Source organism: Bacillus sp. S2(2024) (assembly GCF_050474045.1).
In the GTDB taxonomy this organism is placed as follows: domain Bacteria; phylum Bacillota; class Bacilli; order Bacillales; family Bacillaceae_G; genus Bacillus_A; species Bacillus_A yunxiaonensis.
The window spans coordinates 4,465,001-4,522,671 of record NZ_JBFLUS010000003.1 but is presented as its reverse complement, the minus strand read 5'-3'; the positions used below and the strand labels follow the sequence as shown (position 1 = coordinate 4,522,671).

Sequence of the window (57,671 nt, the reverse complement as noted above, 5' to 3'; positions counted from 1 at the left end):
AGAGAAGCGCTAAAGAATCTGGTCCTCCTGATACACCGACAACAACTGTAGAATGCGCTTCTAATAGATCATGCCTTTCTACAAAAGCATCTACCTTTTTAACAAATTCATCTTTCAATGCTGCAATCACCTTTCATTGAGCTAAAACGATAGCATACCTTAATTATAATGGTACAACTTTTACAAACTTTCTGCAAAACAAAGATGTATAAATTTCACAATTTATCTTACATATAAAGTGGAACTTTAATCAGTGGGGGTTTTCTTCATCCCCCACTGATTATTAGTCCTCACCAATCGGGCGTATGCCAGCAGTTTATCTCTCACCTAACTTCTTTAAAAAAGCGGAAGTGGCTCGTTCAGAATGTGAGGGGGGTAGAGCTTCTTCCTAAGAGGTATTTTTTACCTCTTAGGAAGAAGCGAGGCCATCGAACATTCTAGCCACTAGAGCTGGACAATGCTTCATCGAACTTTGTGGTGGGAGTATTACTGCTCGCAAATAACGGGATAATTTTTTTCTTCGGATTCAAAAATAAGTAAAGTTAAACATACGAATATACAACAAACAGGGCTCAGGTATATTCCTGAGCCCTGTTTCCAATAGACAATAAGACATCTCCACTTCAAGATTATGGGAAATCGAAGGAGATAGCTGCTGACATGTACCCAATTGGTTCAACTAACCAGTAGGAATCCCCCTATTGATGGAAGTTTCACTTTATTGTGCTTGTTTACTAATAATAGGAATCGTTGCCCATTTCGGCATATTCTTTTTTATCTTGGCTACCACAATTGTCATATCATCATTAATATATCCATTGTCGGTGCGAATTACGTCCTCCATAATAATATCAGCAATCTCTTGCGGGTCTTCCGTTTCCAATTCTTTAATCTTCCGCTTCATCCATACTTCATGATTCTCTACATGTTTTGCACCTTCAAAAATTCCATCACTCATCATTACTAAAATATCACCGGATTTCAATTGTTCACCGACAACGTCCACTTCAAAATCTTCAATAATTCCCATCGGTAAATTACTTGCTTCTATTTTAAATACCTGATTGCCGCGTTTTATAAAACTTGGAGTAGAACCAATCTTTAAAAACTTAGCATTTGCATCACGTAAATCGATCATCGCTAAATCTAATGTTGTAAACATTTCTTCCGTCGTTCGCAATGAAAGAATGGAATTAATCGATTTAATCGCGATTTCCTCATCAATACCTGATTGTAATATTTTTTGCAGTAACTTAACCGTTTCTTTACTTTCCATATGCGCCCTCTTTCCATTTCCCATCCCATCGCTAATAGCAAGCGCATACTTCCCTACACTTAATTCCATCATGGCATAGGAATCACCAGATACAAATCCCCCACCTTTAGCCGCCGTAGCAAGCCCTGTATCTACAGAGAATGTTTTTGCTGAACCAAACGATATTGTACTGTAACCATTCGGATATGCCGATTGTTCTTCATGTTTCACAACAACTGTTTCTCGTAAAATATCAGACAACATCGGAGCAACCAGCTTTTCGCATTCTCCATGCTGATTACATGCAGCAGGAATCAGCATTTCAATGTCAATGTTCCCTCGATCTAAGCAATAAATATCAACATGTTCAACCTCTACTCCGAAGTCCCGAAATGCTTGTAAAATTTGTTCCTCTTGTACTTGATGATTCTCCCTTTCCTTTTGAATCTCTTTAGAAAAATCCGCCATTACTTTCGAAACACCCATAAGTTGTTCCGCAACAATTCTACGATTATCTCGCATTTGTTTCCTTAGCTTTTGTCCTTCATAAAAATGCCCTAATTCACCTTCTATTAAACCTGTTACTTTTGTTCCTCTCACACAATATTTTTCAAAATCACGAAGCAGTTTACGATTATGCTGCAATGTACCTTCCTCTGTTTCATCCATAAGCTGCCTCATATAATCATATGTTTTATCAAAATTCACAACCCAGCATTGATCTTTCTTAAAGCATGTTTGACATGTCTTGGCAGTAATTGTACTTAAAAATAAATCCGTCTCCGTATCCTTATCCTCGTCTTCTACATATCCGTATACAGAAAAGCTATTAGATAACGCTTCAAACACATTTGCAAATTGATTAATTTTATTTGCCGTCACATCACGCATTCTTCGCAAATATTGCTGTTGGTCATTAGAATGTTCCTGTGTTCCCGGCATATACTTAGAAAGACGTTCAATAATGAATCTAGGCATTAATAAAAATAAAGCAATCGCTACACCCGACTCTAATAAAGTTGTCACAATACTTGTTTGTTTATCTACGTACAACGTAATTAAACTCGTACCGATTAACAAACCTAAACTTACACCTATCCGCCTTCCTTCTTTCAATAACCCACCTAACAACCCAGAAAATGCCAATAAACTCAATTGATATAAGCTCGCTACATTTGCTAAACTTAAAATTAGCCCTGTTACAACACCCACCGTAGAACCGGTCGCTGCTCCTGCCACAAAGGCAAACACCAATACTAAAAACCTCGTAAAAATATGCTGAACTGATAAATCATAAATAAACCAATCTGTTGTACCCGTTAGTACAGATGCCAGTAATATAATTAAACAAACAATTTCTTCTGTTTCTAATGATTGTTGTTTTCCTTTTCGTTCTATTAAAAGTGGAACGCTTTGCAAGAAAATCATCGTTAGTACGAAGCTTAATCCCGCTTCAATTGTACTAACTAGCAAATCGTACATACCAATTGCACCTTGTGCGAAATAGACAACGATAAGATGGGCCGTTAATGCAGAAATAAATACTTGAAATGGTACAAGTCCAATCGTCTTACTTGTGAAACGACTAAAGAAGATATTATAGATGAAGAATGTAAATATAGATGCAAAGGCAAAGAATAAATTTTCTAATGAAACCGAAAACGCACCAGCCATTACGGCAAGAAATGCAAGAGCCATTTTATCGCGTTTCATCACATATACAGCAGCGAAAAACGGCAAAGCAAAAGGTAAAATGTTCGTTAAAATATATGCTCTTCCTAAAAGAAAACCAACCAACGCAACCACAAATCCCCATCGAAAGAAAATTTGTTCCAGTTTCAATCTTAATTTACTTGTCCACTTCACAGTTGTCATTTGCCCACGACCTATAGCAAGCGTACTAGAATTCGGATTGACAGTATTCCTTCCTGCTCTTGGCATATTTTGAACACCACCTGCATATTTTATTACTTGTAATTATAAAAGGCATTTTACGGAATTTTTGTCAAAATAACAGTTTGTAGTAAAATAATTGTTCGACCTTTTATACAAAATAGCACCATATATATACAGGCTTACACCTAAAGCGTTTATATAATGATAGAATTTTCAGAAAATAATAGTTGTTTTTGTAGAAGAAGCTCATACATTTACAATTCCTTAACACAAAAAAAGATCATGCATATTTGCATGATCTTTTCGTCTATGACCCGTACGGGATTCGAACCCGTGTTACCGCCGTGAAAGGGCGGTGTCTTAACCACTTGACCAACGGGCCGTCAAAAATATAGCGGCGGAGGGGATCGAACCCCCGACCTCACGGGTATGAACCGTACGCTCTAGCCAGCTGAGCTACACCGCCATGTCGTATTTAACGGACAATTAATATAATATCTTAAATATCATTTTAAGTCAACACGTTTTAAATATTTTTTATTCTTTTTTCTACACACTGTTTTTCACCATAAAAAAGCACCCTAAGTAAACACTCCGGGTGCTTCTCTTTATTTTAAAATAAACAGCAAGTTTTATCCGCGACGAGCGCCACGGCCGCCACGTTTTGACTCCGTATTACGCTTTAAAGAAGTTAAACGGTCTTCACTGTCTTTTAAAAAGCGAGCCATCTTTTGCTCAAATGTTTCTTTTTGGTTGCGGTTATCATTGCCACCACGGTTATCTCTGTTAAAAGAGCGATTACGTCCACCAGGGCGTCCAGCGCGTTGATTATCGCGTTGATTATCACGTTGCTCACCTTCTACTCTTTCACGTTCTTTCGCTTTTTTAATAGATAAACCAATTTTACCGTCTTTCTCAACGTTAATAACTTTTACTTCTACTTGATCACCTACTTTTAAGTGATCATTAATATCTTTTACATAATTATCAGCAACTTCACTAATATGAACAAGACCTGTTAATCCTTCTGGCAGCTCTACAAAAGCCCCAAAATTCGTAATACCTGTTACTTTACCCTGTAACTTGCTGCCTACCTCGATTGACATAAAAAAAACGCTCCTCCTTAGTGGTTAAAAAGTCAAATTTTACTTCATTATATATAATCTTAAAATATAGTGTCAATACGACACCCACTACTTAGAAATAGGAAAAATTATCTCTTCAGGCTTTGAGAAGTAATAATCTCTTCTAGCAATCTCTAAAACGTAGTCCTCGTCATGTAACTTTTGGATCTCATCTTTCAGCTTCTTTTCTTTCGTCGTTAACGTATCTGTTTCTTTTTTTAACTCTTTCACTTTTGCTTCTTTAGCATTAATCGAACTATTTTGTTTATAGAACGTCACACTGACACTTACAATAATTACAAAAGCAAACACGAAAAATAAAGCTAATCGACGATATACACGCTTCCTACTTTCGTTCGATTGTATTATATGTTCTTTAGCAGAAATTGGATTCTGTTCCGATACATATCTTTGCCTTAGTTCCCTCATTTTCGAGGTCCCCCTAACTTCTTTTTTATACGTTCCCAAATTAGAAATATATGCTTCTTCATTTTCTTGACATATTTCAAAAATCCTGCTTGTCTCTTTATAAAAATTTTAACACGGTTAGGGAGAAGTTTCCATATAACAAGGAAAACAAATCGAACAGGGATGAAAATAAATTTCCATATTAAACGTAATATTGCTATAATAAACCGCCACAAGCCCATTCCAAATCCAACCAAAAAACGGAATAAAAATAACGCAAGAGCTATAATTAAGTGGATTAAAATTGTAACCGGCTTAACAAGAAATAATTGAAAAACACGAACACAAAAATAAAATGTTTGAACAAAAATGTGAATTAGCAAATTTAACACTTTCATGTACAATGACTTTAACAAACTTTGATATGCAGCAAACCCACAAAGCAATGCTAAAAATACGTACATACGTAGCTCCGCTTCATTTACAAGCAATAGCACATAAAATACAAAAAGAGCTTGGACAATCCAAAATAAAATATCATAAATAAATACAAGCCAACGCTTTCGCTCTCTGCGCTTCAAAAAACGATGATACGTGTCTAAAGCCGCTCCAAGCGAAGCGCCCATCCCAATCATCGAAAGCATTGTATATAATTGAACAGTTAAGCTCATTTAAACAACTTGCTAAAGAATCCTTTAGCTTTCTCCCCTTGATGCTCATCAATGTAAGCCATCTCATATATTTTCCCTTTAATGGATACAAGCCCTTTTTCAACATCAAGGTTTTTCATTTGCAGATTTTGACCGCGTATTGTTAAAAATCCCATAACTGTTTCTAATAAAAATTCTTCGCTATCAAAACTTTCTACTTGCTTGACTCCTGTAATATCGAGAATGCGCCTTCCTCTCATTACGACATCATGTTCTACAGTAACATTTTGCTGATTAGAAGACGACATTGAATAACCTTTGTTCACGTCCATCCCCCCATAACTTTATACTAGTACCAATGTATGAGGAGACAATTTTTTTTAGAACAAGCTATCTTCTGCTTTTACTTCAACTTTCTCTTCACGAACAATCGTGTATAAATTTGCAGCATCTTCTTTTTTTGTCGTTTCTTTTAATTCATTAATTTTCACAGTAACAATTTTTTGGCCGAAACGAATTGTTAATTCGTCTTCTACCTTTACAGTTGAACTGGCTTTTGCAGCCTGCCCATTAATCATAATGCGGCCTTGATCCGCAACTTCTTTTGCTAACGTTCTTCTTTTGATAAGACGAGATACTTTTAGAAATTTATCTAAACGCATGACGACTCCCCCTTATTCGTTCTCTATTCGTTTTGCCTCTTCCCATAGTGCATCGAGCTCTTTTAAAGAAAGATCTTTCATTTCTTTCTCCATACTAGCAACCTTTGCTTCCATGTATAAAAAACGACTCATAAATTTTTCATTTGTTTTATGAAGCGCTTCTTCTGGATTGATTTTATAGTAGCGGGCAATATTTACAAATGCAAATACTAAGTCACCAAATTCCGCTAACATCTTCTCTTCATCCATAGCTGTCACTTCACGTTGAAATTCTTCCCACTCTTCTCCCACTTTTTCCATCATCGGCTCTACATCATCCCAATCAAAACCAACTTTCGCTGCTTCTTTTTGGATTTCATAAGCGCGCATTAGTTGAGGTAAACTTTTAGGAATGCCTGATAAAATAGACTCTTTTATATTTCCTTTTTCCTGTTTCTTAATTTCCTCCCAATTCACAACAACATCATCAGCAGTCTCTACATTAATATCTCCGAATACATGAGGATGACGACGTACCATTTTTTCAGACAACGTACGAATTACATCATCAATCGAAAACCAACCTTCATCTTCACCAATTTGTGCATGAAGCATCACCTGTAAAAGAACATCACCTAGCTCTTCAACAAGATGATCATCATCTTCCTCATCAATAGCCTCTAACACTTCATATGCTTCCTCAATTAAATATTTCTTTAACGATTGATGCGTTTGTTTTTTATCCCACGGACATCCATTTGGTCCGCGTAACTCTGCAATAATATTACGCAATACATCAAATTGCTGGTATAACGATTGTCGATTTAGTACAGGCGGCACGTACACACTCGTTAAATTGTTAAGCTCTGCCTCATGATCTAATAAATAAAGCGGTACTTTTTTCACTTGTTCAAACGACGTTCCAGCTGCAGTTACAATATACACTTCATAATCATCTGGAAGCATTTCCATTAATGTTAGTTTGACTTCAGATGCAATAAATGCATCGTACACTTGGCAAAAGATCAAGTGCTGACGAAGCTCTAATTGTCCTCGTTCGAATGACGTTGCATCAATCAACTGAAATCCTTCAATTGGATCAATTTTCAAACTTGCAAACATTGGATCTAAAAAGCTTTGTCCACCTTCGATACGTACATCAATATTCTCTTTTTCTCCTTTTTGTAACAAAAGCTGTACAGTACGTTCTGCCACAAGTGGATGCCCTGGAACTGCATATAAAACATCAGCATCCTTAGCTTTTTCAATCAATGTGTTAGAAATTGTTTCATATACTTCATCAAACGTATCATACGCTTCATATATACCGTCAAAAGATGTGTATAATACACCTTCTTTCTCAAGTTCTGTTATAACTGGATGCTCTTTTGTTCGAACATACATATGCACTGCTTCTTTCACTTTGCGATATACGCCCATTGTAAGCTGATCTAATTCACCAGCCCCTAATCCCAAAATTGTAATTGTTCTTCTCATAACGCCCACCTCTATCCACTCTTCTTCAACGAACTTTGTACTTTTTCATGTTTCATAACTGCACCAAGTTCCTTTGCTGTAAATACACGCAGCTTTAAAATTAAAAATACATATAGTAAACCACCAACACTCACACCTAGTAAAGCTTGAATCATCGCGATTTCTCTATGTTCCTCGTTAACTTGCACGCCAAACCATTCAAACATATACGTAAATCCAGCAAGCACTAATACCATGCCTAACGCTCCGATTGTCACACCTATGATAGTTTTTCTCTGCATAAGCGGCTCATTGACAACTCGAATCAACAATACGCTATTCAATAAAGCAATGCACAGCAATGCAATTACGGTGGCAATCGCTGCGCCGATTACACCAAAATGTGGAATAAACATATAGTTGAATAATAATTTTACACATGCACCAATCACAACGAATATAGCTGGTTTTACTGTTTGTCCTACTCCTTGCAAAATAGATGCAGTGGTAATCGCTAATGAACTAAATAAGATAGAAATAGATAAAATCCCCAGCACACCAGAACCATCGTCATTTGCAAATAACATAATATTTGTTGGACGAATGATGCTCGCGAGTCCTAACGATGCAGCAAGCCCAATTACAAATGTAATTTTCATTGCTAGCTGTACTTTTTCGCGAATAAATGCATAATCTCCTCTCTCTTTTGCAGCTGTAATCATCGGAATTAAAGAAAGTGAAAATGAGGTTGTCACGACCGTCCCAAGCTGCATAAGAGGAATGCTGCGATCGTATATACCCTTTAACATTTTTGCTATTTCTACTGGTTCCCCATTCTGAACAAGTAAGCTATACAGTGAAACAGAATCTGCCATTTGTATAAAAATTAACACTAAGTTACTAACGCAAATCGCAATTCCTTGCCAAAACAACGTACCAATAATTCTCTTTTTATTATAAATTCCTTTAAAACCTTGCAAAAAAATGGAACGAAAGTCTTTTCGTAAATATAAAAACAATACAATCACACCAATAAAACTGCCTGCTATAGAACCAAACATAGCGCCTGCTCCCACCGTATACAAATCAAACCCCTTTTTTATAAGGAATAATGATAAAAATACAATAATGGATACACGAATAGTCTGTTCTATTACTTGTGATATAGCTGTTGGTATCATATTCCCAAATCCTTGAAAATAACCACGCGCTACAGAGAGAAAAGGCATTAATAAAAAAGAGAATGCAATAACACGAATTAACTTATCCAAATGAGCATCTCCCATTAAAGACGCTATTGTATGCGCGCCAAAAAACAACACAATACAACCGATGCTCCCAATAGCTAATAAAAACCAAAAAGAAACACATATAACGGACTCTGCTTCTTTATGTTCTCCTCGTTCTAAGCGTTCTGCAATCATTTTTGAAATAATGATTGGGAAACCATATGTCGCTAAAATTAAACAAAACCCGTAAAACGGGTAAATTTGCTGATAAATATAAAAGCCAATATCACCAGCTATATTTTGATATGGAATACGGTAAAAAGCGCTTAATACTTTTGTAACAAAGCTTGCAATTGTTAATATAATTGCGCCGCGCCAAAAAGCGTGATACTTCTTCGTCTCCATGACCATGCAATCTCCCTTTTTTCTATACTCATCCTACGTATTATATCACAAAGAAAAAAGCAGCTTGCGACATTAAAAGCTATCACGTAAAAAAGGTAGCAAAATGCTACCTTTACACAAATATATAATTTCATTTCAACAGGCGGTATGTTTAGATGGATCACAAAGCACGGCCGCCTGTATGAGCCCAATTTGCGGATTAACTATCAGTAAGAAGAACGTCACTTTATTGCTCCATCTGTTTCGCTAGGAAGCTTGCTGCTGTTTCAACAGCTTTGTGTTCTACATCACTAATGATTGCTTCTTTTGAAAAAATAATAACTGCCCCAATGGGGTCACCATTTGCGATAATTGGACCAATTGTATAAGATTGTACCTTTTCTGTTACTCCATCAATAATGGAAATTTCACTTTCATCTGTCATTACGACTGATTTGCGATCTTCCATTGCCTTCTCAATTAGATCTCCAACACTTTTATTTAAGTATTCTTTTTTTGACACGCCAGCGACAGCAATAATTGAATCACGGTCACAAACAAGCACGTTATGTCCTAAGCTATCGTATAAAGCATCTGCATACTCTTTAGCAAAATCACTTAATTCGCTAATCGGAGAATATTTCTTTAAAATAACTTCTCCATCGCGATCAACAAAAATTTCTAACGGATCACCTTCCCGAATACGGAGAGTTCTACGAATTTCTTTCGGGATAACAACCCTTCCTAAATCATCAATTCGACGTACAATTCCAGTTGCTTTCATTCTAATGCTGCCTCACTTTCTACTGATGATAAAAGTCGTGATTTTACCTGTTCATGTAAAAATCACCAACTATTAAGCATAGTATTTTACACATTAGTTCTTCTATACACGTAGAATTGTATTTTTTATCCTCATTTAGGCATTTATCTCTTCTTTTTTCACATCTTTTAAGCCTTTTAGTAAATTTTCGGCAATTGTGAGCCACTTTGATGTTTCTATTTCACGAACGTTCATCACAATTTTCAAACGAGAACCTTCCATACCAAGACCAATCATACGTCCAAAACTGCTACCAAGCATAAATAATTTTCCACCATCAATATTTTGACTAGCTTTTTCAGAGAATAGCATCGTCACTTCTTGTTTCGTTTGTTTCATTAATTCAATTTTCTCTTGCATCGCTAACACTTTAATATTTGCAATTTGCAGTAAGTATCCGACTTCTTGTGGATAATCACCGAAGCGATCAATCATCTCTTCTTGTAATTCCTCAATATCCTCAATAGTAGAAACGCCCCTAAATTGCTTATACATCATAATTTTTTGTTTACTATCAGAAATATACGCATCTGGTAAGTATGCATCTACCTCTAGGTCAATTTCAACATCAGGCACTTGCTCTTCCATGTTCGTACCTCTACGCTGCTCAATCGCATCTTTTAACATTTGTGAATATAAATCAAAACCAACAGAATCAATAAAGCCATGCTGCTCTGCACCTAATAGATTACCAGCCCCACGGATAGATAAATCACGCATTGCAATTTTAAACCCAGACCCGAGCTCTGTAAATTCCTTAATGGCTTGCAAACGTTTTTCTGCAACTTCAGATAGCACTTTATCGCGTTTATAAGTGAAATATGCATAGGCAACGCGATTTGAGCGCCCTACCCGGCCACGCAATTGATACAACTGCGATAACCCCATACGATCTGCATCAAATACGATTAATGTATTTACATTGGGAATATCAACACCGGTTTCAATAATCGTTGTACTTACAAGTACATCATGTTGCCCCTCTAAGAAGGAAAGCATAACAGATTCTAATTCACTTTCATTCATCTTTCCATGCGCAAAGGTTACCCGCGCATCAGGAACAAGCATCGAAATTTCATCTGCTTTCCGCTCAATATCTTCAACGCGATTATATAAAAAGTATATTTGACCACCTCGTGCAAGCTCACGTTCAATCGCTTCACGCATTAACGCCGGATTATACTCCACAACATACGTTTGCACTGGGAAACGATTTTCTGGCGGTGTTTCAATAACAGATAAATCACGAACACCTAACATAGACATATGAAGTGTCCGTGGAATTGGCGTTGCCGTTAACGTAAGTACATCGATATTGGCTTTTAATTGCTTAATTTTTTCTTTATGTGTCACGCCAAATCGCTGCTCTTCATCAATAATAAGTAATCCCAAGTCTTTATATATGACATCTTTTGAAAGAAGGCGATGTGTACCGATAACAATATCAACAGTACCATCTTTTAATCCTTTAATTGTTTCATTTTGTTGCTTTCTCGTACGGAAGCGGCTTAATAATCCAATATTAATTGGATAATCTTGAAAACGCTCTCGAATTGTTTCATAATGCTGCTGCGCTAAAATTGTCGTTGGTACTAAAATTGCAACTTGTTTTTCATCCATAATTGCTTTAAAAGCAGCACGAATTGCCACTTCTGTTTTTCCATATCCAACGTCGCCACAAAGTAGGCGATCCATCGGACGACTGCGCTCCATATCCTTTTTAATCTCTGTAATTGAACGCAGCTGATCTTCTGTTTCTTGATAAGGGAACGATGATTCAAATTCCTGTTGCTCAGAAGTATCCGGAGTAAATGCGTATCCTTTTGAAGCCTCACGCTCTGCATACAATTTAATTAAATCATCTGCAATATCTTGAACAGATTTTTCTACCTTTGTCTTAACTTTCTTCCAGTCGTTTCCACCAAGTTTATAAATTTTCGGATCTTTCCCTTCAGATCCTACATACTTCTGCACTTGATCAATTTGCTCAATTGGGACGTATAATTTATCATTTCCTTGATATTTGATATGCAAATAATCTTTATGGACCCCGTTAATTTCCAGAGTTTCAATCCCCAAAAATTTACCAATACCGTGATTTACGTGAACAACATAATCGCCAACTTTTAATTCAGAGTAGCTTTTAATTCTCTCTGCATTCGAAAGTTTTTGCTTACGCTGTGATTTTTTTACCTTTTTATTGAATAATTCTTTTTCGGTAATAATCGCAAGCTTTTGCATCGGCATTTCAAAACCTGCATGTAGATCACCTACCGCAACCTGGACACGCCCCGGAAGCAATACATCTGTCCCTTCAATAATATCTGCTTCAATATCATAATCATTTAAAATATGCTGCAATTTCTTCGTTCGCTCTTCATTTGCGCCTAGTACAACCGTTGTAAAACGACTTTTCGTCCATCTATCAATTTCTGTTTTTAATAAATTCATTTGACCATGAAAATCTTGCATTGTTTTACATGTCAAATTCACAATATTTTGCGGATGTGTATGTGGAATATGACGTAAAAACAAATTTAAGTATAAGAAACTTCTTTTTTTATGGTGTAAAAATTGTGCAAAATTATGAGAAAAAGATAAATCTTGAACAATTGCACCTTCTCCAAGAAGCGATATATACCATTCCGCCTCTTCTGTTTCTAAATGATCTGCAGTTTCTTGAATTCGAGAAACTTCATCTAGAATAACAACACCATTTTCCGGTAAATATTCTATTAGACTAGCAGGCTCATTATAAAATAAAGATAAATATTTAAACATCTGCTCGATAGTCTGTCCATTTTTCAATAATTCCAGCTCATACGTTACAGTGTCTAATATGGTTGTTTTTAATTTCTCATCAGATACTTTTTTTAGTGTATTAGCTAAGCTTGCTTCTAGCTTCTGCACACCAAGTTCGATTTCTTCTTTAGAAAATACAAATTCTGTAGCCGGGCCAAATGATATGCTCTCTATCTTCTCTTGCGAACGCTGCTCTTCTACAGTAAAGGAACGGATAGAATCTACTTCTGTATCAAAAAACTCAATACGAATTGGCAGTTCTTCCGTTAATGGATAAATGTCTAATATCCCACCACGAACACTGAATTCTCCAGGTGCTTCTACCATAGATTTACGTTCATATCCCATAGTCGTTAACACATGAAGCAATTCATCAAGATCAATTTCTTGTCCCATTTTTAATTCAATTTGCTGTTTCTTCCACATCTCTTTTGTTGGTAGAAAACGACGCAAACCAGCAACAGGAGCCACAATAATCCCCTTTTCTCCGGCCGCTAAACGATTCAATACTTCAATACGCTGCGCCTTCAGTTCTGGACTTGCAACACCAATTTCTGATGCAATAGATTCATTTACGGGATATAACCAAACATTCTGCTCTCCAATTAATGAAACTAAATCTTCATATACTTTTTGCGCTTGGTATAAATTATGCGTTACGACAAGTTGTGACTGCTGTGTTTTTTTATATAAACTAGCCATTAATAATGAACGAGAAGAGGCCGCCATACCCGAGATAAGCTGTTCTTTTAATCCTCCTTCTAACCCATCTATAATCGATTGTATTTCTTTATTTTCGTAAAACTGCTCTAGTAAACCTATCATTTTTCAAAACTCCTCTCAACATAAAGAGCAAGCTACTATATTTTATGCAAATATTTTGGAAAAAGAAAACAGAAAAATGCTTTGGACAAGCCAAAGCGAAAACATTGCATCCCATCCTCTATAAGCAACAGGCCTTCCATCTCCATATTTTTAAAAAGGAGGATAGAAGTTTACTCATAATCGTTCAACTAACCATCATTGGGAGGAAGAACCACTCACTGATGGAAGTTTCACTCTATTGTAAGAACAATTCATATTCATAGTACTCAGGATAGGATGCGAGCGTTTTTTGACACGATTCACAAATTATTTTTATATATATATTTCCGTTTTCATCAAAATGAATCATTTCTAATCGCTCTTGCTCTGTTAGTTGACCCAATACAAAGCCATATACTTTTTCTGCCGTAATACTACCTATCTTACATCCACAATGTCTGCAGTGATAATGTCCGTCCATATATTCCTCCTAGCCGTACAATTATTACTATTATGGATATAAGTACAGGAAAATATTCCATTTCCAAAACGTTAATTATTAAAAGTATTCATAACTTGTAAAAATGGAGTTTTCAGCCATTCTTCACATGCATCTGCACTTTTTTCAATTGCTCGCTCTACTTCTGGCATCTCATCTACTGTAAAACGACCTAACACATAATCAACTACCTTTATCCCATTTTTAGGACGGTCGATCCCCATACGAATACGTTGAAATTCCTGCGTTCCTAAATGTGCAATCGTTGATTTTACACCGTTATGCCCACCGGCACTACCTTTCATACGAAGTCGTAATTTGCCAACTGGAATATCTAAATCATCGTACATCACTACAAAATCTTCAACATCAATTTTATAGTAATCCATAAGTGGACGAATACTTTCTCCAGATAAATTCATATATGTAAGGGGCTTTAATAAAATAACTTTCTCTCCATTCACAAAACCCGCACCAAATAACCCTTTAAATTTCTGTTCATTGAGCGGGATATTCCAACGTTTAGACAATTCATCGATAGCCATGAATCCAATGTTATGCCTTGTTAATTCATATTCTCTCCCTGGGTTACCAAGTCCTACTATTAATTTCATTGTAACACCACTTTCTTTTTTCGATACGAAAAGACGTAACCAAAATTGGTTACGTCTCATTCTATCCAATTAATTAAATAGTACACTTACAGATTCTTCTTCGTAAACACGAATAATTGCTTCTCCAATTAATGGAGCAACAGAAAGTTCTTGTACTTTATCAATTTTCTTCTCTTCTGGTAATAAGATAGAGTTTGTTACAACTAACTCTTTAATGTTTGAATTTTGAATACGTTCAATTGCTGGACCAGATAAAACTGGGTGTGTACAGCAAGCATATACTTCAGAAGCACCGTTCTCTACAAGAGCGTTTGCTGCTAATGTAATTGTACCAGCTGTATCAATGATGTCATCAATTAAAATTGCTGTTTTACCTTCGATATTACCTACGATATTCATTACTTCTGCTACGTTTGGACGCGGACGGCGTTTATCGATAATAGCGATTGGTGCTTTTAAACGATCTGCCATTTTTCTCGCGCGTGTTACACCGCCATGGTCAGGAGATACAATTACGATATCCTTAAGACCTTTCTTCTCAAAGTAATCAGAAAGAATAGGTACACCCATTAAATGGTCGATTGGAATATCAAAGAATCCTTGAATTTGTGGAGCATGTAAATCTAGAGTAATTACACGAGTAGCACCCGCTGTTTCAAGTAAGTTCGCAACAAGCTTCGCTGTAATCGGCTCACGAGAACGCGCTTTACGATCTTGACGTGCATAACCATAGTAAGGAATAACAATGTTAATTGTTTTCGCAGATGCACGTTTTAATGCATCAATCATAATAAGCAATTCCATAATATGCTCGTTTACTGGGAAACTTGTAGATTGGATAACAAATACATCGCAACCACGGATACTTTCTTCAATGTTAATTTGAATTTCTCCATCACTAAAACGCGCAACAGAACATTTTCCTAATTCTACTCCAATGTGCTTTGCAATTTGCTCAGCGAGCCCCGTATTAGAGTTTAAAGAAAACACTTTCAAATTAGAATTTAGATATTGATTAGACATCTAGATTAACCCTCCACATTATGAATTTTTCTTGTTCAGCAATTGATCAACATAGTCTTCTTTGTTTGTTTGACGTGTACGTGCAATTGATAATGCTTTTGCTGGTACATCTTCTGTAATTGTAGAACCCGCCGCAACATAAGCACCATCTCCAACTGTTACAGGAGCAACAAGGTTTGAATTACAACCAATAAATACGCCGTCTCCGATCACAGTTTTAAACTTATTCTGGCCATCGTAGTTTACCGTAATAGAACCACAACCAAGGTTTACACCTTCTCCAATTTGTGCATCGCCAATATAGCTTAAGTGAGAAGCTTTACTTCCGTTTCCAAAAACAGTCTTTTTAATTTCTACGAAGTTTCCAACGCGTACTTCATTACCAATAACAGATTGCGGGCGGATATGAGCAAATGGCCCAATTGCAACATCAGTACCAATCTTACTATCATGAACTGTAGACTGGCGAATTGTTGTATTATCTCCCACTTCACTATCACGGATTACTGTATGCGGCCCAACTTCACAATTTGACCCAATAATAGTATAACCTTCAATAATTGTCCCCGGATAAATAACCGTATCATTACCGATTTTTGCATCGACAGAAATATACGTGTTGTTCGGATCAATAATTGTAACACCATTCACCATGTGTTTACGGTTAATACGTTTTTTCATAATGTCTTCCGCTTGCGATAGAGCGACTCTGTCGTTAACTCCTAACGTTTCATCAAAATGCTCTGTTTGATAGGCAGATACAATATGACCTTCATTTTTCAAAATCTCAATTACATCTGGAAGGTAATATTCTCCTTGCACATTTTCATTAGAAACTTTAGAAAGGGAAGCAAATAGCGCTTTATTATCAAAACAATACGTACCTGTATTAATTTCTTTAATAGCTCTCTCTACTTCATTTGCATCTTTATGTTCGACAATTTTTTCAACATGACCATTCTCATTACGAACAATTCGTCCATAACCAGTTGGTTCCTCTATGCAGGCTGTTAGTACTGTTGCCATTGCACCTGCTTCTTCATGCTGTTTTAACAGAGCTCCCATTGTTTCTGCTGTAATAAGGGGCGTATCACCACAAATTACTAATGTTGTTCCTTCTTCGTTCCCCAGTGCATCGGCTGCTTGCATAACGGCATGCGCTGTTCCTAGCTGCTCTGTTTGCAATGCAAATTCACTTGCACTTCCTAATTGATCTTGTACCTTTTCAGCGCCGTGTCCAACAACCGTAACAAGTTTCTGTACTTCTAGCTGAGAGACTTGATCAACTACATGCTGTACCATCGGTTTCCCACATACAGGATGAAGTACTTTGTATAGACTTGACTTCATACGCGTACCTTTTCCTGCAGCAAGAATCACTGCAAATCTTTTTGACATATAGACCCTCCATCGCAACCTATTTATCCATTAAAGATATTATCTTAAATAATTATATATTTCAAGAAACACTGCATAACTATTAAATTTTACCATAACTTTTATGTAATGTTTTAGTATTTAGTATCTTTTTTATGAAATAAGCTATACTATTTCTTTTTAAAGGAAGATTGAGGAAGAAAGTATATAATGTAAAATTTCCATTAATGGGAGATTTTCTCCACCCGCTAATGGTTAAATCAACCGGAGTCTTATCGCCTGCGAACAGCGGTATAAACAAAAACAAACTCCCGTAAATACTTACAGGAGTTTGCCAAAATTATAGAGCTCTTCTTATAGAGCCCTTCTTATTCGAATTTTACGAAGCTCCAGCTTCTTCAAACTCAACTTCTTCTAACTCGCCTAAACGGTGATACTCAGTTAAAACTGCATCTTGAATTTTAGAACGAGTACTAGAATTAATTGGATGAGCAATATCACGGAATTCTCCATCTGGAGTACGTTTACTTGGCATTGCTACAAATAATCCATTATTGCCATCAATTACACGAATATCATGAACAACAAACTCATGGTCTAGTGTAATAGAAGCAATCGCTCGCATGCGTCCCTCTGTGTTTACGCGGCGTAATCTTACGTCAGTCACTTCCATCTTGTGTTCACCACCCTTTTTCTAAATAAGCGATATATTTCTATAAATTCCACAAATTTTCTATTTCTCCTTCAATTTTTTAAAAATTTTTAAGATAAAAATTTTTAATTCAACTGAATATGGAAATAAACAGACGTTACCGCTTACAAATTCTTATTTCACAAGGGCAATGACTTCAATTTCAACTGATACATCTTTTGGTAATTTTGCTACTTGTACACAAGAGCGTGCCGGTTTATGTACAGAAAAATATGTACTGTATACTTCATTTACTGCATCAAAATCATTCATATCTTTTAAAAATACAGTGGTTTTTACAACTGTTTCAAACGATGCTCCAGCTTCTGTTAATACTGCCTGTAAGTTTCGAAACACTTGCTCTGTTTGTTCCTTTACATCACCAGTCAAAAGTTCACCAGCTACTGTTAAAGGAATTTGTCCTGAACTGTAAAACATATTATTTACAATCATACCTTGTGAATATGGGCCAATCGCTTGCGGTGCTTCATTTGTTTGAACTACTTTCATCCTTTTTCACCCTTTTATATTTTTTTCCCACTTTCGCAAACTACTCCTAACAGGGAAACTGTAGTTTTAGCAGGCGGTAACCTCCCTAAAAATCGAGAGCCTACCGTCTGCTAAAACATATCTATTGAAATGCATCAGGAATACCCAAAATAAAAAAATTAGGTGGGGGCTTATTATCAATAACAAAAAGCCATCTTCACTTTATAAAAAAAGATAAAGCGGTTGCTTTATCTTTTCCCTACTCTAGCGCATAGCATCTTTTTCAAACCACTCTATTAAGAAGATTATTTTCCTGCTACTTGCCACCCGATTGGTAAAAGTTTTTCGTCAGTGAGGGCTAAAAACCCTCTACTAATAAAAGTTTCACTTTACCTCACTCAGTATCTACAATCATATCAGCAAACGGACTCAAAGAGTAATTTCCTTTTTCCACTTGAATCGCCTTTTCTTTCACATCTACTTCAGACAAGCGAATTAATGAAACAAAGTTATCAACAAGTCTTTCCTCAATATCACTTGATTCCACTAACACACCAATACCCACTACATTTGCATTAAACTCCTCAAGCATGCTTATCATACCTTGCACAGTTCCGCCAGCCTTCATAAAATCATCAATGATTAATACATTTGCGCCTTCCGGAAGACTGCGCTTTGCTAATGTCATTGTTTGTATACGCTTAGAAGAACCTGATACATAATTAATACTTACCGTTGGGCCCTCTGTTACTTTATTATCTTTTCTAGCAATCACAACTGGGACATCTAGGTAATTGGCTACTGCATATGCCAAAGGAATTCCTTTCGTTGCTACCGTCATAACAGCATCAATTGGCTGTCTTGCAAATACAGAAGCAAAAAGTCTCCCTGCACCATTAATATAACGCGGGTTACTTAAAAGGTCCGTCATATATAAATAACCGCCTGGAAGGATGCGATCAGGATTCTCAAATAATTTACAAAGCTCATTAATAATTTGCGTTGCTTCCTCCTGACTTATATATGGGATATATTTCACTCCTCCTGCTGCACCTGGTACCGTTTGTAATGTGCCGACTCCTTGTTGTTCAAACGTTTGTTTAATGATGACTAAGTCTTCACTAATCGAAGATTTAGCAGATTGATACCGTTCAGCAAAAAAAGTGAGAGAAACTAACTGACGAGGATTTTGAAGCAAATAATAAGTCATATCGACCAACCTTGTACTTCGTCTGATTTTCACGCTCTCACCTCAAATTACGAATATTTTAAACAAATCATAACTTATTATACGTCTTTATTCAAGACTTTCTCGCTCTCCTAATAAACGTACTGCATATACTTGATCACAAAATCCTTTTAATCCGTTATAAATACGGTGCATGCGTGAATCGTGACGAACTAAACCAAAAACTGTTGGTCCACTACCACTCATTAAGACTGCATCTGCACCGAAACGTTTCATCTGTGCTTTAATATGTGCAACCTCAGGGTGCATTGAAAATGTTACATCTTCTAATACATTACCAACTGTATGACAAATTCCTTCATAGTCACCATTTTGAATCACTTCCACCATACGATCTACATCTGGGTGTGTTACACGATCTAATCGTAAATTTCCATATACGTCCGCTGTTGATACACCAATATGCGGCTTTGCCAAAATAACCCAGAAAGAAGGCGGCGTCTTAATATGTTCAATTTTCTCTCCACGGCCCGTTGCAATGGCAGTTCCACCATATACACAAAATGATACATCTGATCCAATTTCGGCACCTAATTCTGCAAGTTCATCAATTGTAAGTCCAAGATTCCATAGTTGATTCAAACCTCGTAACGCTGCAGCCGCATCACTGCTTCCACCTGCCAGTCCCGCTGCAACTGGAATTGCTTTTTCAATTGCAATGGATACTCCTCTTTTTACTTGGAATCGTTCCTTTAACAGCTTTGCCGCTTGATAAGCTAAATTTCTTTGGTCATCTGGGACATAACGATTATGAGACACGATTTCAATCCGGTCTTCAGATAAATCTGTTAGTTCTAACCGATCCGCTAAATCAATTGTTGTCATAATCATTTTAACTTCATGATAACCGTCTGGCCTTTTTCCTAGTACATCTAACGACAAATTAATTTTTGCTGGTGCTTTAACTAGTAGCTTCAATCTATTCACCTACTCTATGTACTCAATCTTTTATCGTTTATTTTACCATAAATTTATAGTAGAACGATGACACTTCCCTAATTATAACGAAAAGCATCAAGAATGAAACTACTTATACCACTTTTTCGCGTGCAAAAAGCCGAGGAGCATCTCCTCGGCTACCGTAGCATAGAAGTATCTTACTGTTACTGGTTTTGTTTCATTAATTGCTGCTCTGCAATTTCAATTGCACGCTTGACCATGTTACCAGCATCTTTCGCACGAATTCCGCCCCATCCTTCTTTTTGCACGACATCATAAAATCCAAGCTCTTTTGCAAGCTCTTCTTTAAATTGATTTGACATGACTCCTCTTCGTCTACTCAACGCAAGCCCCCCCTTTTATAGCTACGGTACATTTAGTATGTGACACTACCACTTTCTTCAATTCCGGAAAATATATGTAATCAAACAAAGACTATTCTTAAACAGACTGTTCCCCTAACATGATTTCATTATCTTGTGCATCATAAAACGTAAGCTCAACTGTTTCTGTTAATACGTCTGCATAACTATAAGAAACACGCTGAAATGTATCTTCTTGCTGGTCAAGTTGAACTACGAAAACAGAACGATATGTTTCTGCTAACACACCAGATCGTTCGATCGTTTTTCTTCGCCCACTATTCGCTTTTAGCATAAGCCTCTGACCAAGATGATGGTCCAGTGCACTTTTGATTTCATCTAAACGTTTCGACATATCATGCTACACCTCGCTGTAATTGGGATAGAAAGTATAAAATTATAAATCATATATGTATAGTCTGTACGTTCTTATACTTTTTTATCCAAATTTCCAAAAGCAAGCATATGAAAAGCAAGGTAAATGCTTACCTTGCTTATTCATCATAATATTGAAACGGCAATCCTGTTCGTAAAATCCCTTTCGTCTCAATTCCGCCAAGCCCCTTCTCACCGGTTATTGTATTGCGTATAACATCCCATACATTGACTCGTTCCATAAAAGAAGTAAAGCTCACTTTTGCTACAACATATACTGGATCTAATGCATGAATATTAATCCGAGACGGAGAACTGGCAAAATTGGCTCCAGCTCGAATAAGAGCTTCAAAATGCGATTGACACGCCCCAGCAAAAATAACAGGATGATCTAATGAGGGATACTTCTTTCGTACTGTACGTACAGCCTGTACAAAGTGCTTAGAATGACGGTAAGCTGCTAACTCTCCCATTTCTCCTTTTGACTTTGTATAGGCATCATGCCCAGTAATCACTAAGATATCAGGACGAACATGTTCAATTAAATCTAGAACCTTCTCGTGCATCTCTGTTTCTTTACAATGAATACCCTGTACTGGCACACCGATTTTCGTATATAAATCTAAACATTTTCTTAAATATAAAGGGTCCCCATCAAGGTGAAGCACTTTTCCTGGCATTTGAAAGTAATTTACTTCATTTGTATAACCACCTGTTGATTGATATTCATTACGCTGCCTCATTAATACGTAATCCTGTTGAAATAAACGATATGTCTTTTCCATTGTTTCCCGTTCCTGCTTCACTCTTTTCGTATAATCTCGTTGATCAACAAGAACTAAATCTTCTATTGGTGCATCTGCTACGAGCCGAAATTCTTCCCCAAACAAAATTGCTATCGTATCTTTTATTTCTGTTACTCGAAAAAGAAGGTCGCGCTGATAAGACTTCCTCTCCACTAAATCTCCAACGTGTACAGCCATTCTTCTACCTCCAAACTAGTAGGGACATATAACTCACTACGTTCTGTTTTAGCCTATGAACTTATAGAAAAAAGGTGACAAAAAAGGTAGCTCAAAACGAGCTACCTTTTACATTTTATATGAAAATAAAGCGTTGCTTAGCTTTGCAAACTCTTCAATTGATAATGTTTCCCCTCTTCGTTTCGGGTCAATTTCAACTTCCGCTAATATACGCTCAAGCAATACTTTATCCTTTGGAAAACCATTTAAATTATTAGATAAGTTATTCATTAATGTTTTACGTCGCTGCGCAAAGCTAGCTCTCACCACTTCAAAGAAGAATGCTTCATCTTTTACTTCTACAAGCGGCTTTGGACGTCTTAATAAACGAATAACCGCTGAATCTACATTAGGCTGTGGTACAAATACTGTACGCGGAACTGTCATCACTGTTTCAGGTTCTGTATAATATTGAATGGCAATTGATAAAGAACCATAATCTTTTGTTCCTGGGCGAGCCGCTAAGCGATCCGCTACTTCTTTTTGCATCATAACCACAAAACCACGCACTGGTAATTGCTCTTCTAATAGCTTAAATAAAATTGGTGTTGTCACATAGTAAGGTAAATTTGCTACAACCATTACATCTTGACCTTCGGTAAACTGCTCTTGAAATACTCCATTTACATCAGCTTTTAAAATATCCTTATTAATTACTGTCACGTGATTATAAGGAGCTAGTGTCTCTTCCAAAATAGGTAAAAGACGTTGATCAATTTCAAACGCTACAACTTTCTTAGCACGTTTTGCCAATTGTTCTGTTAACGCTCCAATACCAGGCCCAACCTCAATTGCCCCACTCTCAGGTCCAATTTCCGCGTAATCCACAATACGATTTAACACATTTGTATCAATTAAAAAGTTTTGCCCTAAGCTCTTTTTAAATGAAAATCCATACTTCTCAACAATATCTTTCGTACGATTTGGCGTTGCGATATCTTTCATTTCTTTTCCTCCTGTAATACTTGCTCATACGCTTTTGCAAAATCCTGCTTTGAAATTTGGAACATTTGCAAACGTTTATGTAACTGTTTTGCGTTTGTATAGCCAATCTTTAATAGCTTACCCATTCGTTCTCTGCGACTTTTTGCTTTTTCTCCACCAACGAGTCCGGCTTCTACTAAGTCAATCCAATCAATTTCGCTCGTGTATGCTTCCATCTCTCCGTGTAAATTTTCTAAGGCGCGTCGAATAGATTCATTAGAGGCATGTTCAATTCCAACGCCCTTCTTTCGCTTCGCTAACGCTTCTTCTTTCGGTAAGAAGGCATGTTTACACCCTGGTACTTTCTCAGAAATAATTTTACGAATACGCTCTCCTGGATAATCAGGATCTGTAAAAATAATCACACCTCTTGTTTGCTGCGCCAGTTTCACCTGTTCAATGACATGATCTCCAATTGCCGAACCGTTCGTTTCAATTGTATCTGCATCTACTGCACGCTTAATGGCAACTGTATCATCCTTACCTTCTACAACAATTATTTCTTTAATCTTCATAGCTTCCTCCACACTCATTTCACATCTCTAATTAGTAAAACAAAAAAACGCCTACTTTTCCATTATTATTTTCCTATTAATACAAATTTAAAAAGCAGAGGAGAAAAAATCCCTCTGCTTACAATCTTATTGTAACACCTTAATTTTTACCTGTTTTCTTCCCCATGAGTCTGCTTGGGATTCCGTTGGCATAAGAACATCTATGCGATTTCCTTTAATCGCTCCGCCTGTATCACCAGCAACTGCATACCCGTATCCTTCTACCCATACCCTTGTTCCAAGAGGAATAACACTCGGATCTACTGCAATTAGTTTCATATTGGGATTTGCCTTATAATTATAACCTCCTGCACTTACACCTTCGCAGCCCCCACAGTACGGAGAATATGCTGTTGCTTGTACATAAAATTCTTTGACAGCTACACCTTCTTCATTACCTGAAGTATGCTCCTCTTCTTGTTTTGTACCAACAGCTACAATACGATTTTTTACTTCTTGCACCACTTCTTCTTTCTGCAAGTTTCTTGAGACTTCATTTCCGTCCTCTTTTACAACTTCAAATATTTTCTTCTTTTTTCCGTCTATTCCTTCTTGAATCACTTTTTCAGTTCCTTTTAAGAGTGAAGAATCCTCTTGTTTTACTTCTGTAAAAGGAATTGGCTCTTCCACTGCATCGCTGACTTTTTCTACTCGAATCACTTTGACCTTCATATTTTTTTGCATCACTTCCTGCAAAGCAGGTTCTGTTTTATCCATTTCACTTAGTGATACTTGCCGTTCTTTCAAAAAGTCAGCGACAGTAGTCGAAGTTGACCATACTTGCTGCTCTTGACCGCCAACATATAATGTAACTGGGAACGCTTTTTGAACGATGACCTTTCGATTATTCTCTAAATTTGTATGTAAACTAGGATACACTTTGTCATGTTCACTAACTTCAATATGTTCTTCTATTAACAAATCCTGTACTGTCTTTGCTGTTGATTGTACTTGTTTCTCTTTTCCATCCACCATAATCATAAATGGCTTCGCTTTTTCTACAACCACCTTCATTTCACCCTTAATTTTTGTAGAAGGTGCTGGATATATATGATCTTTTTCTGTTACTTGAATCTTTTCTTCTCGTAACAACTCGCTTACAGTATTTGCATGCGTATAAATTTCTTGTTTCTTTCCATCTACTTCAACAACTATTTTATCCGTTGTCCCTGCATAAGCTACAGTTCCAACAGACCCCGAAATGATTAATGCACTTGTAATTTTTACCGCTAATTTTTTGCTTGCTTCTAACCTCGATAATAAGTTTCTTGCATTTACAATCACAATAAAGTGCCCTCCCTGTCTAGATCAGAATTATTAACTCTCATTCTCCTACTATTTCTAGTAGTGTTACTTATCTGAAGATAAACATAGGTGAAGGAAAAAACAGAGGAGGAATTCCTCCTCTACTTCTCATTATTGAATGCCGAATAGTTTTTTTGCATTTTCTGTTGTTTTTACTGCTACTTCTTCATAAGATAGTCCTTTTAATTTTGCAATTTCCTCCGCAACAAGCTTTACGTAGCTTGGTTCATTTCGTTTTCCACGAAACGGATGAGGAGTTAAATACGGACAATCTGTTTCGATTAAAAGTTGCTCCATTGGAATTTCCATCGCAACTTCTTTTGGTTTCTTTGCATTTTTAAAAGTTACTGGCCCGCCTAATGAAATAAGGAAATTCATATCAATACACTGTTTTGCTACTTCAACGCTACCACTAAAACAATGCATAATTCCCCCTACTTCAACTGCGTTTTCCTCTTTTAAAATATCTACGATGTCTTGCGTTGCATCGCGATTATGTATGATGATTGGTAATTTTACCTTTCTCGCTAGCCTAATCTGTTTACGAAATACTTCCTTTTGCACATCTTTTGGAGATTTGTCCCAATGATAATCTAAGCCCATTTCACCAAGTGCAACAACTTTCGGATGGCTTGCTAACTCTTCTAACCATTTTAGATGCTCTTCTGTCATATCAATTGCATCAACAGGGTGCCAACCAACAGCTGCATAAATAAAGTCATATGTTTCTGCTAACTCGATTGCTTTTTTGATTGTCACTTCATCAAAGCCAACTACAACTGTATAAGAAACACCCGCTTCTTGCATTCTTGCAATTACTTCCTGCAAATCCTCTTCAAATTGTTCTGCATTTAAATGTGAATGTGTATCAAACAGCATAACAATAACTCCTTTTATTTGAAATAAATTCTATCATAGGTAAAAATTACTTTCCTAACAACGTAATAACAACCATATTACAATTTTGATACAAAAAAGGAAATTTTAGAAAGATGTTCGACAAGAAAAAAGATGTTTCACGAATGTTACACGTGAAACATCTCTCCTTTTGTCATTATTACTTAATTTTTGTACCATTTGGTAAGTTTTGGTCAACCGTTGCTAACGATAATTTTCCGTTTTCTTCGCCTGCCAAAATCATACCTTGTGATAATTCACCACGTAGTTTTACCGGTTTTAAGTTTGTAACACAAATAACCTTTTTCCCTTTTAATTCTTCTGGAGAATAAAATTTAGCAATTCCAGATACAACTTGTCTTTTTTCTGCGCCTAAATCAAGTTGTATCTTTAACAACTTGTCTGCCTTTTTCACAGGTTCTGCATCTACCACTTCTGCTACACGTAGATCTACTTTAAAGAAATCGTCAATTGTAATTTCTTCTGCCTCTGGCTCCGCTTCTTTCTTTTCTTCTACTTTTGGAGCAGAACCTTTCATTTGTTCTTTAATATATTCTACTTCTACTTCTACTTCTAAACGCGGGAATACAGGCTGACCCTTGGCAACTTTAGTGCCAGTTGGAATGCAACCAATTGCAGAAAGGCTATTCCAAGTTTTATACTCTTCATCTGCAATCCCAATTTGTTCAAAGATTTTTCCTGGTGTTTCTGTTAAAAATGGCATTAACATAATCGCTGTTTGACGAAGCGCTTCTGCAAGATGCGCCATAACAGAAGCGAGTTTCTCACGATCACTTTCATCTTTTGCTAATACCCACGGTTGTGTTTCATCGATATATTTATTTGTACGACTAACAAATTGCCAAATTGTGCTTAGCGCCACTGAAAACTCCATGTTTTCCATTGAAGCTTCTACTTTTTGCAATGTATCTTTTGCAAATGTTACTAAAGCTTCATCAAATTCTGTTACATTTGCTTTATAAGCTGGAATTTCTCCGCCAAAATATTTATCAATCATTGCTACTGTACGATTTAATAAGTTTCCTAAATCATTCGCAAGATCAAAGTTAATACGCTCAACGAATCCTTCTGGTGTAAATACACCATCTGATCCAAATGGTACTTCACGAAGTAAGTAGTAACGAAGTGCATCTAAACCATAACGATTAATTAATGTGACAGGATCTACTACATTTCCTTTTGATTTACTCATTTTTCCGTCTTTCATTAAAATCCAACCATGTGCAAACACTTTTTTCGGAAGTGGTAAATCAAGGGCCATTAAAATAATTGGCCAATAAATTGTATGGAAACGAACAATTTCTTTTCCTACTAAATGAACATCTGCTGGCCAATATTTTTTATACTTTTCTTCATTCGCTGTTCCATAACCTAATGCTGTAATATAGTTAGATAATGCATCTACCCATACATAAATGACATGCTTCGGATTACCCGGTACACGGACACCCCAGTCAAAAGAAGTACGAGAAACAGCTAAATCTTCTAATCCTGGTTTAATGAAATTATTAATCATTTCATTTTTGCGTGATTCCGGTTGAATGAAGTGTGGATTATCTTCATAGAACTTTAATAGTCGATCTACATATTTCCCCATTCTAAAGAAATACGATTCTTCACGAACAAGTTCTACTTGGTGACCACTATCGGGACTCTTTCCACCAATTACTTTTCCATTTTCCATCACTGGGTCAACAAGTTGATGCTCTGTATAGAATGTTTCATCTTGTACAGAATACCAGCCTTCATATTCATCAAGATAAATATCACCTTGATCAACAAGTTGCTTAAAGATTTTTTCTACAACTTCTTTATGACGATCTTCTGTTGTACGGATAAAATCATCATAAGAAATATCCATTTTACTCCACAGTTCTTTAATTCCTGCTACAATGTTATCAACATACGCTTGTGGTGTAACATTTAATTCTTCTGCTTTCTTTTGAATCTTTTGTCCATGTTCATCAGTGCCTGTTAAATAGTAGACATCATATCCTTGCATACGCTTATAGCGTGCCATCGCATCTCCCGCTACAGTCGTATAAGCATGTCCGATGTGAAGTTTTCCACTTGGATAATAAATCGGAGTTGTAATGTAAAAGGTCTTATTTTCCTCTGTCATCGTTTTGAACCTCCCAAATGACCTCATATGTATTTATAAACAGTATATCAAAAACTTACGTATAAAAACGAGTGAATGCTCTATATCTTTTATCATCTATTACTCATATTAAGAAAAAATATACGTTTTAACACTTCAGAATTATCAATAAAATTAAGATAATAAAGTAAATCTCTCTATACATCTATTATTTTTTAGTATATATAATAAATAGATGCGAAAATCTACAAAACTTTTATAAATTTTATAATTAAAGAATTGACGGAAATGTCAATGATTGGTATCATATGTGCATAGGGTATTTTGTCGAAAAATGACGAATTGAAATAGACTTACAAACTTGCAGAATATGAGGAGGAGAAACAAATATGAAATCTACTGGTATCGTTCGTAAAGTTGATGAGTTAGGCCGCGTTGTAATTCCAATTGAATTACGTCGCACACTAGGTATTGCAGAAAAGGATGCTCTTGAAATCTACGTTGACGATGAGAAGATCATCTTAAAAAAATATAAGCCAAACATGACTTGCCAAGTAACAGGTGAGGTTTCTGATAGCAACCTTTCATTAGCTGAAGGTAAAATCATTTTAAGCCCAGAAGGCGCAGAACAAATCTTAAAAGAGTTACAACAATTCATCGCAGCAGCAAAATAAAGCTTCTCTATTAGAGAAGCTTTATTTTTAAACATGGTATGCTTGATATACATCCCGTTTCGACATATTTCGATCTTTTGCAACTATTTTAATCGCTTCTTTAGAAGAAAGACCTTTCTCCTCTATGTAGTATTCGACATGTCCCTCAACCGTTAATGTTTCCCACCACATTTCTTCATCTGTCTCTTCTTCCGTAGAACCTTCTACTAGAACACAAAATTCTCCGCGTACTTCATTTTCCTTTGCCCAATGAATGACTTCCTCTAAGGAGCCACGAATAAATTCTTCAAATTTCTTCGTGAGCTCACGACATAGTACAACATTTCTATTCCCTAATACATCTTTCATAGAAATTAATGTTTCTCCTAATCGATGTGGCGCTTCATAAAACATCATTGTATTTGGAATATAACGCAACTTCTCTAATTCTGCTTTACGCTCTTTTTTATGTCTCTGTAAAAATCCATAGAAGTAAAAGTGCTTTGTCTCTAATCCAGATGCAATTAATGCTGTAAGCGCAGCATTTGGGCCAGGAAGAGGCACAACTGAATACTGCTGCGCTACTGCTTGTACAACGATGTCATAACCAGGATCTGAGATACACGGCATACCTGCATCACTGACAAGCGCTACCGTTTTTCCTTGTTCTAACATATCTAAAATTTTTCGACCGCTCACTTCTTTATTATGTTCATGATAACTCATTACAGGTGTTTCAATTTCAAAATAATTACATAGTTTTTTCGTTTGCCTTGTATCTTCTGCTGCAATAAAGTCTGCTTCTTTTAATATACGAATCGCACGAAATGTCATGTCTTCTAAATTTCCAATTGGAGTTGGAACTAAGTATAATATTCCTCTCTCATTCATCTGAAAGCTTTTTTGCTGCCACATAATAGTCTCCTTTTTGTATATACTCATCTTTTTGTTTTCGCTTTAATTGTTTAAAACGATATTCTGCCTGCATTGCAGTCCTTTTTTCTTCATAAGTTTCAAAGTATTTTAACATAACAGGACGCCTTGCTCTTGTATAGCGTGCTCCTTTTCCGCTATTATGAGCTTTAATTCGCTTCTCTAAATGGTTTGTATATCCCGCATAGTAGCTCCCATCAGCGCATTCAACTACATAAAAATAATGCTTATTCTGCTCCATATAAAATCGCATTCATTTCTTTCGTATATTCGTTATTATCTTCATATACAAAAAGAGGCGGCAAAATTTTCAAATCGGCATTCCCATCTTTAATACCTTCAATTAATAACGTATTGGCTTCTTTACCTACTTTTGGATATACAAATTGGAGGCGTTTTGGCTCAATTTTATATCTTCTCATAAGCATTACAATATCAAGTAAACGACCAGGGCGATGTACAAAGGCAACCTTTCCCCCTTGTTTAACAAGCTGGCTGCTAACACGTACAACGTCTTCTAACGTACACATAATTTCGTGACGAGCAATCGCTAAATGCTCATTTAAATTTTGTTCAGATGGTTTTGGTGTTTGAAAGTATGGCGGATTACATGTAACAACATCAAACTGATGTCGCCCTATTTGCTCAGGCATATGCTTTAAATCACCATGAATAAGCTGTATTCTCTCTTCTAAATCATTATATTGAACACTTCTAACACCCATGTTGTAAATGCGCTCTTGTATTTCAACCCCCGTAATCTTCCCTTTCGTACGAGAACTTAATAAAAGAGGAATCACTGCATTTCCTGTGCACAAATCTAATATATTTCCTTTCTGAATTGGCACCCACGCAAAATTCGCCAGTAACACTGCATCTAATGAAAAGTTAAATACTGACGGACTTTGAATAATTTTCATATCTTTTGATAGTAAATAATCTAAACGTTCATCTCCATACAACTGCATACATTTCTTTCCTTCCTTATCATTCAAACTTATTTTAACAGACATTAAGACAATCTATGTCATGTTCATAACAGCCTAATCTGCTTTACTTATATTTTGGTTATATGTACAAAAAATTACCTTTCCAATTTATTGGAAAGGTAATTTTATTTTTTATTTAAAAACGATAAACAGAATAAACAATCCCCTTCTTTACGTACACTTCCATAATGCAAATTGCAAATATGAAAACCCTCTTGATACAGGCGTGCCAAATTATCATATCCTTCACCAATATCTATTTTAGGTTTTATCTCTTTTCGTTTACTCGACTTTTGTTTCTGTTTATTCTGAACTTCTTCAAAATGATTTCGCAAATTTTCATTTTCCATTTTAATATGTTGGTTTTCTTCAAGTAGCTCTGCGAGATGCTGCTTTAACTCTCCCAACTGTTTATAGAGATGTCCAATTTGCTCTTCCATACTGGAAACAGCTGCAAAAATATCTTTTTTCTCCACAAGCACCCACCTCATTAATCTGTGGTTTGACTCGAAACGACCCCTTTATTTATTAATTCATCTAACGTATATTCTACTATCCGTTCCTTGTCTACTAATTCCACTTGAATTAATCTTTCTAAAATATTTAATCCGATTACACGACCAAGACCATGCGGTGTTTGTATCTTTTCATCTAAATCTGGAAGCTGCTCTTTTGCTGCTTCATATTCATCATTTTCATACTTTAAACAACACATCAGTCGACCACATAACCCAGAGATTTTCGCAGGATTTAACGATAAATTTTGATCTTTTGCCATTTTAATGGATACAGGTTCAAAATCACCTAAAAAAGTAGAACAGCACAGCATTCGACCGCATGGACCAATACCGCCAAGCATTTTTGCTTCATCCCGAACACCAATCTGTCTTAACTCGATTCTTGTCCGAAAAATAGCCGCTAAGTCTTTTACAAGATCACGAAAATCAATACGACCGTCCGCCGTAAAATAAAAAATAACCTTATTGCGATCAAATGTATATTCCACGTCAACAAGTTTCATATCAAGATCATGCTCGATTACTTTCTGCTGACAAACCTGATATGCTTCTTTTGCTGCACGTTTATTTTCCTCAACAATTGTACGATCATTTTCATCTGCTATACGAATGACTTTCTTTAATGGTAGTACAACATCATTTTCATCGACTTGCTTCTTTGTGATGACAACTTTCCCATATTCGATTCCCCGTACTGTTTCCACGATCGCAAATTCATTTTCTGAGATATCAAATTGATTGGGGTCAAAGTAATACACTTTTCCGGCCTTCTTAAAACGAACACCTACTACATCATACAAACGGTCATCCCTCCTGCAACCGCAACACTAACTGTTCGAACACAAGCTGCGCATTTACATTAGCGTTGATTCTATTTTTTGCTTCTAATATATTGAAAAGAGCCGATACAATGCGCTTTTGAGAATAGGAAAAAGATTGGAATAACCCTTTTTGGTCCTGAAAAACGAGACGATCTTCTTCTCCCAATTGAACATATAATAAATCCTTATAAATAAGGAGCAACATATCTAATCCTAACTGTAATTGTTCTTTCTCTCCAAAATGCTTTACCCACTTCTCCTGTACAAAAAAAAGAGACGTGGTATCTTTCTCTAGGGCTTCACATAATTTTATCACTAAAGTTCGTGCTTGTGCAAACCATTCATCACTGCAAAACGATAACACTTCATCAAAACTATTTGTAAGTTCAGCCGCAAGATTCCCTAAAGAGATACTTACTTCTTCCTTTTGTAAACGATTTATCAGTGCATCTTTTGGAAGAGATCGAAACGTAACAATTTGACATCGTGATAAAATGGTACTTAAAATTTGATGACTTTGCTCAGTTAACAAAATAGCCGTTGTGTCACTGCTCGGTTCCTCTAAAAATTTAAGCAATGTATTTGCAGCATTTGGTGTCATCTTATCTGCATGCTCAATAATGTATATTTTTTTAGTTGCTTCTAGACCAGTTTTGGAAAATTCCTCTTGTAATTCATGGATTTGCTGTTTCTTAATTGATAATCCATCTGGTGTAACGGTATATACGTTTGGGTGATTACCCGAATGAATACGCCGGCAATTTGTACATGTATGACAAGGCTCTACCCCATTTCGCTGCAAACAAAGAAAGCTTTTCGCCATTTGCATAGCTGTTTCAATCTTTCCTGTTCCTTTTGGCCCTTCTAACAAATAAGCGTGGGATATCCGCTCTTTTGCAATACTATTCATTAACATTTTTACAACAATGGGTTGTATAAGAGACAGTTGTTCCCACGTCTTCGTCATGTTTTATACCTCACTTTTTATACTTTCTTCTATTATAACAACTTTTGTTCAATAATCTGAGTAACTTCTTCTATAACACTGTCTATTGGTTGATCTGCATTTACAACGACGATGCGATCTGCAAAGCGATCTACTAATTGTAAGTACCCTTCACGAACACGTTTATGAAATTCCATACTTTCTAAATCTAAGCGATTTACTTCCCTATTACCATCTTTTCTAATACGAGCTAGTCCAACCTCTGGCTCAATATCTAAATAAATAGTAATATCCGGCATACAATCTTCTGTCGCAAAACGATTAATCTCAAATACTTTATCAACGCCAAGCCCCCTTGCATATCCTTGATAAGCGAGAGAGCTATCAATAAAACGATCGCATATTACAATATAATTATCTGTTAAAGCTGGTATAACTTTTTCTACTAAGTGTTGTCTTCGTGCCGCAGCATATAATAAAGCTTCTGTACGTGCTTCCATCATTGTATGCTCTTTTTTATGTAAAATGGTACGAATTTCTTCTGAAATCTTAATACCACCTGGTTCACGTGTTGCCATTACCTTTTGTTCCTTCTTCTCAAAGTACGGCAGTAATTTTGTAATTAATGTAGATTTTCCTGATCCTTCAGGTCCTTCAATTGTTACAAACAATCCCTTCATCTGTAAAACCTTCTTTCTTTATATATCGTATACAGTGATATTTTTTGTATTTCCTTGAAAACGTGCACCCGTCTCTTCTAAATAAGAAATTTGATTTATATACTCTAACGTAATTTCTTCTCCACACATGAGCAACGGAATCCCTGGCGGATACGGTATAATCATATCAGCCGCAATCATGCCTAACGCCTCTTCTAACGGTACAATTTTTTTCTTATACTTCTCTAATTGCTTATATGTAAATGATAAAGAAGACAAACTTTCTTTATAAGGATAGCGAATACATGGTTTACTATTTTCTACATCATATGAGCTCAGTACAACCTCTAGCTTATCGATTATCTTTATATATTCCTCATCTACTTGGAGCGGTAAAATAAGTAAAACATTATATGGATCTGCCATTTCAACATAGATACCAATCTCTTCAAATACGCGTTGTAATTCATATCCAGAGAGTTTACAACGTGTTTGTACAGTTACTTTTAATGCATCTTGTATTGGATAATCTAAAACAGAAAATTGCGGAATACGATTTAATGCTTTACGAAATTGCTGAGTAAATGTAGAAATCTCCTTACAACCTTCTTCTTTTATTTTTGCTAATGTAAAACGAGCTATATCTAATGAAGCCATTATTGGATAAGAAGGACTACTAGATTGCAACATATTTAAATAAGAAGAAATTTTTTCTTCGTCAACGAGAGTGCTATTTACATGTAGGTATGAACCCATTGTCATTGCTGGTAATGTTTTATGTGCAGAATGAACAACAATATCAGCTCCATACATAAGAGCTGATATTGGAAAAGGCTCTCCAACACAAAAATGAGCTCCATGTGCCTCGTCTACTAAAACAGGAATACGATATGCATGTGCTAAAGCAATGCTCTTTTCTAAATCTACACCCATACCATAATAATTTGGATGTGTTAAAATAAGAGCTTTTGCTTGCGGATATTTTTGAATTGCAGCTTCAATCACGTCATGGGGAACACCAACAGGTACACCATATTCTTCGTCAATCCATGGCTCTAGAAAAACAGGGGATGCTCCAGCTAATTTAAGACCATTCATAATGGATTTATGAGCATTTCGTTGTACAAGAACCGTATCATGCTCATTACAGCATGCCAATAGCATAGCTAAATTTCCAACGGTTGAACCATTAATTAAAAAATAACTTTTTTGCACTTCATATAACTCTGCTAATAATTGCTGTGCTTCTTCTATACATTCAAATGGACTATGAAGATCATCAAGTCCATTAAGCTCTGTTACATCAATAGAAAGTATATCATGAAAATACTTCTGTGCCTCATGTGGAAAATTTGTTCCGTTTTTATGACCTGGAACATGAAAGGATATTGGCTTCTTATTTGCAAAAATCTTTAACGCTTCATATAATGGCATTTTTCTTTGATCCATACTCACTCTTCCTTATTATTCATTCTCTCTACATTATACCGAGTTTTGTACAAAAAAAATAATAGGCAAATATGCCTATTTTCTAACTCGATACTTGTATCTTCCGCAATTGCTGTAAATAAAACATATATTTCGGATCATTTGTATTTGTTCCTATCATTTCTCGCTCGCATGATTCACATATAAAACTCGTATACAAATGAATGCCACTATCCTTCTTATGTTCACACACAATACAAACCTCTTCTTTTGTTGTAGCATACCCCATATGTTCGCCTATTTATCGTAGTCTATCTAACCATCATTATATAAAACTAGACAAACGATAATTAAGCTTTCCCTCCCCTCTATATGAAATGAAACAGTACATTTATAAGCGTTAACACTTTTTAAAAATTTATACACCCTTTTATACTTTTATTGTATGAATCATTTCTAGGCGAAGTGTCTGTCTGAAAAATAGTTGAATCTCCCAGTTGTTTCTTAAAGAGTAAATTTTACGCCAAGAATAGCAGGGTAAAAATAAAAAGACGAGTCCAATGACTCGTCTTTCGTTTGCCTGGCAACGTCCTACTCTCACAGGGACAAAGTCCCAACTACCATCGGCGCTAGAGAGCTTAACTTCCGTGTTCGGTATGGGAACGGGTGTGACCTCTCTGCCATCATTACCAGACTTATGAAGGTATATTCCTTCAAAACTAGATAACATTTGCTTCATATTATATGGTTAAGTCCTCGATCTATTAGTATTCGTCAGCTCCACATGTCACCATGCTTCCACCTCGAACCTATCAACCTGATCATCTTTCAGGGATCTTACTAGCTTACGCTATGGGAAATCTCATCTTGAGGGGGGCTTCATGCTTAGATGCTTTCAGCACTTATCCCTTCCGCACATAGCTACCCAGCTATGCCCTTGGCAGAACAACTGGTACACCAGCGGTGCGTCCATCCCGGTCCTCTCGTACTAAGGACAGCTCCTCTCAAATTTCCTACGCCCACGACGGATAGGGACCGAACTGTCTCACGACGTTCTGAACCCAGCTCGCGTACCGCTTTAATGGGCGAACAGCCCAACCCTTGGGACCGACTACAGCCCCAGGATGCGATGAGCCGACATCGAGGTGCCAAACCTCCCCGTCGATGTGGACTCTTGGGGGAGATAAGCCTGTTATCCCCGGGGTAGCTTTTATCCGTTGAGCGATGGCCCTTCCATGCGGAACCACCGGATCACTAAGCCCGACTTTCGTCCCTGCTCGACTTGTAGGTCTCGCAGTCAAGCTCCCTTATGCCTTTGCACTCTACGAATGATTTCCAACCATTCTGAGGGAACCTTTGGGCGCCTCCGTTACTTTTTAGGAGGCGACCGCCCCAGTCAAACTGCCCACCTGACACTGTCTCCCGGGTCGATAAGACCCGTAGGTTAGAATTTCAATACAGCCAGGGCGGTATCCCACCAGCGCCTCCACCGAAGCTAGCGCTCCGGCTTCAAAGGCTCCCGCCTATCCTGTACAAGCTGTACCAAAATTCAATATCAGGCTACAGTAAAGCTCCACGGGGTCTTTCCGTCCTGTCGCGGGTAACCTGCATCTTCACAGGTACTATAATTTCACCGAGTCTCTGGTTGAGACAGTGCCCAAATCGTTACACCTTTCGTGCGGGTCGGAACTTACCCGACAAGGAATTTCGCTACCTTAGGACCGTTATAGTTACGGCCGCCGTTTACTGGGGCTTCAGTTCAGAGCTTCGCTTGCGCTAACCCCTCTCCTTAACCTTCCAGCACCGGGCAGGTGTCAGCCCCTATACTTCGCCTTACGGCTTCGCAGAGACCTGTGTTTTTGCTAAACAGTCGCTTGGGCCTATTCACTGCGGCTTTCCGTTAAGAAAGCACCCCTTCTCCCGAAGTTACGGGGTCATTTTGCCGAGTTCCTTAACCAGAGTTCTCTCGCTCACCTTAGGATTCTCTCCTCGCCTACCTGTGTCGGTTTGCGGTACAGGCACCTTTTATCTCGCTAGAAGCTTTTCTTGGCAGCGGGGAATCAAAGACTTCGCTCCATAAGGAGCTTCCCCATCACAGCTCAGCCTTCGCGGTAAGCGGATTTGCCTACTTACCAGCCTAACTGCTTGGACGTGCACAACCAATCGCACGCTTCTTCTATCCTTCTGCGTCCCTCCATTGCTCAAACGATAAAGAGGTGGTACAGGAATATCAACCTGTTGTCCATCGCCTACGCCTGTCGGCCTCGGCTTAGGTCCTGACTAACCCTGAGCGGACGAGCCTTCCTCAGGAAACCTTAGGCATTCGGTGGACGGGATTCTCACCCGTCTTTCGCTACTCATACCGGCATTCTCACTTCTAAGCGCTCCACCAGTCCTTACGATCTGACTTCACAGCACTTAGAACGCTCCCCTACCACTGATACCATAGGTATCAATCCGCAGCTTCGGTGGTGTATTTAGCCCCGGTACATTTTCGGCGCAGAGTCACTCGACTAGTGAGCTATTACGCACTCTTTAAATGGTGGCTGCTTCTAAGCCAACATCCTAGTTGTCTAAGCAACTCCACATCCTTTTCCACTTAATACACACTTTGGGACCTTAGCTGGCGGTCTGGGCTGTTTCCCTTTTGACTACGGATCTTATCACTCGCAGTCTGACTCCCAAGGATAAGTCATTGGCATTCGGAGTTTGACTGAATTCGGTAATCCGATGGGGACCCCTAGTCCAATCAGTGCTCTACCTCCAAGACTCTCACACTTGAGGCTAGCCCTAAAGCTATTTCGGGGAGAACCAGCTATCTCCAGGTTCGATTGGAATTTCTCCGCTACCCACACCTCATCCCCGCACTTTTCAACGTGCGTGGGTTCGGGCCTCCATTCAGTGTTACCTGAACTTCACCCTGGACATGGGTAGATCACCTGGTTTCGGGTCTACGACCACGTACTAAACGCCCTATTCAGACTCGCTTTCGCTACGGCTCCGCCTCTTCAGCTTAACCTCGCACGGGATCGTAACTCGCCGGTTCATTCTACAAAAGGCACGCCATCACCCGTTAACGGGCTCTGACTATTTGTAGGCACACGGTTTCAGGATCTCTTTCACTCCCCTTCCGGGGTGCTTTTCACCTTTCCCTCACGGTACTGGTTCACTATCGATCACTAGGTAGTATTTAGCCTTGGGAGATGGTCCTCCCGGATTCCGACGGAATTTCACGTGTTCCGCCGTACTCAGGATACATTCAAGAGGGAACGAAGTTTCAACTACAGGGTTGTTACCTTCTATGACGAGCCTTTCCAGGCTGCTTCGTCTACCTCGTTCCTTTGTAACTCCGTATAGAATGTCCTACAACCCCAAGAGGCAAGCCTCTTGGTTTGGGCTAGATTCCGTTTCGCTCGCCGCTACTCAGGAAATCGCATTTGCTTTCTCTTCCTCCAGGTACTTAGATGTTTCAGTTCCCTGGGTCTGTCTTCTTTACCCTATGTATTCAGATAAAGATACCATACCATTACGTATGGTGGGTTTCCCCATTCGGAAATCTCCGGATTAAAGCTTACTTACAGCTCCCCGAAGCATATCGGTGTTAGTCCCGTCCTTCATCGACTCCTAGTGTCAAGGCATCCACCGTGCGCCCTTTCTAACTTAACCAAAAATTAAAAAATATGAGCTACACTGTTATCTAGTTTTCAAAGAACATATTCGCTATATAAAATAGCTTTATGGTGGAGCCTAGCGGGATCGAACCGCTGACCTCCTGCGTGCAAGGCAGGCGCTCTCCCAGCTGAGCTAAGGCCCCGTAATTTGTATGGTGGGCCTAAATGGACTCGAACCATCGACCTCACGCTTATCAGGCGTGCGCTCTAACCAGCTGAGCTATAGGCCCATACAAAACACAAGAATAATTTATATCATATTCTTTTTTAAGAGTCAACAATTTATTGAACTCTCAAAACTAAACGAAAACAAAACACGGAAACTTTATTGATGAACAGCGTTCATCAATTCTCCATAGAAAGGAGGTGATCCAGCCGCACCTTCCGATACGGCTACCTTGTTACGACTTCACCCCAATCATCTGTCCCACCTTAGGCGGCTGGCTCCAAAAGGTTACCCCACCGACTTCGGGTGTTACAAACTCTCGTGGTGTGACGGGCGGTGTGTACAAGGCCCGGGAACGTATTCACCGCGGCATGCTGATCCGCGATTACTAGCGATTCCAGCTTCATGTAGGCGAGTTGCAGCCTACAATCCGAACTGAGAACGGTTTTATGAGATTAGCTCCACCTCGCGGTCTTGCGACTCTTTGTACCGTCCATTGTAGCACGTGTGTAGCCCAGGTCATAAGGGGCATGATGATTTGACGTCATCCCCACCTTCCTCCGGTTTGTCACCGGCAGTCACCTTAGAGTGCCCAACTTAATGATGGCAACTAAGATCAAGGGTTGCGCTCGTTGCGGGACTTAACCCAACATCTCACGACACGAGCTGACGACAACCATGCACCACCTGTCACTCTGCCCCCGAAGGGGAAGCCCTATCTCTAGGGTTGTCAGAGGATGTCAAGACCTGGTAAGGTTCTTCGCGTTGCTTCGAATTAAACCACATGCTCCACCGCTTGTGCGGGCCCCCGTCAATTCCTTTGAGTTTCAGCCTTGCGGCCGTACTCCCCAGGCGGAGTGCTTAATGCGTTAACTTCAGCACTAAAGGGCGGAAACCCTCTAACACTTAGCACTCATCGTTTACGGCGTGGACTACCAGGGTATCTAATCCTGTTTGCTCCCCACGCTTTCGCGCCTCAGTGTCAGTTGCAGACCAGAAAGTCGCCTTCGCCACTGGTGTTCCTCCATATCTCTACGCATTTCACCGCTACACATGGAATTCCACTTTCCTCTTCTGCACTCAAGTCTCCCAGTTTCCAATGACCCTCCACGGTTGAGCCGTGGGCTTTCACATCAGACTTAAGAAACCACCTGCGCGCGCTTTACGCCCAATAATTCCGGATAACGCTTGCCACCTACGTATTACCGCGGCTGCTGGCACGTAGTTAGCCGTGGCTTTCTGGTTAGGTACCGTCAAGGTGCCAGCTTATTCAACTAGCACTTGTTCTTCCCTAACAACAGAGCTTTACGACCCGAAGGCCTTCATCGCTCACGCGGCGTTGCTCCGTCAGACTTTCGTCCATTGCGGAAGATTCCCTACTGCTGCCTCCCGTAGGAGTCTGGGCCGTGTCTCAGTCCCAGTGTGGCCGATCACCCTCTCAGGTCGGCTACGCATCGTCGCCTTGGTGAGCCGTTACCTCACCAACTAGCTAATGCGCCGCAGGTCCATCTATAAGTGACAGCCGAAGCCGCCTTTCAATTTCGCACCATGCGGTGCAAAATGTTATCCGGTATTAGCCCCGGTTTCCCGGAGTTATCCCAGTCTTATAGGCAGGTTACCTACGTGTTACTCACCCGTCCGCCGCTAACTTCTTAAGAGCAAGCTCTTAATCGGTTCGCTCGACTTGCATGTATTAGGCACGCCGCCAGCGTTCATCCTGAGCCAGGATCAAACTCTCCAATAAAGTGTTTGTCTAGCATCATAAATAAAAATTGACGTTTCACGTTGTTTGTTTCGTTTAGTTTTCAAAGTTCAACATCGCGTTTCAGCGACTTTTATAATGTATCACATTTAATTCCAAGTGTCAACTTCTTTTTTCTTTTGTTGTTGACGACGTTTATTAATTTACCATATTAATAGTTTATACGTCAATACTTTTTCAAAAAAAGAATACCAGGCTAGAAAACATAACGTTTCTTCTAACCTGGTAAAACATATAATTTAATAACTATAAGCGCACCGATACCTGGTAAACCTAAAAAACCCGAAATAAATGTAGTACCGACATTAATAGGCAGATGAAAGTTAAATTGCGTCCCCACTACATTGACAGCAAACAGCAACAAAGCTCCTATTACAATTTTGACAAGCGGCCTTCCTATAAAACGAAACGACTTAATAGGAGCGCCGACAATTAATAAAAGAAAGATTAATGTTAATATACCGCCAATAATTAAACGTTGTTCCATACCGTCCTCTCCCTTACAACTTGTACATTATATTTGTATGAAAAAAAGAAAAAAAAAAGACCGTTAAAATTTCTTCTTCAAAATAAAAAGTCGAGCGGAACATACATGTTCCGCTCGACTTCTCCTTTACAACCGTTCCATTTTCACAGGACGTCTTTTTGCTTCCTTCAATAGATAGAAATATTTTGCTTCCGCCAATTTTAAATGACATAGCACATCTTCTGAAGGCTCAATACTTTGTGCTACAATTCTTCTTTGGCGCATCCATTCTACCTTCACTTGTTCTAGCAATGCAATTAACTTTTCATCATATTCTTTGCGCAAATTCCCTTTTTTCTGAAAAAGCATCTCTATTTCTCCTACTAATTATAATTCTCTGCGGCCCTCTAACGCCTTTGATAACGTTACCTCATCCGCGTATTCTAAATCACCGCCAACCGGTAGCCCATGTGCAATACGTGTCACTTTAATACCAGTCGGCTTTAACAGGCGAGAAATGTACATCGCTGTCGCTTCTCCTTCAATGTTCGGGTTTGTCGCCAAAATAACTTCTTGTACTGTTTCATCGTGCAGTCGCTTTAACAACTGAGGGATATTGATATCTTCCGGACCAATTCCTTCCATTGGAGAAATGGCACCATTTAATACATGATATACTCCCTGATATTCTTTCATTTTCTCCATTGCAATGACATCTTTCGGCTCTTGCACAACGCAAACAATCGATTGATCACGATGAGAATCATCACAAATATAACAAGGATCTTTATCTGTTATATGGCCGCAAATAGAGCAATATGTTAAGTTTCGCTTTGCATTTACAAGCGACTTCGCAAAATCTAATACATCATCTTCTTTCATATCCAATACGAAAAAGGCCAGGCGAACAGCTGTTTTCGGTCCGATTCCTGGCAATTTCATAAAGCTGTCAATCAGCTTTGAGATTGGTTCTGGATAGTGCATCTATGACCAGCCTCCTAGAACATACCGCCCGGTAAATTCAATCCTTTTGTAAATTGTCCCATTGTAGAAGCTGATAGCTCTTCCGCTTTCTTTAATGCATCATTCGTTGCAGCTAATACAAGGTCTTGTAACATTTCAATATCTTCTGGATCTACAACTTCTTCTTTAATTTGCACTTCTAAAATTTGCTTATGTCCATTTGCGATAACTGTTACCATACCACCGCCAGCTGTTCCCTCAACTGTTTTTTCACCAAGTTCCTCTTGCGCTTTCGCCATTTGTTTTTGCATTTTCTGCATTTGCTTCATCATGTTATTCATATTTCCCATTCCACCACGCATCATAATAATTCCTCCTAATTGTTTCTTAATGAATGTTTATAGTTTAATAAAGAAAAATCCATTTAAGACGTGTTTTACTCTCTTATTTCAATTAATTGTTCTCCCACAATCTTTACAGCTTCTTCGATAAGAGGGTCTTTTGGCTTTTCAGCTTCCTCTGAAGGACTACCTTCATGTTGTAAGAAACCCTCACGAATTTTTCCCCATTCACTTTTTGGAATTGCAATCATTTGCAACCTCTTTCCAAACAGTTCAAAGAGAATTTGCTCTACCGTATCTGTTGCCTCACGATTTTCACTCGCCATTTTACAATGTATTTCATACTTAAAACCAAGAACATAAGAAGTAGTAGAAGCTGCGACTGGCTCACTGTTTTCTAATAAAACCGCATAAGCAACTTTATTATAGTTTTTCAATCGCTCTAACAGTTCACCCCACGCACTCTTTAGTTGCTCTAAATCCTTACGAGTCGCTTGTTTTAACACTTCATGAACACGCCCAACTGGTATTTTCATGCTACCAGAACGAGTCGGCTTCGGTGTAACCTTTGTTTCTCTCACTTCTTGTTGCATAGGTACACCATGCTGCTTCATATTTTCTAATTCCTGTTCTAATTGCTGCATTCTTTGTAAAACAGCTTGCAAACGATCCGCTCCATTTGCTTTCATCGCAAATTGCTGACACAGTTGTACCATAACCACCTCTAAAAAAATACGAGGATGATTTGTCCATTTCATTTCTTGTTGGCTTTTGCTAAGCGTATGAATAATTTCATAAATCATTTCAGGTTCCATATCCTGACTTAACTTACGAAATGAATCATCAACAATAACTCTCTCTAGCATGTCCTCTAGCTGAGGCGAAGTTTGATATAAAAGCATATCTCGATAATAGTAAATGAAGTCTTCCATGAAGCGAAGCGGATCTTTCCCTTGATTCATAATATCATCAACAATACGCAGCGCTTTGGATACATCATTTTCATAGATGCACCCTACAAGGTTTGCTAAATATTGCTGTGAAACAGAACCTGTAACCGCTAATACATCTTCTACTGTTACCACTTCATCACTATAAGAAATAGCTTGATCAATTAAACTTAATGCATCACGCATACCACCTTCTGCGGCACGCGCTACAATTTGAAGAGCTTCCTCGTCCACTTTCGTTCCTTCGTTGTTTACAACAGTTGTTAATCGTTCGACAATATCATGCACTGATATTTTTCGAAATTCAAAACGCTGACAACGAGAAATAATTGTTGGTGGAATTTTATGCGGTTCTGTCGTTGCTAAAATAAAGATAACATGTTGCGGGGGTTCTTCTAATGTTTTTAATAGCGCATTAAAAGCACCCATAGAAAGCATGTGAACTTCATCAATAATATATACTTTATAGCGAACTTCGCTTGGAGCATACTTTACTTTATCTCTTATATCTCGAATTTCATCTACACCGTTATTCGAAGCCGCGTCAATTTCTAATACATCTGAAATAGCACCTTGCGTAATTCCTAAGCATGCAGGACATTCATTACAAGGTTCAGCTGTAGGAGCATGCTCACAGTTGATTGCTTTGGCAAATACCTTTGCAATTGTTGTTTTCCCTGTTCCTCTTGGTCCGGAAAACACATAGGCATGTGATGCTTTCTCTTGAAGAAGAGCATTTTGCAACGTTTTCGTTACGTGCTTTTGACCGACTACATCTTCAAATTTTTGCGGCCTCCATGTTCGGTATAACGCCTGGTATGACACGAAAATACGGCCTCCCCCAAAGGTTATTATCTCAATTATCTCGCTATTTTCGAACAGCAATCTCCAGCTCAAACTAAAGAAATTAGATGGGAAATAGACTGCCCGTAAAAGCCCGATTCGTTCGACTGATAATTAGTAAAGTATAAAAAATCACCCACTAATTAAAGTTTCATCTTATTATAACCCATTCTGATTATAGATTCCAAAAGTTATTTTCTATACAAAAAACCCACCCTATTCATATAGGATGAGCTTTATATGCATATATAACTGCCGTGCACCTTCTGTCGATTACGTACCATAAGCGTTACTTAAGCAGTTAGCTCGGTTCAGGCACTCCTGCGGCACACGAGAAGACCCGCTTATTGCTGCTTCCTTCCGGACCTGACAAGGTTCACGGGGTCCCGTTGCGCAGGACCCAAACGTCAACACCACTTACTTAAGGCAGACCCTACAGTAGCATAACCTTGAGAAGGGATTCGGCCTCGCTAGAGCGGATTGCGAGTACAGGGCACCGCTACCTCCCCGCTTAGCACGGCAAAGTTAAAACCATATTTAGTTGCCTTATCTGAAGGCAATATCAGTATAACTTGTTTCCTAAAAAATTGCAACGTGTTAACAAAGACTATTTTTATCCAGCTTTTCCTTCTCTTTCTTCCTCTTTTTGCGTAGTTCTCGAAAAAAGTTTGTTAATAATGCTCCACACTCTTCTTCTAACACACCAACCACAACTTCAGATTGATGATTAAACCGTTCCTCTGTTAATAAATTCATTAATGTACCAGCACATCCACCTTTTGGGTCACTCGCTCCATATACAACACGTTTTACACGCGATAAAACAATTGCACCCGCACACATTGGACACGGCTCTAATGTGACATATAGGGTTGCATTTTCCAAACGCCACGTCCCTAACTTTTTGCACGCATCATCAATTGCTAACAATTCAGCGTGAGCAATTGATCGCTGCTCTGTTTCACGCAAATTATGTGCACGACTTACTACCTCACCGTCCACTACAACAACTGCACCAATTGGTACTTCTTGTATTTCTTCAGCCTTTTTTGCTTCCTCTATCGCGAGCTTCATAAAGTAAATATCTTCTTCCATAACAAAATCCTTTCATCACAAATAACTTTTCTATATTCAATCCAATCTAAAGAGAAAGGAAAGGAGATTACATATGAAAAATACAGCACTTCTTATCATCGATATGATTAATGACTTTCAATTTTCACATGGACCTATCTTAGCACGAAAATGCAAAATTATTACAGAACCTATTTTAGAACTCAAACAAAAAATGAAAAACTCTGGCTGTCCAATTATTTATGTAAATGATCATTATCATTTATGGAGAGCTGATATTAACGAGCTTATTGCCTATTGCACAAATGAATATAGTCAAGAAATTATTAAAAAAATAGCACCCTCAAATGATGATTATATTTTTATTAAACCACATTATTCTGCTTTTTATGAAACCCCCTTAAATTCATTGCTAGGTCATTTAAAGATAGAAAACCTTATTTTAACAGGGGTAGCTGGAAATATATGCATCCTTTTTACCGCAAATGATGCTCATATGAGAAATTATCAATTATATGTACCTGAAGATTGCATTGCATCCAATTGCGACCAAGATAACAAACACGCCCTGCACATTATGCAAGCAACTTTAAAAGCAAATATTTCTCCATCAATTCATTTAAAGGTGTAATACCATAAATTGATTTTCTAACTTTTTATGAAAACCAACCCTTTCCGCCTCCTCTTATGCTACAATAATTCTGTTTTGTGCTTTTTATTAGTACTAAATTATGTTTTGGAAGGAGGCAACAGCGTGACCGGAGTACCATTTATTACGGTCGAAGGACCAATTGGTGTCGGAAAAACTTCACTCGCGAAAGCGATATCGACTCACATGCAACTCCATTTATTAAAAGAAATCGTTGATGAGAATCCTTTCTTAGGCAAGTTTTACGAAGACATCCAAGAATGGAGTTTTCAAACAGAAATGTTTTTCCTCTGCAACCGTTATAAGCAACTAGAAGACATCGATACAAAATATTTAAAACAACATATGCCTGTTGTAGCAGATTACCATATATTCAAAAATTTAATCTTTGCATCTCGAACATTACGGGGTTCCCAGTACGAGAAATACATGCAAATTTATCGTATCTTAACACAAGATATGCCCGTTCCAAACGTCATCGTGTATATAACAGCAAGCTTAGAAACGCTCCAAAAACGAATTGCCATGCGCGGACGGGAATTCGAAAAAAATATAGATCCGAATTATTTATTACAACTCATTGAAGATTACGAAGCGGCAATGGAAGCTTTCAAACAAGATCATCCGAGCATCCCCGTACTAAAATTCAACGGAGATAATATGGATTTTGTGAAAAATGAATCGGACTTAAACGTAATCTTATCAGCATTACAAAATACACTGACGAAGGAGATTAATCAGTAATGAATTTGAGACAAAAATATGATATTCCAAATGACGCTGTTATTACGATTGCAGGAACAGTTGGCGTCGGAAAATCTACAATGACAAATGCACTAGCAAACGCGCTTGGTTACCGCACATCATTTGAAAAGGTAGACTCCAATCCATATCTAGACAAATTTTATGGTGATTTCACACGTTGGAGCTTCCACTTACAAGTTTATTTCTTAGCAGAACGCTTTAAAGAACAAAAAAGAATTTTCGAATATGGCGGAGGATTTATTCAAGACCGTTCTATTTATGAAGACACAGGAATTTTCGCAAAAATGCATTATGAAAAGGGAACAATGACCGCTACGGATTATGAAACATATAAAAGCTTATTCGATGCAATGGTTATGACCCCCTACTTCCCACACCCTAATTTACTCATTTATTTAGAAGGGTCGTTTGAAGATATCGTAGATCGTATTAAAGAACGCGGAAGACCTATGGAACAGCAAACACCGATTGAGTATTGGGAAGAAATGCATGCACGCTATGAAAATTGGATTAATGATTTTAATGCTTGCCCTGTGCTGCGTCTTAATATTAATGAATATGATATTTTACAAAATGAAAATTCAATTGAACCTATCATTAAGAAGATTGGTCACTTCTTACAACAAACACGTAAACTTGTAAAATAAAAAACCCGTGCAATCGCACGGGTTTTTTCTATGAACTTAGTTTTTCTTTTTGGTCGGAGCAATAATCTCGCTCTCTGATTTTCCAGCATTAATGCGCTGACGCACAGTACTTACACTAAGATCATACGCTTCAGCAATTTCTTTTACCGTCATTTCTGTCCCGTTAATAACAGCCGTAATTACTTTACGTTTTGCAGCTGCTTGTTTTTCGATTTGTTTTGGTGCTTCTACTTTCTTCACTTCTTGTTTCACATCACAGATGCAACCACTAAGTTTACGAAATGTTTCATCACTTACAATACGAGATACGTTCGCAGCACTATTTAAAATCTTATTTTTCTTGCAAACGGGGCATTGTACATAGTATAGTGTTTTTCCGTCAAGCGGAAACGTTTGTATAATAATATCCATGGTAGCTCCTTTCATATCTATGAAGATAATCATCGGAATATGAGTGTTTCTATAAGAGATGAAATCCTCTATATGCTACTTCCTGAGTGGTTAAAATAAAAACTCGTTACGTGTTGGTAACGAGTTCTCCAATCTCCACTTATATGCGCTGTTGTCAATTATATATGGCGGAGGAAGAGGGATTCGAACCCCCGCGCGGCTCGCACCGCCTGTCGGTTTTCAAGACCGATCCCTTCAGCCAGACTTGGGTATTCCTCCGTATTCACATGACATGAAATATAATATCAAAAGAAAAACAGTTCGTCAACCCTACTATAATAGAAAAGGAAAGAGATTTTTTCTCTATCCTTTTCCCCTTCTTATACAATCTATTCTAATCTTCTAATTAACAATAAGATCATCAGCGTTAAGTGTATCTCTTATCTTGTTAAAAACCTCGCTTTGTTCTTATTGGATAACAAGAGATGTATATGAAGAAAACTTTATTTAATTACTGCTTTTCCTCCCATATAAGGACGAAGAACTTCTGGAATGATAATAGAACCATCTTCTTGTTGGTAATTTTCTAAAATGGCAGCTACCGTACGGCCAATTGCAAGCCCAGATCCGTTTAATGTATGAACATGCTCTGGTTTCGCATTTGTTTCACGGCGGAAACGGATGTTTGCACGTCGCGCTTGGAACGCTTCAAAATTACTACAAGAAGAAATTTCACGATATGTACCGTAGCTAGGAATCCATACTTCGATATCGTACTTCTTCGCTGCTGTAAATCCTAAATCTCCTGTGCACATGCTCATTACACGATATGGAAGGCCTAACAATTGTAATACACGCTCTGCATCATTTGTTAATTTTTCTAGTTCTTCATAAGAATCTTCAGGTTTCACGAATTTCACAAGTTCTACTTTATTAAATTGATGCTGACGAATTAAACCACGTGTATCACGACCAGCAGATCCTGCTTCAGAGCGGAAACATGCGCTAAATGCAGCATAACGAATTGGTAGTTGTTCTCCACTTAAAATCTCATCACGATGTAAGTTTGTTACAGGTACTTCAGCTGTAGGAATTAAGAAATAGTCATCACTCTCAATACGAAACGCATCTTCTTCAAACTTTGGAAGTTGCCCTGTTCCAATCATACTTGTACGATTCACCATATATGGAGGTAAAATCTCTTCATAGCCATGTTCCTCTGTATGAAGATCAAGCATGAAATTAAATAAAGCACGTTCTAACTTCGCACCTGCCCCTTTATAAAATACAAAACGGCTACCTGTTACTTTCCCAGCGCGTTCAAAGTCTAACATACCTAAATCCGTTGCAAGATCCCAATGCGGCTTTGGTTCAAACGTAAATTCTTGAACTTCCCCCCATGTACGAACTTGCACATTATCATCTTCCGTTTCACCATTTGGTGTAGATTCGTGCGGAATATTTGGAATAGATAACATTAATTTCTCAAGATCTTCTTCAACTGTACGAAGCTCATTATCAAGCTCTTTAACTTTATCGCTTACTTCACGCATTTCTAAGATAAGTGCTTCTGCATCTTTCTTTTCACGTTTCAATACAGAAATTTGTTGAGATACCTCATTACGTTTGCTTTTTAGCTCTTCTGTTTGTACAAGTAATTCTCTTCTTTTTATGTCTAATTCTTCAAAACGGCCAAAATCTGTTAAGTCTTCGCCTCTATGTTGTAATTTCGCTTTTACTTCTTCAAAGTTTGCACGCAAAAATTTAATATCAAGCATGATAATTCCTCCTTTATTTTTAGAAAAACAAAAAACTCCCGTCCCTGTACAAAGGGACGGGAGTTAACCCGCGTTGCCACCCTAATTGAAAGCATACTTGCTTTCCTCTCAAGTAGAAATAACGGCTCTTCGCCGGAAATGCTTACTTGTCTAAAGACCGTTCCGCATCTCACTCCAGGATGGATTCACAAGCTGTTTCTATCGGTTTACACCAGCCACCGACTCTCTATAAGAAACGAATCTTGTTACTACTTCCTATCAACACATTTGTCATATAAAATAGTTACCATCAATTTACTATAATCTTGCACAAGTTGCAAGTCGCTTATACGACTTTTTTCATTTTTGCTTCTTTCACCATGTCTACGAAATAAGCTGTAACACGATGATCATCTGTTAATTCTGGATGGAAAGAAGCTGCTAATAAATGATTTTGTCGAACCGCTACCATGCGATCTTCATGTGTACATAATACTTCTACATGATCTTCTACATCTACAACATATGGCGCACGAATAAATACACCGATAAAGTTTTCGCCTACACCTTTCATAGAAAGGGCAGCCTCAAAGCTATCTTTTTGACGACCAAATGCATTGCGTTCTACGGTAATATCCATTGCACCGATATGTGATTCTTCATATCCAATAAGGTTCTTTGCAAGTAAAATCATACCTGCACATGTACCAAACATCGGTTTTCCTGTTTTAGAAAATTCACGAAGAGGTTCCATGAAACCATATTTATCAATAAGGCGGCGCATTGTTGTGCTTTCACCGCCTGGTAAAATAAGTCCATCTACTTCCTCTAGCTGCTCTGTACGCTTCACAATAACAGCTTGTGCACCACTTGCTTCTATTGCACGTACATGTTCACGAACAGCCCCTTGAAGTCCCAATACACCGATTGTAATCATTTCAAAAACTCCTTTAATTACCAACCGCGCTCTTGCATGCGTTGTTCTGGTAATAATGTTGAAATTTCAACACCTTTCATTGCATTACCTAGCCCTTTAGAAAGACGAGCAATTAATTCATAATCTTCATAATGTGTTGTTGCTTCAACAATTGCGCGTGCAAATTTTTCTGGATTTTCTGATTTGAAAATACCAGAACCTACGAATACCCCATCTGCACCAAGTTGCATCATTAATGCAGCATCAGCTGGAGTTGCAACGCCGCCTGCTGCAAAGTTTACAACTGGCAAACGACCAAGGCGTTTAATTTCAAGTAATACTTCATAAGGAGCACCAGTGTTTTTTGCATATGTCATTAATTCATCTTCGCGCAGACTCGCAACTTGACGAATTTCTGCGTTTACTTGACGCATATGACGTACAGCTTCTACAATATTCCCTGTGCCAGGCTCACCTTTTGTACGAAGCATAGATGCACCTTCAGCAATACGACGTGCTGCTTCGCCAATATCACGACATCCACATACAAACGGAACAGTATAATCACGTTTATTTAAATGGTACACTTCATCAGCCGGAGTTAATACTTCACTCTCATCAATATAGTCTACCCCTAATGATTCAAGTACACGTGCTTCCACAAGATGGCCAATACGACATTTTGCCATAACTGGAATTGATACAGCACCCATTACTTCTTCTACAATTGTTGGATCTGCCATACGCGAAACGCCACCTGCTGCACGAATATCAGCTGGAACACGTTCTAGTGCCATAACAGCAACCGCACCTGCTGCTTCTGCAATTTTTGCTTGCTCAGCGTTGACTACGTCCATAATGACGCCGCCCTTTTGCATTTCTGCCATTCCACGTTTTACACGCTCTGTCCCTGTTACATTGATCATGTACAAAAACCCCCCTAGGTGAATTGCTTTTCCCCGTTCACGACGAAAAGTAAGAATACTCTTACATTCTACCATTACTTATTAGAGGCTTGTCTACTATTTTTTTTGTTATACTCGATGCAAAATACAAGAAATAAAAAAAGCCCCCTATGGGGAGCTCTTAAAACCAACCTTTTACAGTATCAACTGTACTATGCCATATACCACTAAAGAAGGAACCAACGCTTCGCATAGAAAGAACAAACCAGTTCGCTTTCTCTACTTCTTGTTTTGTTACAAGGTCTACTTGCATTGACTTACCAGTTAAAAACCCTACATCATTTGCATCTTTTGCTGATACAGTCATATAACCAAGTGTCGTACCTTTTTTGATTGGCGCTTCATTCTTCTTATTTACTGCTTTGAAATCCGTTTTATAAACATCTTTACTTCCCTTTGGTATTGGAAGCACAACTTCTTCCTTCGTTTGCACTGCTACATTTGTATCTTTTGCTTTATCCACATGAACTGTTTCATGCCCTTTTACTTGGGAATTTTTCTGATATACTGTTTTCGTTTGGAAATTTGTAAAACCGTAATCAAATAGTTTCTTTGTTTCTGCAAAACGCGCTGTGTGAGAGTTTGTTTTAATAACAACAGAAATTAAACGCATACCATTACGTTCTGCTGTACCTGTAAAACAATCTCCAGCTTCTGGAGTAGAACCTGTTTTCAGACCATCTACTCCTTCATATTGCATAACTAATCCAGGTAACATCCAGTTCCAGTTATCCATTTTTATTGGATATTTTCCACCTTCTTGGAATGTTTTTTTCGGAATCTTAGATGTCTCTAACGTCTCTGGATACTCTTTAATTAAATGTTGCGCTAAGATTGCAACATCTCTAGCAGACATTTTATTCTCTTCATCCGGAGTTGTCCCTTCAGGCTGTCTCCCTTTTAAATCTTTATTTGTTAATCCTGTACAGTTTACAAATTTATAGTTCGTTAATCCAAGTTCTTTCGCTTTGTCATTCATCATCTTAACAAAATTCGCTTCTGAACCGCCGATTAATTCAGCTAAGGCAATCGTTGCACCATTTGCAGAGTAAATTGCCATTGCCTCGTATAACTCTTTTACAGTATAAGTACCGCCATTTTCTAATGGAACATTTGATAAAGAGCGATCTTGTGAAATAAAATGAGCATATTCAGAAACCTTTGTTTTTTGATCCCACTTAATTTTTCCTTTTGCGACTGCATCATGAACTAAATATTCACTCATTATTTTTGTCATACTCGCAATTGCTAATAGTTCGTCTGGATTTTTTTGATATAAAATTTTCCCAGAGTTCGCTTCCACTAAAATCGCCGCACCTGCTTCAACATTCAAAGGAGCATTTGTTTCTGCAAATGCACTGCTGTATGTAAAAAACATGCTGCAAAATAGTGTAAGTACTGTTACAATCGCAAGTATTTGTTTACGGAACATACCTGTCACTTTTGTTACCCCCAATATATTTGTACTCACATAAACGTTATTCTAACACAATCAAAAAAAAATAGACAGAGATACTAAACCTCTGTCTATTTCGATATCCGACATTATAATGAATAGTTTGGTGATTCTTTTGTAATTTGTACATCATGCGGATGACTTTCACGTAATCCGGCACCTGACATACGGATAAACTGCGCATTTTCACGTAAGAATGGTAAATCAGCTGCACCGCAATATCCCATGCCTGCACGTAATCCACCAACTAATTGATGTACCGTATCTGCTAAAGGACCTTTAAATGGAACGCGGCCTTCGATTCCTTCTGGAACAAGTTTTTTATTGCCTTCTTGGAAGTAACGATCTTTACTTCCTTTTTCCATTGCTCCAACAGAACCCATACCACGATATACTTTAAATTGACGACCTTGGTAAATTTCTGTATCTCCAGGGCTTTCTGCTACACCGGCAAAAATACTTCCAAGCATAACAACGTGTGCACCAGCTGCTAATGCTTTTACAATATCACCAGAATATTTAATTCCACCATCAGCAATGACTGGAACACCGTATTTACGAGCTTCTGTTGCACAGTCATACACTGCAGTTAACTGAGGAACACCAACACCAGCTACAACGCGTGTTGTACAAATAGAACCTGGTCCAATACCAACTTTTACAATATTTGCACCTGCTTCAATTAATTCACGAGTTGCTTCCGCTGTTGCAACGTTACCAGCTATGATATTCAATTTCGGATACTTTTCACGAACTTCTTTCACCTTGTCTAATACACCTTTGGAATGTCCGTGAGCTGTATCAATAACAATTACATCAACATTTGCTTTTACTAATGCATCGATGCGTTGCATTGCATCAGCTGTTACTCCAACAGCTGCACCTACTAATAAACGACCTTGTTTATCTTTTGCAGAGTTTGGAAACTCAATTACTTTTTCAATATCTTTAATTGTAATCAAGCCTTGTAATACGCCGTTATCATCAACAAGAGGGAGTTTTTCAATTTTATGCTTCTGTAAGATTTTTTCAGCATCTTCTAGTGTAGTATGAACTGGAGCCGTAATTAAATGCTCTTTTGTCATTACATCGGAAATCTTAATTGAATAATCTTGGATAAAACGCATATCACGATTTGTAATAATTCCTACAAGCTTTCGTTCTTCCCCGTCATTTACGATTGGAACACCTGAAATGCGATATTTTCCCATCAAATGTTCTGCATCATATACTTGATGGTCTGGAGTTAAAAAGAAAGGATCAGTAATAACGCCACTTTCAGAACGTTTTACTTTGTCTACTTGCTCCGCTTGTTGCTCAATAGACATATTCTTATGAATAATACCTAATCCACCTTGACGAGCCATTGCGATAGCCATATCAGCTTCTGTTACCGTATCCATACCAGCACTAATTAAAGGGATGTTTAATTGTAAGCTTTCAGATAAAACTGTTTTCACGCTTACTTCTCTTGGTAATACATCGGATCTAGCTGGTACAAGTAATACATCATCAAACGTTAAACCTTCTTTAACAAATTTAGATTCCCACATAAATGATTCCCCCCATGATACCTGAAATTATTATTAGTAGCTTAACAATTGGTTAAAATACTGTCAAGAAAGACAGTATATGTTAGAATTTTCTAAAAATAAAAGGAGAGTATACAATGCAGCATTCATCAATCATTTGGCAGAAATTAAGCTTCTTTCTTTCTTCTACTCACACACAACATTATCTTACCCATTGCTATAAAAAATTAGGTAATATAAATACTGAGAAAAAAAGCTTTGAAAATTGTTATCCATTTATTTATTACTTAGAGCATGGAAAAAATTACTACGATTTGTGTCATACTGCTCCGCTTTCCATAAAACCAGTATTATTGTTTTATGGAATGAGCCAGCTACTAAAAGCTTGTTTACTTACAGTCGATCCTAATTATCCGGAATCAACTTCTGTATTAGCACATGGGGTCACAACAAGAAAGCGAAAAAAACAAAGTTATCAGTTTATAGATGATGAAGTTAAAATACAAAAACATGGATTATTTACTCAAGTTGCGGAACAAATGTTTCATGTGAAACATTTAGAAGGAGAAAAATATACAATGGGAGGGTTACTGCAAAGAATCGCAGAACTAAAGGAATTATTTCTATACAGTAAAAGAAGAAATAGGTTATATAAACTAAAAGAGGTGACAGAGAATATCTTTACTTTTCCTACTCATGTTTTAGATGCTTTTCATATGACAGAAGAACGTTTTATACGACATATGGAGGGAACTTGCAAACATCTTAACGTTCGATATACAAACGTTAAAGAAGATGCATCATACTTACATTTCACAGCACCTATTAGACAATGGAACCCATTATACAGTGCACCTCTTACATATAATCACTATACAAATACTTATTATTTACCTGCCAATGGCGATACAGCTCCTATTTTCCCAGAATTACTTACGCATTATCTTCTGCTTTATAACTTAAGTATGATTTCCCGTTATGAAACAGATTGGTGGTACGATTTACTTGGAAGTTATTCTTCTGAAGATTATCCGTTTATTTTTCAATTTTTAGCTGTTACAGCAGAAAAAGTACCACACTATATTTATTTATATTTAATGAATCAACATAATTCTATTTCTTAGGAAATAAAAAAAGACGAGTCCAATGACTCGTCTTTCGTTTGCCTGGCAACGTCCTACTCTCACAGGGACAAAGTCCCAACTACCATCGGCGCTAGAGAGCTTAACTTCCGTGTTCGGTATGGGAACGGGTGTGACCTCTCTGCCATCATTACCAGACTTATGAAGGTATATTCCTTCAAAACTAGATAACATTTGCTTCATATTATATGGTTAAGTCCTCGATCTATTAGTATTCGTCAGCTCCACATGTCACCATGCTTCCACCTCGAACCTATCAACCTGATCATCTTTCAGGGATCTTACTAGCTTAACGCTATGGGAAATCTCATCTTGAGGGGGGCTTCATGCTTAGATGCTTTCAGCACTTATCCCTTCCGCACATAGCTACCCAGCTATGCCCTTGGCAGAACAACTGGTACACCAGCGGTGCGTCCATCCCGGTCCTCTCGTACTAAGGACAGCTCCTCTCAAATTTCCTACGCCCACGACGGATAGGGACCGAACTGTCTCACGACGTTCTGAACCCAGCTCGCGTACCGCTTTAATGGGCGAACAGCCCAACCCTTGGGACCGACTACAGCCCCAGGATGCGATGAGCCGACATCGAGGTGCCAAACCTCCCCGTCGATGTGGACTCTTGGGGGAGATAAGCCTGTTATCCCCGGGGTAGCTTTTATCCGTTGAGCGATGGCCCTTCCATGCGGAACCACCGGATCACTAAGCCCGACTTTCGTCCCTGCTCGACTTGTAGGTCTCGCAGTCAAGCTCCCTTATGCCTTTGCACTCTACGAATGATTTCCAACCATTCTGAGGGAACCTTTGGGCGCCTCCGTTACTTTTTAGGAGGCGACCGCCCCAGTCAAACTGCCCACCTGACACTGTCTCCCGGGTCGATAAGACCCGTAGGTTAGAATTTCAATACAGCCAGGGCGGTATCCCACCAGCGCCTCCACCGAAGCTAGCGCTCCGGCTTCAAAGGCTCCCGCCTATCCTGTACAAGCTGTACCAAAATTCAATATCAGGCTACAGTAAAGCTCCACGGGGTCTTTCCGTCCTGTCGCGGGTAACCTGCATCTTCACAGGTACTATAATTTCACCGAGTCTCTGGTTGAGACAGTGCCCAAATCGTTACACCTTTCGTGCGGGTCGGAACTTACCCGACAAGGAATTTCGCTACCTTAGGACCGTTATAGTTACGGCCGCCGTTTACTGGGGCTTCAGTTCAGAGCTTCGCTTGCGCTAACCCCTCTCCTTAACCTTCCAGCACCGGGCAGGTGTCAGCCCCTATACTTCGCCTTACGGCTTCGCAGAGACCTGTGTTTTTGCTAAACAGTCGCTTGGGCCTATTCACTGCGGCTTTCCGTTAAGAAAGCACCCCTTCTCCCGAAGTTACGGGGTCATTTTGCCGAGTTCCTTAACCAGAGTTCTCTCGCTCACCTTAGGATTCTCTCCTCGCCTACCTGTGTCGGTTTGCGGTACAGGCACCTTTTATCTCGCTAGAAGCTTTTCTTGGCAGCGGGGAATCAAAGACTTCGCTCCATAAGGAGCTTCCCCATCACAGCTCAGCCTTCGCGGTAAGCGGATTTGCCTACTTACCAGCCTAACTGCTTGGACGTGCACAACCAATCGCACGCTTCTTCTATCCTTCTGCGTCCCTCCATTGCTCAAACGATAAAGAGGTGGTACAGGAATATCAACCTGTTGTCCATCGCCTACGCCTGTCGGCCTCGGCTTAGGTCCTGACTAACCCTGAGCGGACGAGCCTTCCTCAGGAAACCTTAGGCATTCGGTGGACGGGATTCTCACCCGTCTTTCGCTACTCATACCGGCATTCTCACTTCTAAGCGCTCCACCAGTCCTTACGATCTGACTTCACAGCACTTAGAACGCTCCCCTACCACTGATACCATAGGTATCAATCCGCAGCTTCGGTGGTGTATTTAGCCCCGGTACATTTTCGGCGCAGAGTCACTCGACTAGTGAGCTATTACGCACTCTTTAAATGGTGGCTGCTTCTAAGCCAACATCCTAGTTGTCTAAGCAACTCCACATCCTTTTCCACTTAATACACACTTTGGGACCTTAGCTGGCGGTCTGGGCTGTTTCCCTTTTGACTACGGATCTTATCACTCGCAGTCTGACTCCCAAGGATAAGTCATTGGCATTCGGAGTTTGACTGAATTCGGTAATCCGATGGGGACCCCTAGTCCAATCAGTGCTCTACCTCCAAGACTCTCACACTTGAGGCTAGCCCTAAAGCTATTTCGGGGAGAACCAGCTATCTCCAGGTTCG

The 57,671-nt window shown here is 38.3% G+C and carries 53 protein-coding genes, 5 tRNA genes, 5 rRNA genes, 1 other RNA gene and 1 other annotated feature (2 of these 65 running past the window's edge); of the genes, 5 read left to right on the top strand and 59 right to left on the bottom strand.

The genetic code is table 11. The features are described 5' to 3' along the window. From tilS to metG, 29 genes are all read right to left on the bottom strand, one after another. Positions 1-118, bottom strand: partial view of a tRNA lysidine(34) synthetase TilS gene (gene tilS / locus AB1284_RS22955; RefSeq protein ID WP_429752851.1) — the beginning only. It extends 1,313 nt beyond the left edge of the window; the window shows 118 of its 1,431 coding nt (coding positions 1-118); its start codon is at positions 116-118; its stop codon lies off the left edge, out of view. Positions 119-718: 600 nt separating this feature from the next. Further along, a complete protein-coding gene (gene spoIIE, locus AB1284_RS22950) occupies positions 719-3,196 on the bottom strand; it encodes a stage II sporulation protein E (protein WP_429752852.1) in 2,478 nt (825 codons plus the stop codon). Between the two features lie 265 nt (positions 3,197-3,461). Then, a tRNA-Glu gene (locus AB1284_RS22945) sits at positions 3,462-3,533 on the bottom strand. Positions 3,534-3,543: 10 nt separating this feature from the next. Further along, positions 3,544-3,617, bottom strand: a tRNA-Met gene (locus AB1284_RS22940). A 166-nt stretch (positions 3,618-3,783) separates the two neighbouring features. Next, positions 3,784-4,257 (bottom strand): S1 domain-containing RNA-binding protein, encoded by a 474-nt coding sequence (locus AB1284_RS22935; protein WP_429752853.1) that lies wholly within the window; start codon positions 4,255-4,257, stop codon positions 3,784-3,786. Positions 4,258-4,344: 87 nt separating this feature from the next. Continuing rightward, complete coding sequence (gene divIC, locus AB1284_RS22930) at positions 4,345-4,704, bottom strand: cell division protein DivIC (protein ID WP_429752854.1); 360 nt, start codon at positions 4,702-4,704, stop codon at positions 4,345-4,347. Beyond that, complete coding sequence (gene yabQ, locus AB1284_RS22925) at positions 4,701-5,354, bottom strand: spore cortex biosynthesis protein YabQ (protein ID WP_429752855.1); 654 nt, start codon at positions 5,352-5,354, stop codon at positions 4,701-4,703. The genes divIC and yabQ overlap by 4 nt, the downstream gene beginning before the upstream one ends. Next, positions 5,351-5,659: a sporulation protein YabP gene (yabP, locus tag AB1284_RS22920; RefSeq protein WP_098304970.1), complete on the bottom strand. Its 309-nt coding sequence runs from the start codon at positions 5,657-5,659 to the stop codon at positions 5,351-5,353. The genes yabQ and yabP overlap by 4 nt, the downstream gene beginning before the upstream one ends. A gap of 54 nt (positions 5,660-5,713) precedes the next feature. Next, positions 5,714-5,995 (bottom strand): RNA-binding S4 domain-containing protein, encoded by a 282-nt coding sequence (locus tag AB1284_RS22915; RefSeq protein WP_429713362.1) that lies wholly within the window; start codon positions 5,993-5,995, stop codon positions 5,714-5,716. 12 nt (positions 5,996-6,007) lie between these two features. Further along, positions 6,008-7,471, bottom strand: coding sequence for a nucleoside triphosphate pyrophosphohydrolase (mazG, locus tag AB1284_RS22910; protein WP_429752856.1), 1,464 nt, complete (start codon positions 7,469-7,471; stop codon positions 6,008-6,010). Positions 7,472-7,482: 11 nt separating this feature from the next. Then, positions 7,483-9,084, bottom strand: coding sequence for a putative polysaccharide biosynthesis protein (locus AB1284_RS22905; protein WP_429752857.1), 1,602 nt, complete (start codon positions 9,082-9,084; stop codon positions 7,483-7,485). A gap of 226 nt (positions 9,085-9,310) precedes the next feature. Next, a complete protein-coding gene (gene spoVT, locus AB1284_RS22900; protein WP_429752858.1) occupies positions 9,311-9,847 on the bottom strand; it encodes a stage V sporulation protein T in 537 nt (178 codons plus the stop codon). A gap of 135 nt (positions 9,848-9,982) precedes the next feature. Further along, positions 9,983-13,513, bottom strand: coding sequence for a transcription-repair coupling factor (gene mfd / locus AB1284_RS22895; protein WP_429752859.1), 3,531 nt, complete (start codon positions 13,511-13,513; stop codon positions 9,983-9,985). A gap of 235 nt (positions 13,514-13,748) precedes the next feature. Then, positions 13,749-13,973 (bottom strand): anti-sigma-F factor Fin, encoded by a 225-nt coding sequence (locus AB1284_RS22890; protein WP_429752860.1) that lies wholly within the window; start codon positions 13,971-13,973, stop codon positions 13,749-13,751. Between the two features lie 71 nt (positions 13,974-14,044). After that, a complete protein-coding gene (gene pth / locus AB1284_RS22885) occupies positions 14,045-14,605 on the bottom strand; it encodes an aminoacyl-tRNA hydrolase (RefSeq protein ID WP_429752861.1) in 561 nt (186 codons plus the stop codon). A 69-nt stretch (positions 14,606-14,674) separates the two neighbouring features. Then, positions 14,675-15,628: a ribose-phosphate diphosphokinase gene (locus AB1284_RS22880; protein WP_429752862.1), complete on the bottom strand. Its 954-nt coding sequence runs from the start codon at positions 15,626-15,628 to the stop codon at positions 14,675-14,677. A gap of 18 nt (positions 15,629-15,646) precedes the next feature. Further along, positions 15,647-17,026 carry a bifunctional UDP-N-acetylglucosamine diphosphorylase/glucosamine-1-phosphate N-acetyltransferase GlmU gene (gene glmU, locus AB1284_RS22875; RefSeq protein ID WP_429752863.1) on the bottom strand — a complete coding sequence of 460 codons (1,380 nt, stop codon included), beginning with the start codon at positions 17,024-17,026 and terminating at the stop codon, positions 15,647-15,649. Between the two features lie 358 nt (positions 17,027-17,384). Beyond that, entirely contained in the window at positions 17,385-17,678 is a 294-nt protein-coding gene (spoVG, locus tag AB1284_RS22870) for a septation regulator SpoVG (protein ID WP_062822000.1), read from the bottom strand. 153 nt (positions 17,679-17,831) lie between these two features. Beyond that, positions 17,832-18,206, bottom strand: coding sequence for a RidA family protein (locus AB1284_RS22865; RefSeq protein WP_098304990.1), 375 nt, complete (start codon positions 18,204-18,206; stop codon positions 17,832-17,834). Positions 18,207-18,579: 373 nt separating this feature from the next. Next, positions 18,580-19,428, bottom strand: a complete 849-nt coding sequence (gene purR / locus AB1284_RS22860; RefSeq protein ID WP_429752864.1) for a pur operon repressor — start codon at positions 19,426-19,428, stop codon at positions 18,580-18,582. Between the two features lie 54 nt (positions 19,429-19,482). Continuing rightward, the gene (gene ispE, locus AB1284_RS22855) at positions 19,483-20,352 is read right to left on the bottom strand and encodes a 4-(cytidine 5'-diphospho)-2-C-methyl-D-erythritol kinase (RefSeq protein ID WP_429752865.1); all 870 of its coding nucleotides are present in this window, start codon (positions 20,350-20,352) and stop codon (positions 19,483-19,485) included. A gap of 185 nt (positions 20,353-20,537) precedes the next feature. After that, positions 20,538-20,717: an acid-soluble spore protein SspF gene (gene sspF, locus AB1284_RS22850; RefSeq protein ID WP_001985066.1), complete on the bottom strand. Its 180-nt coding sequence runs from the start codon at positions 20,715-20,717 to the stop codon at positions 20,538-20,540. 97 nt (positions 20,718-20,814) lie between these two features. After that, positions 20,815-21,090 carry a biofilm formation stimulator Veg gene (gene veg / locus AB1284_RS22845; protein ID WP_035433605.1) on the bottom strand — a complete coding sequence of 92 codons (276 nt, stop codon included), beginning with the start codon at positions 21,088-21,090 and terminating at the stop codon, positions 20,815-20,817. 139 nt (positions 21,091-21,229) lie between these two features. Continuing rightward, complete coding sequence (gene yabG / locus AB1284_RS22840; RefSeq protein ID WP_429752866.1) at positions 21,230-22,093, bottom strand: sporulation peptidase YabG; 864 nt, start codon at positions 22,091-22,093, stop codon at positions 21,230-21,232. Between the two features lie 108 nt (positions 22,094-22,201). Beyond that, the gene (rsmA, locus tag AB1284_RS22835) at positions 22,202-23,077 is read right to left on the bottom strand and encodes a 16S rRNA (adenine(1518)-N(6)/adenine(1519)-N(6))-dimethyltransferase RsmA (protein WP_429752867.1); all 876 of its coding nucleotides are present in this window, start codon (positions 23,075-23,077) and stop codon (positions 22,202-22,204) included. Continuing rightward, the gene (gene rnmV / locus AB1284_RS22830; protein ID WP_336484601.1) at positions 23,074-23,631 is read right to left on the bottom strand and encodes a ribonuclease M5; all 558 of its coding nucleotides are present in this window, start codon (positions 23,629-23,631) and stop codon (positions 23,074-23,076) included. Before rnmV ends, rsmA begins: the two co-directional genes overlap by 4 nt. Positions 23,632-23,757: 126 nt before the next feature. After that, a complete protein-coding gene (locus AB1284_RS22825) occupies positions 23,758-24,954 on the bottom strand; it encodes a ubiquitin-like domain-containing protein (RefSeq protein WP_429752868.1) in 1,197 nt (398 codons plus the stop codon). A gap of 132 nt (positions 24,955-25,086) precedes the next feature. After that, the gene (locus AB1284_RS22820) at positions 25,087-25,854 is read right to left on the bottom strand and encodes a TatD family hydrolase (RefSeq protein WP_429752869.1); all 768 of its coding nucleotides are present in this window, start codon (positions 25,852-25,854) and stop codon (positions 25,087-25,089) included. A gap of 178 nt (positions 25,855-26,032) precedes the next feature. Then, positions 26,033-28,015, bottom strand: a complete 1,983-nt coding sequence (gene metG / locus AB1284_RS22815; protein WP_429752870.1) for a methionine--tRNA ligase — start codon at positions 28,013-28,015, stop codon at positions 26,033-26,035. A 368-nt stretch (positions 28,016-28,383) separates the two neighbouring features. Between metG and AB1284_RS22810 the strand changes: the two genes are divergently transcribed. Beyond that, on the top strand, positions 28,384-28,668 hold the full coding sequence (locus tag AB1284_RS22810; protein WP_098305010.1) for an AbrB/MazE/SpoVT family DNA-binding domain-containing protein: 285 nt from the start codon (positions 28,384-28,386) through the stop codon (positions 28,666-28,668). A 27-nt stretch (positions 28,669-28,695) separates the two neighbouring features. On the opposite strand, the gene rsmI is transcribed toward AB1284_RS22810, so the two are convergent. The 21 genes from rsmI to tadA form a co-directional block, all read right to left on the bottom strand. After that, on the bottom strand, positions 28,696-29,562 hold the full coding sequence (rsmI, locus tag AB1284_RS22805; protein ID WP_429752871.1) for a 16S rRNA (cytidine(1402)-2'-O)-methyltransferase: 867 nt from the start codon (positions 29,560-29,562) through the stop codon (positions 28,696-28,698). Continuing rightward, on the bottom strand, positions 29,531-29,821 hold the full coding sequence (locus AB1284_RS22800; RefSeq protein WP_429752872.1) for a GIY-YIG nuclease family protein: 291 nt from the start codon (positions 29,819-29,821) through the stop codon (positions 29,531-29,533). Before AB1284_RS22800 ends, rsmI begins: the two co-directional genes overlap by 32 nt. Then, a complete protein-coding gene (locus AB1284_RS22795; protein ID WP_429752873.1) occupies positions 29,808-30,548 on the bottom strand; it encodes a tRNA1(Val) (adenine(37)-N6)-methyltransferase in 741 nt (246 codons plus the stop codon). The genes AB1284_RS22800 and AB1284_RS22795 overlap by 14 nt, the downstream gene beginning before the upstream one ends. A gap of 146 nt (positions 30,549-30,694) precedes the next feature. Continuing rightward, the gene (gene yabA / locus AB1284_RS22790; RefSeq protein ID WP_429752874.1) at positions 30,695-31,045 is read right to left on the bottom strand and encodes a DNA replication initiation control protein YabA; all 351 of its coding nucleotides are present in this window, start codon (positions 31,043-31,045) and stop codon (positions 30,695-30,697) included. A 14-nt stretch (positions 31,046-31,059) separates the two neighbouring features. Beyond that, entirely contained in the window at positions 31,060-31,887 is an 828-nt protein-coding gene (locus AB1284_RS22785; protein WP_429752875.1) for a PSP1 domain-containing protein, read from the bottom strand. 4 nt (positions 31,888-31,891) lie between these two features. Further along, positions 31,892-32,875: a DNA polymerase III subunit delta' gene (gene holB / locus AB1284_RS22780; RefSeq protein ID WP_429752876.1), complete on the bottom strand. Its 984-nt coding sequence runs from the start codon at positions 32,873-32,875 to the stop codon at positions 31,892-31,894. Positions 32,876-32,907: 32 nt separating this feature from the next. Beyond that, the gene (gene tmk / locus AB1284_RS22775; RefSeq protein ID WP_429752877.1) at positions 32,908-33,534 is read right to left on the bottom strand and encodes a dTMP kinase; all 627 of its coding nucleotides are present in this window, start codon (positions 33,532-33,534) and stop codon (positions 32,908-32,910) included. A gap of 18 nt (positions 33,535-33,552) precedes the next feature. After that, positions 33,553-34,962, bottom strand: a complete 1,410-nt coding sequence (locus AB1284_RS22770) for an aminotransferase class I/II-fold pyridoxal phosphate-dependent enzyme (RefSeq protein ID WP_429752878.1) — start codon at positions 34,960-34,962, stop codon at positions 33,553-33,555. Positions 34,963-35,044: 82 nt separating this feature from the next. After that, on the bottom strand, positions 35,045-35,230 hold the full coding sequence (locus tag AB1284_RS22765) for a sigma factor G inhibitor Gin (protein WP_429752879.1): 186 nt from the start codon (positions 35,228-35,230) through the stop codon (positions 35,045-35,047). Positions 35,231-35,519: 289 nt separating this feature from the next. Beyond that, a 5S ribosomal RNA gene (rrf, locus tag AB1284_RS22760) occupies positions 35,520-35,635 on the bottom strand. A 50-nt stretch (positions 35,636-35,685) separates the two neighbouring features. After that, positions 35,686-38,607: ribosomal RNA gene (locus AB1284_RS22755) — 23S ribosomal RNA — on the bottom strand. A gap of 72 nt (positions 38,608-38,679) precedes the next feature. After that, a tRNA-Ala gene (locus AB1284_RS22750) sits at positions 38,680-38,755 on the bottom strand. Between the two features lie 10 nt (positions 38,756-38,765). Continuing rightward, positions 38,766-38,842 (bottom strand) — tRNA-Ile (locus AB1284_RS22745). 129 nt (positions 38,843-38,971) lie between these two features. Continuing rightward, positions 38,972-40,522 (bottom strand): 16S ribosomal RNA (locus AB1284_RS22740). The 16S, 23S and 5S rRNA genes sit together here with 2 tRNA genes alongside, the layout of an rRNA operon. Before the next feature lie 235 nt (positions 40,523-40,757). Then, entirely contained in the window at positions 40,758-41,027 is a 270-nt protein-coding gene (locus tag AB1284_RS22735; protein WP_429752880.1) for a pro-sigmaK processing inhibitor BofA family protein, read from the bottom strand. A gap of 126 nt (positions 41,028-41,153) precedes the next feature. Continuing rightward, positions 41,154-41,375 (bottom strand): YaaL family protein, encoded by a 222-nt coding sequence (locus AB1284_RS22730; RefSeq protein ID WP_336484651.1) that lies wholly within the window; start codon positions 41,373-41,375, stop codon positions 41,154-41,156. Between the two features lie 18 nt (positions 41,376-41,393). Then, on the bottom strand, positions 41,394-41,990 hold the full coding sequence (gene recR, locus AB1284_RS22725) for a recombination protein RecR (protein WP_098310719.1): 597 nt from the start codon (positions 41,988-41,990) through the stop codon (positions 41,394-41,396). A gap of 14 nt (positions 41,991-42,004) precedes the next feature. Then, positions 42,005-42,331 (bottom strand): YbaB/EbfC family nucleoid-associated protein, encoded by a 327-nt coding sequence (locus AB1284_RS22720; RefSeq protein ID WP_336484653.1) that lies wholly within the window; start codon positions 42,329-42,331, stop codon positions 42,005-42,007. A 74-nt stretch (positions 42,332-42,405) separates the two neighbouring features. After that, positions 42,406-44,085 (bottom strand): DNA polymerase III subunit gamma/tau, encoded by a 1,680-nt coding sequence (dnaX, locus tag AB1284_RS22715; protein ID WP_429752881.1) that lies wholly within the window; start codon positions 44,083-44,085, stop codon positions 42,406-42,408. 273 nt (positions 44,086-44,358) lie between these two features. Beyond that, positions 44,359-44,623, bottom strand: an RNA gene (ffs, locus tag AB1284_RS22710) — signal recognition particle sRNA large type. A 77-nt stretch (positions 44,624-44,700) separates the two neighbouring features. Then, positions 44,701-45,198, bottom strand: coding sequence for a tRNA adenosine(34) deaminase TadA (tadA, locus tag AB1284_RS22705; RefSeq protein ID WP_429752882.1), 498 nt, complete (start codon positions 45,196-45,198; stop codon positions 44,701-44,703). Between the two features lie 73 nt (positions 45,199-45,271). On the opposite strand from tadA, the gene AB1284_RS22700 reads away from it, so the two are divergent. From AB1284_RS22700 to AB1284_RS22690, 3 genes are all read left to right on the top strand, one after another. Continuing rightward, positions 45,272-45,808 carry an isochorismatase family cysteine hydrolase gene (locus tag AB1284_RS22700; RefSeq protein WP_429752883.1) on the top strand — a complete coding sequence of 179 codons (537 nt, stop codon included), beginning with the start codon at positions 45,272-45,274 and terminating at the stop codon, positions 45,806-45,808. 123 nt (positions 45,809-45,931) lie between these two features. Then, positions 45,932-46,570, top strand: a complete 639-nt coding sequence (locus tag AB1284_RS22695) for a deoxynucleoside kinase (protein WP_429752884.1) — start codon at positions 45,932-45,934, stop codon at positions 46,568-46,570. Beyond that, on the top strand, positions 46,570-47,238 hold the full coding sequence (locus AB1284_RS22690) for a deoxynucleoside kinase (protein WP_429715627.1): 669 nt from the start codon (positions 46,570-46,572) through the stop codon (positions 47,236-47,238). The genes AB1284_RS22695 and AB1284_RS22690 overlap by 1 nt, the downstream gene beginning before the upstream one ends. A 36-nt stretch (positions 47,239-47,274) precedes the next feature. Here the strand turns inward: AB1284_RS22690 and AB1284_RS22685 are convergent, their stop codons facing one another. From AB1284_RS22685 to guaB, 7 genes are all read right to left on the bottom strand, one after another. Next, complete coding sequence (locus tag AB1284_RS22685) at positions 47,275-47,649, bottom strand: DUF3797 domain-containing protein (protein WP_336484645.1); 375 nt, start codon at positions 47,647-47,649, stop codon at positions 47,275-47,277. Positions 47,650-47,814: 165 nt separating this feature from the next. After that, a tRNA-Ser gene (locus AB1284_RS22680) sits at positions 47,815-47,907 on the bottom strand. Between the two features lie 224 nt (positions 47,908-48,131). Then, positions 48,132-49,406: a serine--tRNA ligase gene (gene serS, locus AB1284_RS22675; protein WP_429752885.1), complete on the bottom strand. Its 1,275-nt coding sequence runs from the start codon at positions 49,404-49,406 to the stop codon at positions 48,132-48,134. A gap of 49 nt (positions 49,407-49,455) precedes the next feature. Next, positions 49,456-49,677: a binding site (T-box leader), on the bottom strand. Between the two features lie 54 nt (positions 49,678-49,731). Next, positions 49,732-50,322, bottom strand: a complete 591-nt coding sequence (gene pdxT, locus AB1284_RS22670) for a pyridoxal 5'-phosphate synthase glutaminase subunit PdxT (RefSeq protein WP_429752886.1) — start codon at positions 50,320-50,322, stop codon at positions 49,732-49,734. 17 nt (positions 50,323-50,339) lie between these two features. Beyond that, positions 50,340-51,224, bottom strand: a complete 885-nt coding sequence (pdxS, locus tag AB1284_RS22665; protein WP_211482641.1) for a pyridoxal 5'-phosphate synthase lyase subunit PdxS — start codon at positions 51,222-51,224, stop codon at positions 50,340-50,342. A gap of 163 nt (positions 51,225-51,387) precedes the next feature. Beyond that, entirely contained in the window at positions 51,388-52,707 is a 1,320-nt protein-coding gene (locus AB1284_RS22660; RefSeq protein ID WP_429752887.1) for a D-alanyl-D-alanine carboxypeptidase family protein, read from the bottom strand. A gap of 104 nt (positions 52,708-52,811) precedes the next feature. Further along, positions 52,812-54,275 (bottom strand): IMP dehydrogenase, encoded by a 1,464-nt coding sequence (guaB, locus tag AB1284_RS22655; RefSeq protein WP_429752888.1) that lies wholly within the window; start codon positions 54,273-54,275, stop codon positions 52,812-52,814. Between the two features lie 116 nt (positions 54,276-54,391). On the opposite strand from guaB, the gene AB1284_RS22650 reads away from it, so the two are divergent. Next, entirely contained in the window at positions 54,392-55,378 is a 987-nt protein-coding gene (locus AB1284_RS22650) for a YaaC family protein (protein ID WP_429752889.1), read from the top strand. A 40-nt stretch (positions 55,379-55,418) separates the two neighbouring features. Here AB1284_RS22650 and rrf (AB1284_RS22645) read toward each other — a convergent pair. Both rrf (AB1284_RS22645) and AB1284_RS22640 read right to left on the bottom strand, forming a co-directional pair. Beyond that, a 5S ribosomal RNA gene (gene rrf / locus AB1284_RS22645) occupies positions 55,419-55,534 on the bottom strand. A gap of 50 nt (positions 55,535-55,584) precedes the next feature. Continuing rightward, positions 55,585-57,671, bottom strand: a 23S ribosomal RNA gene (locus AB1284_RS22640) (it continues 836 nt past the right edge of the window).

What these genes read in the sequence shown, in the direction of transcription:
- spoIIE (WP_429752852.1), bottom strand. Translation starts at nt 3,196, where the DNA reads ATGCCAAGAGCAGGAAGGAATACTGTCAATCCGAATTCTAGTACGCTT.
- AB1284_RS22935 (WP_429752853.1), bottom strand. Translation starts at nt 4,257, where the DNA reads ATGTCAATCGAGGTAGGCAGCAAGTTACAGGGTAAAGTAACAGGTATT.
- divIC (WP_429752854.1), bottom strand. Translation starts at nt 4,704, where the DNA reads ATGAGGGAACTAAGGCAAAGATATGTATCGGAACAGAATCCAATTTCT.
- yabQ (WP_429752855.1), bottom strand. Translation starts at nt 5,354, where the DNA reads ATGAGCTTAACTGTTCAATTATATACAATGCTTTCGATGATTGGGATG.
- AB1284_RS22915 (WP_429713362.1), bottom strand. Translation starts at nt 5,995, where the DNA reads ATGCGTTTAGATAAATTTCTAAAAGTATCTCGTCTTATCAAAAGAAGA.
- mazG (WP_429752856.1), bottom strand. Translation starts at nt 7,471, where the DNA reads ATGAGAAGAACAATTACAATTTTGGGATTAGGGGCTGGTGAATTAGAT.
- AB1284_RS22905 (WP_429752857.1), bottom strand. Translation starts at nt 9,084, where the DNA reads ATGGAGACGAAGAAGTATCACGCTTTTTGGCGCGGCGCAATTATATTA.
- spoVT (WP_429752858.1), bottom strand. Translation starts at nt 9,847, where the DNA reads ATGAAAGCAACTGGAATTGTACGTCGAATTGATGATTTAGGAAGGGTT.
- mfd (WP_429752859.1), bottom strand. Translation starts at nt 13,513, where the DNA reads ATGATAGGTTTACTAGAGCAGTTTTACGAAAATAAAGAAATACAATCG.
- AB1284_RS22890 (WP_429752860.1), bottom strand. Translation starts at nt 13,973, where the DNA reads ATGGACGGACATTATCACTGCAGACATTGTGGATGTAAGATAGGTAGT.
- pth (WP_429752861.1), bottom strand. Translation starts at nt 14,605, where the DNA reads ATGAAATTAATAGTAGGACTTGGTAACCCAGGGAGAGAATATGAATTA.
- AB1284_RS22880 (WP_429752862.1), bottom strand. Translation starts at nt 15,628, where the DNA reads ATGTCTAATCAATATCTAAATTCTAATTTGAAAGTGTTTTCTTTAAAC.
- glmU (WP_429752863.1), bottom strand. Translation starts at nt 17,026, where the DNA reads ATGTCAAAAAGATTTGCAGTGATTCTTGCTGCAGGAAAAGGTACGCGT.
- spoVG (WP_062822000.1), bottom strand. Translation starts at nt 17,678, where the DNA reads ATGGAAGTGACTGACGTAAGATTACGCCGCGTAAACACAGAGGGACGC.
- AB1284_RS22865 (WP_098304990.1), bottom strand. Translation starts at nt 18,206, where the DNA reads ATGAAAGTAGTTCAAACAAATGAAGCACCGCAAGCGATTGGCCCATAT.
- veg (WP_035433605.1), bottom strand. Translation starts at nt 21,090, where the DNA reads ATGTCGAAACGTTTAGATGAAATCAAAAGTGCACTGGACCATCATCTT.
- yabG (WP_429752866.1), bottom strand. Translation starts at nt 22,093, where the DNA reads ATGGCTGTACACGTTGGAGATTTAGTGGAGAGGAAGTCTTATCAGCGC.
- rsmA (WP_429752867.1), bottom strand. Translation starts at nt 23,077, where the DNA reads ATGAAAGATATCGCAACGCCAAATCGTACGAAAGATATTGTTGAGAAG.
- rnmV (WP_336484601.1), bottom strand. Translation starts at nt 23,631, where the DNA reads ATGAAGATTAAAGAAATAATTGTTGTAGAAGGTAAGGATGATACAGTT.
- AB1284_RS22820 (WP_429752869.1), bottom strand. Translation starts at nt 25,854, where the DNA reads ATGCTGTTTGATACACATTCACATTTAAATGCAGAACAATTTGAAGAG.
- metG (WP_429752870.1), bottom strand. Translation starts at nt 28,015, where the DNA reads ATGACAGAGGAAAATAAGACCTTTTACATTACAACTCCGATTTATTAT.
- AB1284_RS22810 (WP_098305010.1), top strand. Translation starts at nt 28,384, where the DNA reads ATGAAATCTACTGGTATCGTTCGTAAAGTTGATGAGTTAGGCCGCGTT.
- rsmI (WP_429752871.1), bottom strand. Translation starts at nt 29,562, where the DNA reads ATGTGGCAGCAAAAAAGCTTTCAGATGAATGAGAGAGGAATATTATAC.
- AB1284_RS22800 (WP_429752872.1), bottom strand. Translation starts at nt 29,821, where the DNA reads ATGGAGCAGAATAAGCATTATTTTTATGTAGTTGAATGCGCTGATGGG.
- AB1284_RS22795 (WP_429752873.1), bottom strand. Translation starts at nt 30,548, where the DNA reads ATGCAGTTGTATGGAGATGAACGTTTAGATTATTTACTATCAAAAGAT.
- holB (WP_429752876.1), bottom strand. Translation starts at nt 32,875, where the DNA reads ATGACGAAGACGTGGGAACAACTGTCTCTTATACAACCCATTGTTGTA.
- tmk (WP_429752877.1), bottom strand. Translation starts at nt 33,534, where the DNA reads ATGAAGGGATTGTTTGTAACAATTGAAGGACCTGAAGGATCAGGAAAA.
- AB1284_RS22770 (WP_429752878.1), bottom strand. Translation starts at nt 34,962, where the DNA reads ATGGATCAAAGAAAAATGCCATTATATGAAGCGTTAAAGATTTTTGCA.
- AB1284_RS22765 (WP_429752879.1), bottom strand. Translation starts at nt 35,230, where the DNA reads ATGGGGTATGCTACAACAAAAGAAGAGGTTTGTATTGTGTGTGAACAT.
- AB1284_RS22735 (WP_429752880.1), bottom strand. Translation starts at nt 41,027, where the DNA reads ATGGAACAACGTTTAATTATTGGCGGTATATTAACATTAATCTTTCTT.
- AB1284_RS22730 (WP_336484651.1), bottom strand. Translation starts at nt 41,375, where the DNA reads ATGCTTTTTCAGAAAAAAGGGAATTTGCGCAAAGAATATGATGAAAAG.
- recR (WP_098310719.1), bottom strand. Translation starts at nt 41,990, where the DNA reads ATGCACTATCCAGAACCAATCTCAAAGCTGATTGACAGCTTTATGAAA.
- AB1284_RS22720 (WP_336484653.1), bottom strand. Translation starts at nt 42,331, where the DNA reads ATGCGTGGTGGAATGGGAAATATGAATAACATGATGAAGCAAATGCAG.
- tadA (WP_429752882.1), bottom strand. Translation starts at nt 45,198, where the DNA reads ATGGAAGAAGATATTTACTTTATGAAGCTCGCGATAGAGGAAGCAAAA.
- AB1284_RS22700 (WP_429752883.1), top strand. Translation starts at nt 45,272, where the DNA reads ATGAAAAATACAGCACTTCTTATCATCGATATGATTAATGACTTTCAA.
- AB1284_RS22690 (WP_429715627.1), top strand. Translation starts at nt 46,570, where the DNA reads ATGAATTTGAGACAAAAATATGATATTCCAAATGACGCTGTTATTACG.
- AB1284_RS22685 (WP_336484645.1), bottom strand. Translation starts at nt 47,649, where the DNA reads ATGGATATTATTATACAAACGTTTCCGCTTGACGGAAAAACACTATAC.
- serS (WP_429752885.1), bottom strand. Translation starts at nt 49,406, where the DNA reads ATGCTTGATATTAAATTTTTGCGTGCAAACTTTGAAGAAGTAAAAGCG.
- pdxT (WP_429752886.1), bottom strand. Translation starts at nt 50,322, where the DNA reads ATGATTACAATCGGTGTATTGGGACTTCAAGGGGCTGTTCGTGAACAT.
- guaB (WP_429752888.1), bottom strand. Translation starts at nt 54,275, where the DNA reads ATGTGGGAATCTAAATTTGTTAAAGAAGGTTTAACGTTTGATGATGTA.
- AB1284_RS22650 (WP_429752889.1), top strand. Translation starts at nt 54,392, where the DNA reads ATGCAGCATTCATCAATCATTTGGCAGAAATTAAGCTTCTTTCTTTCT.